Annotated in this window: 42 protein-coding genes and 1 pseudogene; 28 read left to right on the forward strand and 15 right to left on the reverse strand. The window is 56.0% G+C overall.

Annotated elements, in window-relative coordinates; genetic code table 11:
* Positions 1–272 precede the first annotated feature (272 nt).
* From ebgA to ygjK, 6 genes are all read left to right on the forward strand, one after another.
* Positions 273–3365, forward strand: a complete 3093-nt coding sequence (ebgA, locus tag ABLV12_RS23840) for a beta-galactosidase subunit alpha (RefSeq protein ID WP_160886201.1) — start codon at positions 273–275, stop codon at positions 3363–3365.
* Positions 3362–3811 carry a beta-galactosidase subunit beta gene (locus ABLV12_RS23845; RefSeq protein ID WP_016808023.1) on the forward strand — a complete coding sequence of 150 codons (450 nt, stop codon included), beginning with the start codon at positions 3362–3364 and terminating at the stop codon, positions 3809–3811. Before ebgA ends, ABLV12_RS23845 begins: the two co-directional genes overlap by 4 nt.
* Before the next feature lie 93 nt (positions 3812–3904).
* Positions 3905–5338, forward strand: coding sequence for an amino acid permease (locus ABLV12_RS23850; protein WP_348867401.1), 1434 nt, complete (start codon positions 3905–3907; stop codon positions 5336–5338).
* A 228-nt stretch (positions 5339–5566) separates the two neighbouring features.
* Positions 5567–7000: an amino acid permease gene (locus ABLV12_RS23855; RefSeq protein WP_348867402.1), complete on the forward strand. Its 1434-nt coding sequence runs from the start codon at positions 5567–5569 to the stop codon at positions 6998–7000.
* Between the two features lie 45 nt (positions 7001–7045).
* Entirely contained in the window at positions 7046–8104 is a 1059-nt protein-coding gene (gene ygjJ, locus ABLV12_RS23860) for a protein YgjJ (RefSeq protein WP_348867406.1), read from the forward strand.
* Between the two features lie 16 nt (positions 8105–8120).
* Entirely contained in the window at positions 8121–10472 is a 2352-nt protein-coding gene (gene ygjK / locus ABLV12_RS23865; protein ID WP_325905492.1) for an alpha-glucosidase, read from the forward strand.
* A gap of 108 nt (positions 10473–10580) precedes the next feature.
* On the opposite strand, the gene lsrG is transcribed toward ygjK, so the two are convergent.
* From lsrG to lsrA, 6 genes and pseudogenes are all read right to left on the reverse strand, one after another.
* On the reverse strand, positions 10581–10877 hold the full coding sequence (gene lsrG, locus ABLV12_RS23870; RefSeq protein ID WP_004105938.1) for a (4S)-4-hydroxy-5-phosphonooxypentane-2,3-dione isomerase: 297 nt from the start codon (positions 10875–10877) through the stop codon (positions 10581–10583).
* Entirely contained in the window at positions 10874–11761 is an 888-nt protein-coding gene (lsrF, locus tag ABLV12_RS23875) for a 3-hydroxy-5-phosphonooxypentane-2,4-dione thiolase (RefSeq protein WP_004105939.1), read from the reverse strand. The genes lsrG and lsrF overlap by 4 nt, the downstream gene beginning before the upstream one ends.
* A gap of 11 nt (positions 11762–11772) precedes the next feature.
* Positions 11773–12786, reverse strand: a complete 1014-nt coding sequence (lsrB, locus tag ABLV12_RS23880) for an autoinducer 2 ABC transporter substrate-binding protein LsrB (RefSeq protein WP_016808027.1) — start codon at positions 12784–12786, stop codon at positions 11773–11775.
* Positions 12787–12793: 7 nt separating this feature from the next.
* Positions 12794–13787: pseudogene (gene lsrD, locus ABLV12_RS23885) on the reverse strand (autoinducer 2 ABC transporter permease LsrD).
* Positions 13788–14822 carry an autoinducer 2 ABC transporter permease LsrC gene (lsrC, locus tag ABLV12_RS23890; RefSeq protein WP_017145390.1) on the reverse strand — a complete coding sequence of 345 codons (1035 nt, stop codon included), beginning with the start codon at positions 14820–14822 and terminating at the stop codon, positions 13788–13790.
* On the reverse strand, positions 14819–16306 hold the full coding sequence (gene lsrA / locus ABLV12_RS23895) for an autoinducer 2 ABC transporter ATP-binding protein LsrA (protein WP_064397172.1): 1488 nt from the start codon (positions 16304–16306) through the stop codon (positions 14819–14821). Before lsrA ends, lsrC begins: the two co-directional genes overlap by 4 nt.
* A gap of 219 nt (positions 16307–16525) precedes the next feature.
* Here lsrA and lsrR point away from each other — a divergent pair, with 219 nt between their 5' ends.
* The 3 genes from lsrR to ABLV12_RS23910 all read left to right on the forward strand — a co-directional run bounded on the left by lsrR (position 16526) and on the right by ABLV12_RS23910 (position 21363).
* Positions 16526–17497, forward strand: a complete 972-nt coding sequence (gene lsrR, locus ABLV12_RS23900) for a transcriptional regulator LsrR (protein ID WP_064397174.1) — start codon at positions 16526–16528, stop codon at positions 17495–17497.
* 38 nt (positions 17498–17535) lie between these two features.
* The gene (gene lsrK / locus ABLV12_RS23905) at positions 17536–19128 is read left to right on the forward strand and encodes an autoinducer-2 kinase (protein ID WP_023330065.1); all 1593 of its coding nucleotides are present in this window, start codon (positions 17536–17538) and stop codon (positions 19126–19128) included.
* A gap of 213 nt (positions 19129–19341) precedes the next feature.
* Positions 19342–21363 carry an NADPH-dependent 2,4-dienoyl-CoA reductase gene (locus tag ABLV12_RS23910; protein WP_348867403.1) on the forward strand — a complete coding sequence of 674 codons (2022 nt, stop codon included), beginning with the start codon at positions 19342–19344 and terminating at the stop codon, positions 21361–21363.
* Between the two features lie 98 nt (positions 21364–21461).
* On the opposite strand, the gene rlmG is transcribed toward ABLV12_RS23910, so the two are convergent.
* Positions 21462–22592 carry a 23S rRNA (guanine(1835)-N(2))-methyltransferase RlmG gene (gene rlmG, locus ABLV12_RS23915; protein ID WP_023330067.1) on the reverse strand — a complete coding sequence of 377 codons (1131 nt, stop codon included), beginning with the start codon at positions 22590–22592 and terminating at the stop codon, positions 21462–21464.
* Positions 22593–22696: 104 nt separating this feature from the next.
* Positions 22697–24040, reverse strand: a complete 1344-nt coding sequence (locus tag ABLV12_RS23920) for a glycoside-pentoside-hexuronide (GPH):cation symporter (protein ID WP_064356198.1) — start codon at positions 24038–24040, stop codon at positions 22697–22699.
* Positions 24041–24147: 107 nt separating this feature from the next.
* Between ABLV12_RS23920 and ABLV12_RS23925 the strand changes: the two genes are divergently transcribed.
* The 3 genes from ABLV12_RS23925 to ABLV12_RS23935 all read left to right on the forward strand — a co-directional run bounded on the left by ABLV12_RS23925 (position 24148) and on the right by ABLV12_RS23935 (position 27368).
* A complete protein-coding gene (locus ABLV12_RS23925) occupies positions 24148–25014 on the forward strand; it encodes an AraC family transcriptional regulator (RefSeq protein ID WP_004105950.1) in 867 nt (288 codons plus the stop codon).
* Between the two features lie 128 nt (positions 25015–25142).
* Positions 25143–26786 (forward strand): glycoside hydrolase family 43 protein, encoded by a 1644-nt coding sequence (locus ABLV12_RS23930; protein WP_049591522.1) that lies wholly within the window; start codon positions 25143–25145, stop codon positions 26784–26786.
* Between the two features lie 78 nt (positions 26787–26864).
* Positions 26865–27368 carry a M48 family metallopeptidase gene (locus ABLV12_RS23935; protein WP_348867404.1) on the forward strand — a complete coding sequence of 168 codons (504 nt, stop codon included), beginning with the start codon at positions 26865–26867 and terminating at the stop codon, positions 27366–27368.
* Here ABLV12_RS23935 and ABLV12_RS23940 read toward each other — a convergent pair.
* Positions 27348–27722, reverse strand: coding sequence for a type II toxin-antitoxin system death-on-curing family toxin (locus ABLV12_RS23940; protein WP_016808034.1), 375 nt, complete (start codon positions 27720–27722; stop codon positions 27348–27350). The genes ABLV12_RS23935 and ABLV12_RS23940 overlap by 21 nt on opposite strands.
* A complete protein-coding gene (locus ABLV12_RS23945) occupies positions 27719–27940 on the reverse strand; it encodes a type II toxin-antitoxin system prevent-host-death family antitoxin (protein WP_004105957.1) in 222 nt (73 codons plus the stop codon). Before ABLV12_RS23945 ends, ABLV12_RS23940 begins: the two co-directional genes overlap by 4 nt.
* 159 nt (positions 27941–28099) lie before the next feature.
* Here ABLV12_RS23945 and ABLV12_RS23950 point away from each other — a divergent pair, with 159 nt between their 5' ends.
* The 3 genes from ABLV12_RS23950 to sstT all read left to right on the forward strand — a co-directional run bounded on the left by ABLV12_RS23950 (position 28100) and on the right by sstT (position 31810).
* On the forward strand, positions 28100–29089 hold the full coding sequence (locus tag ABLV12_RS23950) for a Gfo/Idh/MocA family oxidoreductase (RefSeq protein ID WP_023321666.1): 990 nt from the start codon (positions 28100–28102) through the stop codon (positions 29087–29089).
* A gap of 250 nt (positions 29090–29339) precedes the next feature.
* Positions 29340–30308: a TerC family protein gene (locus ABLV12_RS23955; protein ID WP_004115718.1), complete on the forward strand. Its 969-nt coding sequence runs from the start codon at positions 29340–29342 to the stop codon at positions 30306–30308.
* A gap of 254 nt (positions 30309–30562) precedes the next feature.
* Positions 30563–31810 (forward strand): serine/threonine transporter SstT, encoded by a 1248-nt coding sequence (gene sstT / locus ABLV12_RS23960; RefSeq protein WP_064397182.1) that lies wholly within the window; start codon positions 30563–30565, stop codon positions 31808–31810.
* Between the two features lie 14 nt (positions 31811–31824).
* Here the strand turns inward: sstT and ABLV12_RS23965 are convergent, their stop codons facing one another.
* The 3 genes from ABLV12_RS23965 to uxaC form a co-directional block, all read right to left on the reverse strand.
* The gene (locus tag ABLV12_RS23965) at positions 31825–32379 is read right to left on the reverse strand and encodes a YgjV family protein (RefSeq protein ID WP_004105965.1); all 555 of its coding nucleotides are present in this window, start codon (positions 32377–32379) and stop codon (positions 31825–31827) included.
* Positions 32380–32630: 251 nt separating this feature from the next.
* Positions 32631–34118 (reverse strand): altronate dehydratase family protein, encoded by a 1488-nt coding sequence (locus ABLV12_RS23970; protein ID WP_064356199.1) that lies wholly within the window; start codon positions 34116–34118, stop codon positions 32631–32633.
* A gap of 18 nt (positions 34119–34136) precedes the next feature.
* The gene (gene uxaC, locus ABLV12_RS23975) at positions 34137–35549 is read right to left on the reverse strand and encodes a glucuronate isomerase (protein ID WP_017145382.1); all 1413 of its coding nucleotides are present in this window, start codon (positions 35547–35549) and stop codon (positions 34137–34139) included.
* 480 nt (positions 35550–36029) lie between these two features.
* Between uxaC and ABLV12_RS23980 the strand changes: the two genes are divergently transcribed.
* The 11 genes from ABLV12_RS23980 (at position 36030) to ABLV12_RS24030 (ending at position 43647) form a co-directional block, all read left to right on the forward strand.
* Positions 36030–37331 carry an MFS transporter gene (locus tag ABLV12_RS23980; RefSeq protein ID WP_004115725.1) on the forward strand — a complete coding sequence of 434 codons (1302 nt, stop codon included), beginning with the start codon at positions 36030–36032 and terminating at the stop codon, positions 37329–37331.
* A 127-nt stretch (positions 37332–37458) separates the two neighbouring features.
* Positions 37459–38235, forward strand: a complete 777-nt coding sequence (gene exuR, locus ABLV12_RS23985; RefSeq protein WP_004105974.1) for a transcriptional regulator ExuR — start codon at positions 37459–37461, stop codon at positions 38233–38235.
* Between the two features lie 338 nt (positions 38236–38573).
* Positions 38574–39236 (forward strand): DedA family general envelope maintenance protein YqjA, encoded by a 663-nt coding sequence (yqjA, locus tag ABLV12_RS23990; protein WP_004105976.1) that lies wholly within the window; start codon positions 38574–38576, stop codon positions 39234–39236.
* An 8-nt stretch (positions 39237–39244) separates the two neighbouring features.
* Complete coding sequence (mzrA, locus tag ABLV12_RS23995; RefSeq protein WP_160886235.1) at positions 39245–39622, forward strand: EnvZ/OmpR regulon moderator MzrA; 378 nt, start codon at positions 39245–39247, stop codon at positions 39620–39622.
* Between the two features lie 139 nt (positions 39623–39761).
* Positions 39762–40130: a DUF1090 domain-containing protein gene (locus ABLV12_RS24000; RefSeq protein ID WP_004105978.1), complete on the forward strand. Its 369-nt coding sequence runs from the start codon at positions 39762–39764 to the stop codon at positions 40128–40130.
* A gap of 45 nt (positions 40131–40175) precedes the next feature.
* The gene (locus ABLV12_RS24005; protein ID WP_004105979.1) at positions 40176–40481 is read left to right on the forward strand and encodes a YqjD family protein; all 306 of its coding nucleotides are present in this window, start codon (positions 40176–40178) and stop codon (positions 40479–40481) included.
* Between the two features lie 2 nt (positions 40482–40483).
* Positions 40484–40882 carry a phage holin family protein gene (locus ABLV12_RS24010; protein WP_004105980.1) on the forward strand — a complete coding sequence of 133 codons (399 nt, stop codon included), beginning with the start codon at positions 40484–40486 and terminating at the stop codon, positions 40880–40882.
* Positions 40879–41178: a YqjK-like family protein gene (locus ABLV12_RS24015; protein WP_348867405.1), complete on the forward strand. Its 300-nt coding sequence runs from the start codon at positions 40879–40881 to the stop codon at positions 41176–41178. The genes ABLV12_RS24010 and ABLV12_RS24015 overlap by 4 nt, the downstream gene beginning before the upstream one ends.
* Before the next feature lie 331 nt (positions 41179–41509).
* On the forward strand, positions 41510–41902 hold the full coding sequence (locus tag ABLV12_RS24020) for a DoxX family protein (protein ID WP_004105982.1): 393 nt from the start codon (positions 41510–41512) through the stop codon (positions 41900–41902).
* 263 nt (positions 41903–42165) lie between these two features.
* Positions 42166–43152: a glutathione S-transferase family protein gene (locus ABLV12_RS24025; RefSeq protein ID WP_004105983.1), complete on the forward strand. Its 987-nt coding sequence runs from the start codon at positions 42166–42168 to the stop codon at positions 43150–43152.
* Positions 43153–43278: 126 nt separating this feature from the next.
* Positions 43279–43647 (forward strand): DUF805 domain-containing protein, encoded by a 369-nt coding sequence (locus ABLV12_RS24030; protein ID WP_004105984.1) that lies wholly within the window; start codon positions 43279–43281, stop codon positions 43645–43647.
* A 37-nt stretch (positions 43648–43684) separates the two neighbouring features.
* On the opposite strand, the gene ABLV12_RS24035 is transcribed toward ABLV12_RS24030, so the two are convergent.
* A complete protein-coding gene (locus tag ABLV12_RS24035) occupies positions 43685–44581 on the reverse strand; it encodes a LysR family transcriptional regulator (RefSeq protein ID WP_004105985.1) in 897 nt (298 codons plus the stop codon).
* Positions 44582–44685: 104 nt separating this feature from the next.
* Here ABLV12_RS24035 and ABLV12_RS24040 point away from each other — a divergent pair, with 104 nt between their 5' ends.
* Together ABLV12_RS24040 and ABLV12_RS24045 are read left to right on the forward strand one after the other, a co-directional pair.
* Positions 44686–45387 (forward strand): pirin family protein, encoded by a 702-nt coding sequence (locus ABLV12_RS24040; RefSeq protein ID WP_004115739.1) that lies wholly within the window; start codon positions 44686–44688, stop codon positions 45385–45387.
* A gap of 24 nt (positions 45388–45411) precedes the next feature.
* On the forward strand, positions 45412–45573 hold the full coding sequence (locus ABLV12_RS24045) for a hypothetical protein (RefSeq protein WP_004105990.1): 162 nt from the start codon (positions 45412–45414) through the stop codon (positions 45571–45573).
* 35 nt (positions 45574–45608) lie between these two features.
* Here the strand turns inward: ABLV12_RS24045 and ABLV12_RS24050 are convergent, their stop codons facing one another.
* Positions 45609–46019 carry a Spy/CpxP family protein refolding chaperone gene (locus ABLV12_RS24050; protein ID WP_004115743.1) on the reverse strand — a complete coding sequence of 137 codons (411 nt, stop codon included), beginning with the start codon at positions 46017–46019 and terminating at the stop codon, positions 45609–45611.
* Between the last annotated feature and the right edge of the window lie 300 nt (positions 46020–46319).

Below are 46319 nucleotides of genomic sequence, written 5' to 3' on the forward strand. Positions count from 1 at the left end.
TCTGGCACTTTGATGCCGTAAGGGGGAGGTGTCCATCACATCGGGCTACGGGTTCACCGCCGTCTGCCAAACGGTAGCCCGGACAGGCGCAGCGCGCCGCCTCCGGGATTTTCCTCCATCCCCCATCCTCTGCACCTTTTCCCCATCCTGACCGCTGGCGGCCAACCCGCTCATTTTGTGATCGAGTTAAAGTAAATCACTCCTGGCAGTTTAATTTAGTAAAACTTTTACTAAAATACTTTCTATCCGTTTAGTCCGTTCAGGGAGGCGATATGAATCGCTGGGAAAATCTTCAACTCACTCATGAAAACCGGCTGCCTCCGCGCGCCTATTTCTTCTCTTACGATTCGCAGGCCCAGGCGCGAACCTTCGCCCGTGAAACCAGCAGCCGCTTTTTGTCCCTTAGCGGACAGTGGAAATTCTGCTTCTTTAACAACCCGCTGCGGGTGCCGGAAGCGTTCACCTCGCAATACATGAGCGACTGGGGGCCGATTACCGTACCGGGAATGTGGCAGATGGAAGGACACGGCCAGCTACAGTATACCGACGAAGGCTTTCCCTTCCCGATTGACGTTCCCTACGTGCCGACCGACAACCCTACCGGCGCCTATCAGCGCATCTTTACCCTCAGCGAGGGCTGGCAGGACCAGCAGACTCTGATTAAATTTGATGGCGTTGAGACCTATTTTGAAATTTACGTTAACGGTCAGTACATCGGTTTCAGCAAAGGCAGCCGCCTGACGGCGGAGTTTGATATTAGTCACGCGGTAAAAACCGGCGACAACCTGCTTTGCGTGCGCGTCATGCAGTGGGCGGACTCCACCTATATAGAAGATCAGGATATGTGGTGGTCGGCGGGTATCTTCCGTGACGTGTATCTGGTGGGCAAAAACCCGCTTCACGTCCAGGACTTCACTCTGCGCACCGATTTTAACGATGACTACGTCGACGCCACCCTCTCCTGCCAGCTGGTGCTGGAAAATCTCGCCGCGCAGCCGGGCGCAGCCACACTGGAATACGCGCTGTTCGACGGCGAAAAGGCGCTGTATGAAGGCGTAACGCCGCGCCTGAGCATCAGCCAGCAGCTGAACGTCAACTTTGCGATCGACGTGAAGGCGCCGCAGCAGTGGTCGGCGGAAAATCCTTATCTCTATCACCTGGTGATGACGCTGAAAAACGCCGCCGGAGAGATTATCGAAGTTATCCCGCAGCGCGTCGGTTTTCGCGATATCAAAGTGCGCAACGGCCTGTTCTACATCAATAACCGCTACGTGATGCTGCACGGCGTTAACCGCCACGACAACGACCATCTGAAGGGGCGTGCCGTAGGGATGGACCGCGTTGAGAAAGATCTGCTGCTGATGAAGCAGCACAATATCAACTCGGTACGCACCGCCCACTACCCCAATGACCCGCGTTTCTATGAGATGTGCGACATTTACGGTCTGTTCGTGATGGCGGAAACCGATGTCGAATCCCACGGCTTCGCCAACGTCGGCAATCTGAGCGCCATCACCGATGATCCGGCATGGGAGCATATATACGTCGAACGAATCGTGCGCCACATTCACGCGCAGAAAAACCATCCGTCGATCATTATCTGGTCGCTGGGTAACGAGTCCGGCTACGGCTGCAACATTCGGGCGATGTATCACGCCGCAAAAGCGATCGACGATACCCGTCTGGTGCATTACGAAGAGGATCGCGACGCGGAGGTGGTGGATATCATCTCCACCATGTATACCCGCGTGCCGCTGATGAACGAATTCGGGGAATATCCGCATGCCAAACCGCGAATTATCTGCGAATACGCCCATGCGATGGGCAACGGTCCCGGCGGGCTGAGCGAATACCAGAACGTGTTCTATCAACACGACAGTATTCAGGGCCACTACGTCTGGGAGTGGTGCGATCACGGGATTCAGGCCACCGATGACAGCGGCGCGGTTTGGTACAAATTCGGCGGCGACTACGGGGACTATCCTAATAACTACAACTTCTGTCTTGACGGTCTGATTTTCTCCGACCAGACGCCTGGGCCCGGCCTCAGAGAGTACAAACAGGTTATCGCCCCGGTAAAAGTTCAGGCAACCGACATCGCCCGCGGCGAACTGCGCATCGATAATAAGCTCTGGTTCTCGACGCTGGATGACTACACCCTGCGCGTGGAAGTTCGCGCCGAAGGGGCTACGCTTGCCAGCCAGCAGCTTAAGGTGCGCGATCTTGCGGCAAACAGCAGCCGCGATATCACCATTGACCTGCCAGAACTGGACGATCGCGAAACCTTCCTCAACATCCTGGTGACCAAAGACTCGCGCACGCCGTATAGCGAGGCCAACCATCCGATCGCCGTTTACCAGTTCCAGCTAAAAGAACAGACGGCAACGAAATCGCCGCTGATGAATGCCAGCGCAACCCCGCTACAGATAGTTGATGAACGACTGAGCTACAGCATCACCGGGCATAACTTCCGCGTGGTCTTCTCTAAAGTCAACGGCAAACTGAGCGAATGGCAGGTGAACGGCGTAGACCAGGTGACCCGTGAGCCGAAGATTAACTTCTTCAAGCCGATGATTGATAACCACAAGCAGGAATATGAGGGGCTGTGGCAGCCCAGTCACCTGCAAATTATGCAGGAGCATCTGCGTGAATTCAGCGCCGAACAGCGTGGAGACTCGGTGATTATCACCACCCGCAGCATTATCGCTCCGCCGGTTTTCGATTTTGGCATGCGTTGTACCTATCGCTGGCAGATTACCCCGCAGGGCCATATTAACGTTGAGCTTGCGGGGGAACGTTATGGCGACTATCCGCATATCGTGCCGTGCATCGGTTTTATGCTGGGCATTAACGGTCAGTTTGAACAGGTGAATTACTACGGTCGCGGTCCCGGTGAAAACTACGCCGACAGCCAGCAGAGCAACATCATTGATGTCTGGCGCACCACCGTGGACGACATGTTCGTGAACTACCCGTTCCCGCAGAACAACGGCAACCGCCAGCACGTCCGCTGGGCCGCGTTTACCGACCGTCACGGCAGCGGCCTGATGGTGGTCCCGCGCGATCCGCTCAACATCAGCGCCTGGCACTATACGGCGGAGAATCTGCACGCCGCGCAGCACTGTAACGAACTGCGTCGCAGCGATGACATCACCCTGAATATCGACGCCCAACTGCTCGGCCTGGGCTCTAACTCCTGGGGGAGCGAGGTGCTGGATAGCTGGCGGGTGTGGCTCAAACCGTTCAACTATGGCTTTACGCTGCTGCCGCTGGAAGGCGGGAGCGCTTCCTCGCAGACGCTGGCGAATCATAGCTTTGGCGCCGGTTTCTTTTCCTCCGATTCACACAGCGAGGCTGAAAAATGAGAATTCTCGATAATTTAGAACAATTTAGGCAAATTTATCACAGTGGACGTAAATGGCAGCGCTGCATAGAAGCTATCAATAATGTCGATAATATCCGGCCTGGAGTTGCCCACTCGATAGGCGATTCGCTCTCCTATCGCGTGGCAAGCGACAGCACCACGGATGCGCTGTTCGTTGGCAACCGCCGCTATTTCGAGGTGCATTACTACCTCCAGGGTCAGCAAAAAATTGAGTTTGCCGCTAAAGAGCAGCTGCAGACCGTCGCCTGCTATCGCGATGAAACTGACCGTGAATATTTGAAAGGCATTGGTGAAACCGTGCAGGTCCATGAAGGACAAATGGTGATTTGCGATACCCACGAAGCTTATCGCTTTATCTGTGACTCGCCGGTCAAAAAGGTGGTGCTCAGAGTGACTATCGAAGACGGCTACTTCCTGAATAAGTAAGCCCGCGTTACGCAAGATGAGGCCAGCGGATCGACTCGTTGGCCTTCCCGGTCCCAGCCCTCAATGCGGGCCAGATCATTTTCCGGAGGACTTATGTCCGAATCAGTTCGTGCCAAAATAGGGAAGTTCGCCCTACTGTCGATGGCGTTTGCCGCCGTATTTAACGTACGAAATATCGTTAATAATAACATCGAGTTAGGGCTCAGTTCCGCCCCTATCTTTCTGTTTGCCACGGTGGTCTATTTTATTCCGTTTGTCTTTATCATCGCCGAATTCGTGTCAGCGAATAAAAATTCCGAATCAGGTATGTACGCCTGGCTGAAGCAGCCTTTAGGTACCCGCGCGGCCTATCTCGGCTCGTTCCTGTACTGGTTTGTGAACCTGTTCTTTTTCCTGTCGCTGCTGCCGAACGTGGTGGCCTACGCCTCGTACGCCATTATGGGTTACGCCATTCCCTTCTCGCCGATGGTCACTTCGCTGATCTCTATCGTTCTGTTCGCCATGGCCACCCACATTTCCACCAAAGGCGCGACCTGGCTGGGGAAAATCTCCGAATGCGTGGCTTATGGCGTCTTCGCGCTCTTTGCGATTTACGTGGTCGGTGCTATTACCGCGCTGGGCGCGGGCCATGTCCCCGCGCAGCCGATTACGCTGCACGCCATGGCGCCTACCATCAACTGGGCGACGCTGGGGATTATGTGCTGGATCTTCCAGGCGGCTGGCGGGGCTGAAACCATTGCCGCATATCTGAACGATACTAAAGGCGGGCAGAAATCGTTTATTAAAGTCATCATCACCGCCGGGATCCTGATTGGCGGCATGTATGCGCTGGGTTCTCTGCTGGTCAACGTCTTTGTGGCACGGGAAGACCTGACCTATGCAGCCGGTATGGTGGAAATCTTCACCGGTCTCGGCGCTTATTTCCATATTTCCGAAGCGCTGATGGGCCGCTTCGTCGGCATCATTCTGTTTATCGCCATTTTCGGCAGCATGATGATGTGGACCGCCGCACCGGTAAAAATTCACTTCTCGGAAATTCCTGCGGGTATCTATGGTAAAAAAACCACCGAACTGAACGTCCACGGCGTGCCGGTGCGCGCCGCCTGGTGGCAATTTGTCTTCGTCTTTCTGATGCTCATCGTGAATGGTTTCGGCTCCGCCAGCGTTCAGCAAATGATGAACACCGCCATCAACCTGACCGCCGGGACCGCAATGCTACCGCCGCTGTTTATCATGGCCGCCTACTTTGTTTTCCGCTGGAAACATGACGACACGCCGCGCGACTTCCGCATGGGTTCAAGAAAAGTTGGGATGGCCGTGGTGTCGATGCTTATCGTTATTTTCCTGGTCAGCATGACCGCCTCCGCTTTCCCGCCAGGAGTCGACCTGGTGAACGCCTTCTTCATTAACGTCTTTATGACCGCAGTCTTCTCCGGACTCGCATGGTGGTGGATAACCCGCTTTGAGAAAAAACAGCGCAAGAACCAACAACCAGGCCTGAAATCAGCGGCAAATACGGTGAAATAAGCCACCGTTGCTCCCGCCAGCGGTATATCCCCTGGCGGGATTTTTTTACCCGCAAGCCATGATCTGTCGCCCAACCATTTTCGTGATCGAGTTAAAGCAATTCATTTTTACCGCTTTTATTTACTAAATATTTTACTAAAATTAACCACAATACTTAACTACCTCTACCCTACAAACAACACAATCCCCTTCGGCCATTCTCTGAAGGACAATGTGTGGAGATGTGTTATGTCTGATATCAAACGTAATACCATCGGCAAGTTTGGCCTGCTGTCGCTAACCTTCGCCGCCGTCTTCAGTTTTAATAACGTGATCAATAACAATATTGAGCTGGGACTGGCGTCGGCGCCGATGTTCTTCCTTGCAACCCTGCTCTACTTTGTTCCTTTCTGTCTGATCATCGCGGAATTCGTTTCGCTGAATAAAAACTCCGAAGCGGGCGTTTATGCCTGGGTGAAAAGCTCGCTAGGGGGGCGCTGGGCCTTTATTACCGCCTATACCTACTGGTTCGTGAATCTGTTCTTTTTTACCTCGCTGCTGCCGAGGGTAATCGCTTATGCCTCCTACGCTTTCCTCGGATACGAGTACATTCTGACGCCCGTGGCCACCACGATGTTGAGCATGGCGCTGTTCGCCCTGTCGACCTGGGTTTCCACCAACGGCGCAAAAATGCTGGGCCCAATCACCTCGGTCACCTCATCGTTAATGCTGCTGCTGACGCTCTCCTACATTCTGCTTTCCGGCGGCGCGCTGGTGGGCGGTATTCAACCAGCGGATCCGATTACCGTGGATGCAATGATCCCGAACTTTAACTGGGCGTTCCTCGGCATCACCACCTGGATCTTTATGGCGGCCGGCGGGGCGGAGTCCGTCGCGGTGTACGTCAATGACGTGAAAGGCGGATCGAAATCATTTGTTAAGGTCATTATCCTCGCCGGGATCGTGATTGGCGTGCTGTACTCCATTTCCTCGGTACTGATAAACGTGTTTATCAGCAGTAAAGAGCTGAAATTTACCGGCGGATCGGTACAGGTCTTCCACGGTATGGCGGTATGGTTTGGCCTGCCCGAAATCGTGGTCAACCGTTTTGTCGGCCTGGTCTCCTTTACCGCCATGTTTGGTTCGTTATTAATGTGGACTGCGACGCCGGTCAAAATCTTTTTCTCCGAAATCCCGCCCGGAATATTTGGTAAAAAAACCGTTGAGCTCAATCAAAACGGCGTACCGGCGCGCGCGGCGTGGATCCAGTTCCTGATTGTGATTCCGCTAATGATAATTCCGATGATGGGCTCCAGTACCGTGCAGGATTTAATGAATACCATCATCAATATGACCGCTGCCGCCTCGATGCTGCCGCCGCTGTTTATCATGCTGACGTACCTTAATCTGCGCCGCAAGCTCGATCATCTGCCGCGCGATTTTAAAATGGGTTCCCGCACCACCGGTATTACGGTGGTCTCCATGCTGATTGTTATTTTCGCTATCGGCTTCGTCGCCTCAACCTTTCCCACCGGCGGCAATATTCTGACGATTATTTTCTATAACGTCGGCGGAATCGTTATCTTCCTCGGATTTGCATGGTGGAAATACAGCAAATACGTAAAGGGATTAACTCGGGAAGAAAAAAGAATCGAAGCAGCGCCAGCCTCTGACGCGTCTTAATCTATTTTTCTTAAACAAAAAACCACAGTACCTCTAAATAAAATGATGAAAAAGAACAGGCCTATTTACTGGGCGCTTGCCGCCCAGGCTTTTTGCACACCGGCTATTGCCGTCGATGTGGCGCATCCGGCGGAACATGATGACATGAATACGCCTGAACTTAATGCCACCTCATACCGTTTTTACGGTGAATTGGGGGTTGGCGGATATATGGATCTAGAAGGCGAGGACAAGCATAAATATAGTGATGGCACCTATATTGAAGGCGGACTGGAAATAAAGCATGGCAGCTGGTTTGGTTTAATTTATGGCGAAGGCTGGACGGTTCAGGCCGATCGTCAGGGAAATGCCTGGGTAGCGGACCATGGCTGGGGCGGATTTGAAGGTGGAATAAACCGCTTCTACGGCGGATATAAAACCGAGAGCAGCACCGAGATTATGCTCAGCCTGCGCCAGGATTCATCGCTCGACGATCTGCAGTGGTGGGGCGATTTCACGCCCGACCTCGGCTACGTGATCCCCAATACGCGCGATATCATGTACGCGCTCAAGGTGCAGAACCTGGCGGGAGATTTTCGCTACAGCGTGACCGCGACCCCCTCCGGGCACCACGATGAAGGCAAAGCGTGGCTCCATTTCGGCAAATACGACCGCTACGACGATAAATATACCTACCCGGCGATGGTCAACGGCTACATCCAGTACGATCTCGCGAACGAGGTGACCTGGATGAACGGGCTTGAGGTGACGGATGGGACCGGCCAGCTATTTTTGACCGGTATTCTCACCCCCAACCTCGCCGCCCGCGCCTGGCATCATACCGGGCGCGCCAGGGGAAAAGACGTGCCGGGAACGGAGACCGGCTTTATGGCCAGCGCTATGTATGAAGCGCTCAAGGGCGTGTATCTCTCTACCGCCTATAGCTACGCCAAACACCGCCCGGATCGCGCCGCCGAGGAAACCACCTCGTTTATGCAGTTCGGCATCTGGTACGAATACGGCGGCGGACGTTTTGCCACCGCTGCGGACAGCCGCTTCTACATGAAAAATGCCTCCGGCGACCCGAGCGATCAGGTTTTCCTGATGCAATATTTCTATTGGTAAAAGGAATACAGATACCGTGAAGATTACCACTACTCTTACGCCGCTGGCCTGCACCCTACTGCTAAGCTTTTCCGCCCACGCGCTGACCGCGGATGACTTTAAAAATGTTATCAACCGCAGCGGCGCGCCGCAGGCGATGCAGGATTTTGATAACGATGACCACCAGCGCTTCAACCCGTTTTTCGATTTGGGCGCATGGCATGGGCATCTGCTGCCTGATGGTCCGGCCACCATGGGCGGATTTCCCGGACCCGCGCTGCTCACCGAGGAGTACATCAACTTTATGGCGACCAATTTCGATCGCCTGACGGTATACCAGAACGGCAAGAAAGTCGCCTTCACCCTGCAGGCCTGGAGCCTGCCCGGCGCGCTGGTGCAAAAGCTCTCCGCGGCCGGCGTACAGGTCGAGATGACCCTGCGCTTTGCCAGCGCGCACACCTCTTTACTGGAGACTAAAATCACCAGTAGCAGCCCGCTTAAGCTGGTCTGGGACGGCGAGTTGCTGGAGAAACTCTCCGCCAAAGAGGGGAAACCGCAGTCAACGCAAACCATCGACCAGGCTTTCCCGGACTATCAGCGCCGCCTGAGCGCGACCCACGACGGCCTGACCGTCAGCTTCGGCAAAGTCCGCTCCGCATCGGATTTAATGACCTCCGGCGAATCGCAGTATCAGATCCATCGCTCCCTGCCGACGGTCACCCAAATCGACGGCCATCGGTTCACCAGCAGCGCGCAAATCAACGGCTCGACCACGCTCTATACCACCTACTCGCACCTGCTGAACGCCGAGCAGGTTCGGCTCGAGAAAGCGCAAATCCGCGATATTCTGGCGCGACCGGCACACTATCTGCGCGCTTCCGAGGCGCGCTGGAACGGCTATCTGCAAAAGGGGCTGACCAATCCTGATGCTACGGCGCAGCAAACCCGGGTGGCGGTAAAAGCGATCGAAACCCTTAACGGTAACTGGCGCGCGCCGGGCGGCGCCGTTAAACACAACACCGTCACGCCGTCGGTAACCGGGCGCTGGTTCTCAGGCAACCAGACCTGGCCGTGGGATACCTGGAAACAGGCCTACGCCATGGCCCACTTCAACCCGGAGATCGCGAAAGAGAACATCCGTGCCGTCTTCTCCTGGCAGATTGCCGCCGACGATAAAGTGCGGCCGCAGGATGCCGGGTTCATTCCGGATCTGATCGCCTGGAACCTGAGCCCGGAACGCGGCGGCGACGGCAGCAACTGGAACGAGCGAAATACCAAACCGAGCCTGGCGGCCTGGTCGGTGATGGAAGTCTATAACGTTACGAAAGATAAAGCCTGGCTGGCGGAGATGTATCCGAAGCTGGAGGCCTACCATGACTGGTGGCTGCGCAACCGCGACCACAACGGCAACGGCGTGCCGGAGTACGGCGCGACCCGCGATAAAGCGCACAACACCGCCGATGGCGCGATGCTGTTTACCGTGAAAAAGGGCGATAAAGAACGGACGCTTTCCGGCCTGAAAACCTACGAGCAGGTGACGGCGAAAGGCGATTACGACAGCCTGGAGATCCCGGCGCAGGTGGCCGCCTCCTGGGAGTCGGGGCGCGACGACGCGGCGGTTTTCGGCTTTATCGATAAAGATCAGTTGGATAAGTACATCGCTGGCGGCGGCAAGCGTAGCGACTGGACGGTGAAATTTGCTGAAAACCGGGATAAAAGCGGCAATCTGCTCGGCTATTCGCTGCTGCAGGAGTCGGTCGATCAGGCCAGCTACATGTACAGCGACAACCACTATCTGGCGGAGATGGCGGCCCTTCTCGGCAAGCCGGAGGAGGCAAAACGCTACCGGGCGCTGGCGAAAAAGCTCGCCGACTATATCAACACCTGCATGTTCGACCCGCAGAGCAAATTCTATTACGACATTCGCATTGAAGCGCAGCCGCTGGCAAACGGCTGCGCCGGTAGGCCGATCGTCGAGCGCGGCAAAGGCCCGGAGGGCTGGTCGCCGCTGTTCAACGGCGCGGCCACTCAGGCGCATGCCGATGACGTCATTTCGGTGATGCTGGACGCCAAAGAGTTCAACACGTTCGTACCGCTGGGTACCGCCGCATTAACGAATCCGGCGTTTGGCGCGGATATTTACTGGCGCGGCCGCGTGTGGGTGGACCAGTTCTGGTTCGGCCTGAAGGGGATGGAGCGCTACGGCCACCGCGAAGAGGCGCTGCAGCTGGCGGACGCCTTCTTCAGGCACGCCCGGGGGCTCACCTCCGATGGCCCGATTCAGGAGAACTACAATCCGCTCACTGGCGCTCAGCAGGGCGCGCCGAACTTCTCCTGGAGCGCGGCGCATCTGTACATGCTGTATAACGAGTTTTTCCGTAAACCATAGGCTAGTGCCCTTACCCTAACCCTCTCCCACAGGGAGAGGGAACGGTCCGGCTCCCGATTTAACAGACGGCTCCTCTTTTCCCCCTCTTTCCGTGGGAGAGGACTCGTCTTACACCTCCGGCAGCAGGCCGATAAAGCTGCGTTTCTGCCGCGGCTGCGACATCAGCGCCTCCAGCTTCTCTACGCAGGCCAGATAGTGCGGGGTTTTCTTGTGCGCCAACACCGCTTCATCATCTTTATAGGCTTCATAAATAAAAAAGCGCGTCTTCACCTCCGGGTCCTGCAGGACATCAAAGCGAAGATTGCCCGGCTCCTGCAGCGCCCCTTCGTGGTTGGCGCGGAATACCTCAAGAAACTCGTCGACCCGTTCCGGTTTGATATTGATTTCTACCAGCGTTACGTTCATTGCAGCTCTCCCTGTTTTTCCTCCTGCCAGAACTGATACGCCTCGCGGGCGCTCAGGTTCTCATGCACCACTTTTTTCACCGCCTTCAGCATCGCGCGCGGCGCGCTGGACTGGAAGATATTCCGCCCCATATCGACGCCGGATGCGCCCTGGTCAATCGCCCGCCAGCACATCTCGAGCGCCTCCTGCTCCGGCAACTTTTTGCCCCCGGCGATGACGATCGGCACCGGGCAGCTGGCGGTCACTTTCTCAAAGCCTTCCTCAACAAAGTAGGTTTTTACAAACTGTGCCCCCATTTCAGCGGCAATGCGGCTGGCCAGCGAGAAGTAGCGGGCGTCGCGGGCCATCTCTTTACCCACCCCGGTTACCGCCAGCACCGGCATACCGTAGCGGTTGCCGGCGTCCACCAGCTTGATGATGTTGTTGATGGACTGATGCTCATGTTCGCTGCCGATATAGACCTGCGCCGCCACCGCGCATACGTTCAGGCGCAGCGCATCTTCCATCGCCACCGCCACGCACTCGTTGGAAAGTTCGCTGAGGATCGAGTTGCCGCCGGAAGCGCGCAGCACCACCGGTTTGTTGGTCGCGGCTGGCACCTGACTGCGCAGTACGCCGCGGGTGCACATCAGCACGTCGGTCTCCTCGAACAGCGGCGCGATAGAGAGATCGATACGCTCCAGACCGGTAGTCGGCCCCTGAAAATAGCCGTGATCGAAAGCCAGCATCACCGTGCGATTGCTCTGCGGATTAAAGATACGCGCCAGCCGCGACTGCATCCCCCACTCCAGCGACCCACAGCCCTTCAGCGTATAGAGCGTGTTCTGCTGCGGACGGTCTAAGCCGAAGTTTTTTCCCTCTTTGATATCGTCTAAATCAGCCATCTCATCCTCCATCAGAAATCGTAGTTATTGATATTCTCTTTGGTGAACACCACCCGCTCCGGCAGCAGCACGATGCCGTTGCCTTTCGCTTCATACTGATAACCCTGCACGCTGTTGGGCTCGACTTTCAGGGTGCCGAGATCTTTCACATCAACGCTGTCGCCGACGTTAAGATCGCCCTTTTTCAGCAGACGATCGGCGACGTTAACCGCGATCTTGCCTTGCTGTACCACGTCCCACAGGCCGAAGGCTTTTACCGTGCCGCGCTCTACATAGGGGCGCATCACGTTTGGGGTACTGAAGCCGACAATCGCCACGCCCTGGCGCTTAAGGTTCTCTGCCGCCTGGGCGGCGGCCGGAAGCGCGTTGGCGTCCGGGGCGATAATGGCGTCGAGATCCGGGTACGCTTTTAAGATCCCCTCGGCAGTTTGCAGCGATTTGGTGGCGTCGTTATAGCCAAACTGCGTGGTCACCACTTCCCACTGCGGATGCGCTTTTTCAATTTTGGCTTTCGCCTCTTTTACCCACTGGTTCTGATCGGTCACCGTTGGGCTGGAGTAGAAAAACGCCACCTTGGCGGTGGGTTTCGTCACCTGTTTTTCCGCCATCTCCACCAGCAGGCCGCCAAGCTGCTGCGGCGTCCCCTGGTTGATATAGATGCTGCGGCACTCTGGTTTGGTATCGGAGTCCCAGGTCAGAACCTTGACCCCGCGCTGCATCGCCCGCTTCAGCGCCGGGCACAGGCCGTCCGGCGATACGGCGGAGACGATAATCGCGTTGTAGCCCTGGTTGACGAAATTGTTGATCAGCTGCACCTGGCCGGAGACGCTCGGTTCGGTCGGGCCGTCGTAGGTGACGTCCACGTCGAGCGCTTTGCCCGCCTCTTTCGCGCCGTTACCGCCGCTGGTAAAGAAGCCGACGCCAACCAGCTTAGGAATAAAGGCGATGCGGTCCGCCGCCTGAGCGGTTGCCACGCTTAACGCCAGCGCCAGGGCGCTCGTTTGCAGGATTCGTTTGGTTTTCATCGTATGTTTATGCTCCGATTGTCTTATGCGCGAGAAAGACGCCGCCAGGTCATCCGCACCCACTCACGGTGCAGACTCAGCGAACGCCCCATCACCACCACAACCAACAGCGCCCCTGACAGCGCGCTCGACACCTGGTTGGGGATGCCGACCATTTGCAAACCTTGTTGTAAATAGCCCACCAGCAGCGCGGCAAGCGCCGTGCCGACGATCGAGCCGGAACCGCCGTAGATATTGGCCCCGCCGAGCACCGCGGCGGTCAGCGCCGGCATCAGCAGGTCGCGGCCTAAGTCCGAGCGCGCCGAGCCGAAATAGGAGACCATCACCAGCGCCGCCACCGCCGACGCCACGCCCACCAGGCCATACAGCGCGTAGGGCATCCCGTTAACGGAAAGCGCGGCGTAGCGCGCGGCGCGCGGGTTCTGGCCAAGCAGAAAAAGGTGCCGCCCAAAGCGCCCGCGGTGGGCCAGCAGCCAGAAGAAAAAGGTGATAACGGCGAACAGCACCAGCGGTATCGGCAGGCCGAACAGGGTCAGATTGGCGAAGGCGGTAAAGCTATCCGGGAATCCGCCGATGCCTTCGTAGCCGGTCGCCCCGGCCATGCCCGAAAGCAGCAGCGCGCCGCCGCCGTAGAGGTACAGGGTGCCAAGGGTAATCACCAGCGGGCTAATACCGGTGTAGTGAATCAGCGCCGCGTTCAGCAGCCCGCACAGCAGGCCGAGCAGCAGCGTCAGGGGGATCGCGAGGCTCATCGGCCAGCCCGCCTGCATCATCACCCCCAGCGCGATGGCGCACAGGCCGATGGTGGAACCGAGCGAAATATCAATCCCGCCGCTGATGATCACCAGCGTCAGCGGCAGCGCCACGATGCCGATGCAGATAAAGTCGCTGGTGCTGAACAGCAGCATATTGAGATCGAGCATGCGCGGATTGAAGGTGCCAAACAGCAGGATCTCCACCACCAGTAATCCCAGCAGCGCGCTTTCCCAGTTGAGCTTCATTTACGCCACCTCTTTATTTTTGCGTTCAGGAAACGGGGCCACGCGCTTGCCCCCTTTATTGCCGGGCTGAAAGCGGCTGTATTTCAGCGCCCGCTGATGGCGGGTCAGCGCCTGACGCAGCCGCCCGTCGAGCACCAGTACGCCGAGCAGCACCAGGCCGGCAATGAAGTCGTTCCACCACGCCGGGAGACGAAACAGCACCAGCACGGTATCGATTTGGGTGAGGAAGAAGGCGCCGAGAAAAGCGCCGAGCAGCGTGCCGGTACCGCCCAGCAGCGAGATCCCGCCGAGCACGCAGGCGGCGATGGCTTTCATCTCCAGGCCGCTGCCGGTCTGATTGGGCACAAATCCAATCTGCGCGGCGAACACAATCCCGGCGCAGGCCGCCAGCATGCCGTTAAGGGTGAATGCCAGCATCCGCGTGCGGTTCACCGCCACCCCAAGCTGGCGGGCAGCGGCAAGGTTATCGCCGACGGCGTAAAAATCACGGCCAAAGGCAGTACGCGATAGTATCCCGCCGCCCGCCAGCAGTAGCGCCAGCACCAGCCAGCCCAGCGGAGAAATGCCGATGAATGCCGGTTCCGACAGCGCTTTCAGGCTGTTCGGCAAACCTTCAATCCACTTACCGCCGGTCCACAGCAGCATCACCCCGCGATAAAGGCCGAGGGTGCCGAGAGTGGCGACAATCGCCGGGATGCGCAGCCCCACCACCAGCAGGCCGTTAAAGGCGCCAGCCAGCGCGCCGATCGCCAGCGCAAAGGCGATGGCGGTCATCAGCCCATACCCGCTATTTAGCGCCACGCCTGTCGCGATAGCGCTCAGGCCAACGGTGGAGCCCACCGAAACGTCAATATTGCGGGTGAGCATCACCAGCGTCGCCCCCAGCGCCAGCAGGCAAAGGATTTGCGAGCTGGCGAAAATCATGCCCAGGGTTTGTAAGCTGAAATAAGCCGGGTTGAGCGCCACCAGCCCGGCAAACAGCACCACGATGGCGAGGAAGGCGCTCAGTTCGCGATTCTTTAATAACGTTTTCATGCCTGCCCTCCGAAGGCCAGGGTCATCATCCGGTCAACGCTGACCGCCTGCTGCACCAGCTCGCCGCTCTGCCTGCCCTGATGCATTACAACCACCCGATCGGCCAGGCCAACGAACTCGTCGAGATCGCTGGAGATCATCAATACCGCCACGTTCTGCGCGGCGACGCTTTTCAGCAGCTGATAGATGTCGGCGCGGGCGGAAACGTCCACGCCGCGGGTCGGTTCATCGACGATCAGCAGCAGCGGGTTAGCCTCCAGGCAGCGCGCCAACAGTACCTTCTGCTGGTTACCGCCGGAGAGCGTGCGCACCGGGCGATCGCCATCGGCCATTTTGATCCCCAGCGCCCGGTGATAGCGCTCCACCACCGCCGCTTCGCGCCGGTTCTGCTGCCACAGCGACGGCTGGTTAAACATCACCGTGTTCCAGCGCACCGGCGCATCGAGAAACAGACCGGAAACCTGTCTGTCCTCCGGCAGATAGACCAGCCCGCTGGCCAGCCTGGCGCGCGTGCTGTCGCGGCTGATATCGCGGTTTTCCAGCCACACCCGCCCTGCGCGAGCCGGCCGCAGACCATAGAGCGTTTCAGCAAATTCGGTACGCCCGGATCCGACCAGCCCGGCGAGGCCGACGATCTCCCCGGCGCGGATCTCCAGATTGAGATCGATAAAGCCCTCTCCGGTCAGATCTTCGACCCGCAGCACCGGAAAATCCTGCGCCTGAGTGCGACGATTGCCCGGCAGCGCCAGCCACAACTTTTGCGTGTCGCTCAGGGCTCGATCGCGACTGACGGGCGTCATTGCACCAATCAGCTGGTTGTCGCCGTAGTGCGCGGTTTCCCCGCTCAGCACCACCGCGCCATCGCGCATCACCGAGACGTGGCTGGCGACCTGGCGGATCTCCGGCAGCTTGTGCGAGATAAACACGATCCCGACACCGAGCGCCTGCAAAGAGCGGATCTGGCGAAACAGGCGATCGGTTTCTCCCGGCGTCAATGAGGCAGTGGGTTCATCGAGGATCAGGATCTGCGCGTCGCGCATCAGCCCGCGCAGGATCTCCACCATTTGCTGATCGGCCACTTCCAGCGTGCTGGCCGCCGCCTCAAGGTTAAGCTGGCAATTAAGCTGCTGAAGCTTTTCCTGCAGATGGGCCTCGCTATCCGCCCGCTTCGGCAGACGAAAAAGAATATTTTCCCGCACCGTCAGATTGGGGAATAACATCGGTTCCTGCGGCACCAGATACACGCCCTGCTGATGGGCCTGGGCGGGAGTAAGGCGCGCAAATGTACGTTCGCCGAGGATGAGCTCACCACTGTCGGGGGTCTCTACCCCGGCAATAATCTTCATCAGCGTCGATTTTCCGGCGCCGTTGCCGCCCATCAGCGCGTGCACCTGGCCGGAAAGCAGCGTGAAATCAATATGCTTCAGCACGGTCACGCCGGAGAACTGTTTGCAGATTTGGCGAGCTTCAAGCAGTGGCTTCATCATCGCCCCTCGTTTTGAACAAAAGATTTTTTGAATTAATAATGTTCAAAAGCGTAGACGGTGAACTATATTTACAACCGTGCAACGATCACAGTTTTATGCTTTCGATCGTTTGAATAAAACCAGCGAACAACGAAAGATCGGTTTTGCCAGTCGGCTCACATTTTCCGACCACGCAATAACGAACATATGATCTAAATTTTTATAAGAGTTCACTTTATGAGCGAAAAACGCATTACGGAAGAGAGCCGCTACGCCGGGCTGGCGTTAGCCGAGGAAGAGCTGGTGGCGCGGGTGGCGTGGTGTTACTACCACGACGGCCTGACGCAGAACGACATCGGCGAGCGTTTAGGGCTGCCGCGGTTAAAAATCTCCCGCCTGCTGGAAAAAGGCCGCCAGTCGGGAGTGATCCGCGTACAGATTAATTCGCGCTATGAGGGCTGTCTGGCGCTGGAAACCGAACTCCAGCAGCGCTTTGGCCTGAAAATCGCCCGCGTGCTGCCGGCGCTCAATACCCCGCCGATGAACACCCGCCTGGGGATTGGCGCGGCGCAATCGTTAATGGGCGTGCTGGAGCCGGGACAACTGCTGGCGGTGGGCTTTGGCGAAGCCACCATGAGCTGCCTGCAGCATCTGAGCGGGTTTATCGGTTCCCAGCAGGTTCGGCTGGTGACGCTTTCCGGCGGCGTAGGTCCGTATATGACCGGCATTGGCCAGCTGGATGCCGCCTGTAGCGTCAGCATGATCCCCGCGCCGTTGAGGGTGTCATCGGCGGATGTAGCGGAGATCCTGCGCCGGGAATCGAGCGTACGCGATGTGATCCTGGCCGCCACGGCGGCGGATGCAGCAGTGGTAGGTATCGGGGCCATTGACCAGCGCCGGGACGCCACCATCCTGCGCTCCGGCTATATCAGCGAAGGCGAGCAGCTGATGTACGCCCGCAAAGGGGCGGTCGGCGACATTTTAGGTTATTTCCTGCAGGCCGACGGTAAACCGGTTGAAGGGCTGGAGATCCATCGGGAACTGCTTGGCGTCACCCTTGATGAACTGGCGCAGCTGCCGACTATCGTTGGCGTCGCCGGGGGCACAGAAAAAACGCAGGCGATTTACGCGGCCCTTATCGGCAAGCGGATTAATGGCCTGGTAACGGAAGAGACAACAGCACGCGCGGTGCTGACGCTGGCCTCATAAATGGCCCTGCGCCGCGCAACACGAGCGAGGCGCATGCCATGAGTTACCTGTTAGCGTTAGATGCCGGGACCGGCAGCGTTCGGGCGGTCGTATTCGATCTCCAGGGCCGTCAGATTGCGGTCGGTCAGGCCGAATGGAAGCACCTGAGCGTTGAGAATGTCCCCGGCTCAATGGAGTTCGATCTCAGCGTCAACTGGCAGCTGGCCTGTCAGTGTATCCGCCAGGCGCTGGCCGCCGCCCATCTCTCTGCGGCGGATATTCAGTCCGTGGCCTGCTGCTCGATGCGTGAAGGCATCGTGCTTTACGACCGCAACGGCGAGGCCATCTGGGCCTGCGCCAACGTTGACGCTCGCGCCAGCCGCGAGGTGGCGGAGCTCAAAGAGATCCACGACGACCGTTTTGAATCCGAAGTGTACAGCGTGTCGGGGCAGACCCTGGCGCTGAGCGCCATGCCGCGCCTGCTTTGGCTGGCCCACCATCGCCCGGATATCTACCGCAAAGCGGCGACCATCACCATGATCAGCGACTGGCTGGCGGCGAAGCTCTCCGGCGAGCTGGCGGTCGACCCTTCTAACGCCGGAACCACCGGCATGCTCGACCTGTTCAGCCGCGACTGGCGCCCGGCGCTGCTGGATATGGCCGGACTGCGGGCCGATATTCTCTCGCCGGTCAAGGAGACCGGCAGCGTACTGGGGGCGGTGACCGACGCGGCGGCGGCGCAAAGCGGGCTGCGCGCAGGCACGCCGGTGGTGATGGGCGGCGGCGACGTCCAGCTCGGCTGCCTGGGTCTCGGCGTGGTGCGCGCCGGGCAGACGGCGGTGCTCGGCGGCACTTTCTGGCAGCAGGTGGTTAACCTGCCGGAAGTCCGTACTGACCCGGAGATGAATATTCGCGTTAACCCGCACGTCATACCCGGCATGGCGCAGGCGGAGTCCATCAGCTTTTTTACCGGCCTGACCATGCGCTGGTTCCGTGATGCTTTCTGCGCAGAAGAGAAGCTCATTGCCGAGCGGCTTGGCGTTGACGCCTACAGCCTGCTCGAAGAGATGGCCAGCCGCGTACCGGCGGGTTCCCACGGGGTGATGCCGATTTTCTCTGACGCCATGCACTTTAAGCAGTGGTACCACGCTGCACCATCGTTTATTAACCTCTCCATCGACCCGGAAAAATGCAATAAGGCCACGCTTTTCCGTGCGCTGGAAGAGAACGCGGCGATTGTCTCCGCCTGCAACCTGGCGCAGATTTCGCAGTTTTCCGGCGTGCAGTTTGATAGCCTGGTCTTTGCCGGCGGCGGTGCAAAAGGGGCGCTGTGGAGCCAGATCCTCAGCGATGTCACCGGTCTGCCGGTGCGGGTGCCGGAGGTCCGCGAAGCGACGGCGCTGGGCTGCGCGATCGCCGCCGGCACCGGCGCCGGGCTATACGCCGATATGGCGACAACGGGTGAGAAACTGGTGAGCTGGTACCGGGAATTTACGCCTAATCCCGCGCATCGGGAGCTGTATCAGGAGATGATGACCAAATGGCAGTCGGTGTACGCCGAGCAGCTCGGTCTGGTGGACAGCGGATTGACGACCTCCATGTGGCAGGCGCCGGGTCTGGCGCGCCGCGAGCGCGTTGCCCCCTCACCCTAAGCCTCTCCCCGACAGGAGAGAGAACAGTCCGGGCTTCACTGGCCCCCTGCGCTATTCCGCCCTTCTCCCTTTCCCGGTGGGAGAAGGGAGAACCTTCCGCCGTTCTTTGAATCCCATCACAATCGCCGCACTCCCCTTTTCCCTTTTTGCCCGCGGCGGCTAAATTAGTAACTCATCCGACCACATAACAATAATTTTACACTGGAAGAGATTATGAGCCGCTACCCGTCGCTTTTCGCCCCGCTTGAGCTGGGGTTCACTACGCTCAAAAACCGCGTGTTGATGGGCTCAATGCATACTGGCCTGGAGGAGCTCCCGGATGGCGCGCAGCGGCTGGCGGCTTTTTACGCCGAGCGCGCCCGCCACGGGGTAGCGCTGATCGTCACCGGCGGAATTGCCCCCGCCCCTTCCGGCGTCACCATGGCGGGCGGGGCGGTGCTTAACGACGCCAGCCACCTCTCCCATCATCGCTATATTACCGACGCGGTACACGAGGAGGGCGGCAAAATCGCCCTGCAGATCCTGCATACCGGGCGCTACAGCTACCAACCGAAGCTGGTGGCCCCTTCCGCGCTGCAGGCGCCGATCAACCCCTTTACGCCTCACGAACTGAGCCACGAAGAGATCTTACAGCTGATCGATGATTTTGCCCGCTGCGCCCAGCTGGGGCGAGAAGCCGGGTACGACGGCGTCGAAGTGATGGGCTCGGAAGGCTATCTGATTAACGAATTTCTTGCCGCGCGCACCAACCTTCGCGACGACCAGTGGGGCGGCGACTACGCCCGACGCATGCGTTTTGCCATAGAGGTGGTCAGAGCCGTGCGGGAGCGCGCAGGCAACGACTTTATTATTATCTATCGTCTGTCAATGCTTGACCTTGTCAGCTGCGGCAGCACCCTGGCGGAAGTCACCGAGCTGGCAAAAGCCATTGAGGCCGCAGGGGCAACGATTATCAATACCGGCATCGGCTGGCACGAGGCGCGTATTCCCACCATCGCCACACCGGTACCGCGCGGCGCCTTTAGCTGGGTCACCCGTAAGCTGAAAGGCGCGGTGTCGATCCCGCTGGTCACCACCAACCGGATTAACGATCCCGATGTGGCGGAAGCGATCCTGGCTCGCGGAGACGCCGATATGGTATCAATGGCCCGCCCTTTCCTCGCCGACAGCGAATTTCTCTCCAAAGCACAAAGCGGACGGGCGGAAGAGATCAATACCTGCATCGGCTGCAACCAGGCCTGCCTCGATCGGATCTTCGCCGGCAAGGTCACCTCGTGCCTGGTCAACCCGCGCGCCTGCCATGAAACCCTGATGCCGATAGCGCCCGCGACCACGCCGAAGCGGCTGGCGGTGGTCGGCGCTGGTCCTGCCGGGCTGGCCTTTGCGGTTAACGCCGCCTCGCGCGGACATCAGGTTACCCTTTTTGATGGTCATTGCGAGATTGGCGGCCAGTTTAATATCGCCAAGCAGATCCCCGGCAAAGAGGAGTTCTACGAAACCCTGCGCTACTATCGCCAGATGCTCGATCTTCACGCTGTCGATCTGCGATTGAATACCCACGTCACGACCGGGGATCTGCGGGCATTTGATGAAATCGTCCTCGCCACCGGGATCGCCCCGCGGATGCCGGATATCGCCGGGATCGAGCATCCCAAAGTGCTGAGCTACCTCGATGTCCTGCGCGATAAAGCGCCGGTAGGCGAGAAGGTGGCGATTATCGGCTGCGGCGGGATCGGCTTTGATACGGCCATGTACCTCAGCCAGTCCGGCATTGCCACCAGCCAGAATATCGGCGAGTTCTGTGCAGAATGGGGGATCGATACCAGCCTGCAGAACGCCGGCGGACTGCGCCCGGAGGGGATGCAGCTGGCTAAAAGCCCGCGCCAGATCGTGATGCTGCAGCGCAAAACCAGCAAGCCCGGCGACGGGCTGGGGAAAACTACCGGCTGGATCCATCGCGCTACCCTGCTGGCCCGCGGCGTCAAAATGATCCCCGGCGTCAGCTATCAACGGATCGATGATGCCGGCTTACATGTGACGATCGGCGGCGAATCTCAGGTGCTTAACGTTGATCATGTGATTATCTGCGCCGGTCAGGATCCCCGCCGCGAGCTGGCCGATCCGCTGCGGGCGGCGGGTAAAACGGTGCATTTGATCGGCGGCTGCGACGTGGCGCTGGAGCTGGACGCCCGGCGGGCTATCGCTCAGGGTACCCGGCTGGCGCTGTCGATTTAGGGAAAGGAAACCCGGCCGGTATCCCGGCTAAGGTATCAACCGGTAGCCCGGCTAAGGCGTCAGCCGCAAGCCGGGGAAACCGGGAAAGCCGATACACCTCAACGCTGTTTGCGCATCTTTGTCGCTTTCAACACCACAAATTTATTATTAGTGGCGATCGTCGTGCAGTTACCGAACGCGCGCTTCAGCTTGCGGAAATAATCGAGGTGGCGGTTACCGACGACATACAGCTCGCCGCCGTACTTCAGGCTACGACGGGCATCGTTAAACATCTGCCAGGCAATATGATCGGTGATCGCATGCTGCTGATGGAACGGCGGGTTGCAGAGGATGGCGGCGAAGCGGTCCGGTTCAATATCGGACAGCGCGTTATTCACCATAAACTCGCAGCGCTCGAGGTCATCCGGCAGATTGGTTTCGACATTCAGTCGGCTGGAAGCGACCGCCATATAGGACTCATCGGTAAACATCACCCGGGCGTCGGGGTTTAAAGCCAGCGCTTTCAGGCCAATCACGCCATTGCCGCAGCCGAGATCGGCGATCTCGCCTTCAATATTTACTGGCAAGTGTTCCAGGAAGAAGCGCGCGCCAATATCCAGGCCGCTGCGGGCAAACACGTTGGCGTGGTTGTGAATCGTCCACGGTGTACCGTCCAGCTGCCAGCTGTAAGTTTGCGGCGCATCGGCTACCTCAGGCGCGGTAAAGGTACAGAAAATCAGCCGCGCCTTTTTCCAGGCCAGCGATGTGGTGGTGGTGCCAAGGATTTTCTCAAACAGCGCCAGGGTGGAATTGTGGACGTCGCGAGCTTTCGCAGCGGCAATGATGCGGGTTTCTGGCGTGACAACCGCGCGCAGAGCGCGCAGCTGCTGCTCCAGCAGCGCCAGCTGTTTTGGTACTTTAATGAGCACCAGTGCCGGAGCTGCGGGCAGTTCGCTCAAGGGATCCTGAAAACGTACGCTCTCTTCATCAATGCCGTTCATCCGCAGGTTGTAGCGGGTCGCCAGCTCAGAGACGTAGGAATCGTTGATGCTGACCGGATTGCGTTCCGCCAGCGCGCAACCCAGCGCGCCGAAGCTGTCATTGAAAATGAGCGTCAGGCCGTCGACATCATTCACCTGTTGCAGCAGATATTCATCCGCCGCTTCCCACGCCTGAAGCGCTTCCTCTTCAGCATTCGGCGGGAACCGCTCTAATGTGAATAACTCACCGTTTAACTCTACCTGGCTCATCGCCTTTGTGCCTCCGGAACTCTAAAACCCGCGAGTTTATACGCAAACTCCGCCCAGTAGAATAGAGATGCGCCGATTATCTCCTTCTTCCGGGCGATAGCCCGTTACGCCGGGAGGTCGTCCTGCGCCATGCGCGACAGGCGCTTATCGTCCAGACTATATTTGTTCATGATAACAATCAGCAGCGCCACCAGCACGCCGGGGAAGACGGTAAACAACAGCTTAATCATCTGCAGCGCGGACTCGGTTTGCTGGGCTGCGCCGCCGACGTAGTCGCCCCAGGCCAGCATATAGCCCACCAGCGCGCCGCCGATGGCGATCCCCAGCTTGATGGCAAACAGGTTCGTTGAAAAAACGATCCCGCTGAGCTTTTTACCGCTGCGTTTTTCTTCCGCATCGATGATATCGGACAGCATGCTCCACTGCAGCGGCGTGGCGGCCAGCTGGATAATATTGATGATAATCACCAGCGCAAAGATAGCGGCTACGTTCCCCGCCGGGACGAAGTACATGCCCGTCAGCAGCGCCGCCTCGATGGCCATCGAGATTTTAAACCCTTTCACTTTATCAATATTTTTAAAGATAAACGGTGAGAGCATCGCCCCCAGCACGCCCGAGGCCAGGGTGGTGGTCAGCAGCAGGCTACCCAGATCCGCCCGCCCCATAATGTTGTTGACGTAATAGAGCGTGGTCCCGCCTTTAAACAGCACCGCAATTAGGTTAACGACGTTGAGCGCGAACAAAATGCGCCAGTCCTTGTTGGCGAGCAGAGTTTTTAGATCATCAAGAATGCTGCTTTGGTTGTTGACCGCGATATCCGTGGTGTAACGCTCTTTCGTCAGGCCAAAACAGATAAAGAACAGGATGATGCTCAGGCCCCCCATTACGATCATGGTGTAAAAATAACCGTTTTGTACGTTCCCCTGGCCCAACCACGCCACCAGCGGTAGCGCGGTCAGCGAAACAATCAGGCCGCCAAGCGTACTGAGCGCAAAGCGCCAGGACTGGAGCGATACGCGCTCGCGGGAGTCGTTAGAAATATTATTGATCATCGCGCAATACGGAACGTTAATCGCCGTATAAACCAGCGATAATAAGGTATAAGAAACATAGGCATAAATGAGCTTGCCGGTATAGCCGAAATCCGGCGTATAAAAAGTTAAGCAGCAAAGAACGCCAAAAGGAATGGCGAACCATAAAATATAAGGTCGGAATTGCCCATATTTAGTTCGGGTACGATCCGCCACCGCCCCCATTAATACATCGGTCACCGCGTCTAATACCCTTACCGCGAGAAACATGGTTCCCATATGCGCCGGACTTAAACCAAATACGTCGGTATAAAACCAGGCCATAAACAGCATCACTGTTTGCCAGACTAAATTACAGCCGGTATCCCCTAACCCATAGCTAAATTTTTCTTTAATACTGATACGGGCAGTGTTCATCGCGCCTCCGCCAGAAACATCGTTAATATTTGTCCTCTGTACGTTATTGCGAAGGGCCTACCGATTATGTATAAATCATCCTGTTAAATATAAGAAGAGTGTACCCGATGAGTGACGAATCTCCCGTTTTCGAAAAGATCCCCGTGGGCGCCGGCGAGCTATTTACCTTACGGGTAGATAACATAAATGATTTCAATGGCATAAACGTAGTCCCCCATTTTCATATGATGGACGAACTGATGTGGTTCAGAGAGTCGGCAGGCAGCTATTCGATTGGTGATGAAAAATTTACGATAAAAAACAATACCTTGGTTTTCGTCCCTGCCTTATTGATCCATGAAATGACGCTGCCGGCCGCTGCCAGCCACAAGCGTTATCTTATGCAATTCGAAAAAGAGTGGCTTGAGGGATATGACCTGTCGCTACCCGCCGCGCACTGCGGCGCAGTCGCTTACCTTTCCGGCGAGGAAGCCGAGCGTCTGGAGCTGCTCCTGAGCTGGTGCGGCGAGTTCAGCGACTTTGCCGATTCGCTGTTCCGTTCCCTGATGCAGAGCGTGCTGCTGCATGCCTTTAACAGCCTGAAAGATTCCGTCCCCATTACCGAACGGACCAACCACCGCTACCTCAGCGAGCTGATTGAACTTCTGCAATCCATTGATGAAAATGAAAATTTTGAGATGACGACCGAAGAAGCCGCCCGCCGCTGCCGGTGGTCGAAATCCTGGTTTTCCCGCACCTTTAAATCCGCCTTCGGTATCAGCTTCAAAAAATTTATGCTGCTGCGCAAACTCAATATCGCTATCAACCTGCTGACCAATACCGACCTGAAGATCAGCGATATCTCGCAAAGCGCCGGCTTCACCGACAGCGCCTACTTCTGCCTCAAGTTTAAGGAGATGATGAACGACACCCCGCTGGCCTTCCGTCATAAAGTCAGAAGCACCGATGCCGTAGGCAGCCGGGCGGAGAAATAACGCGGTTTTGTGAGCGCCGTCACCGGATAAGTAGACGTTTATTATATAAATAGCCAGAGTCTATATATCCCCTTTGCTATCGCCTGTTTACAATCATCGCTATATTTTGCGCATTAAGGGTAAATACGATGATTCAGAATCCTGTTTTTAAAGGTTTTAATCCGGACCCCAGTATCTGTCGGCGCGGCGATGATTATTATGTAGCTGTCTCTTCCTTTGAATGGTTTCCCGGCTTGCCGATTTACCATTCGAGAGATCTCAAACATTGGCAATTACTTACCCACGTTCTCACCGATGATACGAATCCGGATTTAAAAAAGCTGCCCTCCGCCAAAGGTATTTGGGCGCCAAGCCTGACCTGGTGTGAAGAGGAAAAGCTGTTCTACGTTATTTATGGCGTAATGAATTCTATGAATTCGCGTTATTTTGATGTAGATAACTATCTTATTACCGCCAGTGAAATCAGCGGCCCGTGGAGTGAGCCGGTTTATCTTCACTCGGCCGGCTTCGATGCTTCTATCCTGCACGACAGCGACGGTAAAAAATGGATCGTTTCACTGGAGTGGGAAACCCGCGAAGGTTACGAAAAACCGGGCGCCATTTGCCTGGTGGAGTATTCACCGCAAAGGCAAAGCGTTGTCGGCTATCCGCAGCGGATCTGGCGCGGCGGGACCGATCGCGGTTGTATAGAAGCACCGCATTTGACGCGCCGCGGCGACTATTACTATCTGATGGTCGCTGAAGGCGGCACCGGCTACGGCCATGCGGTCACTATGGCGCGCGCAACGCAGGTCGCTGGCCCCTATGAAGGCGATCCGCAAAATCCTATCGTCACCGCCTGGCCGGAGAATTTTAACGAGCGCCACGATGCAGGTCATCTCAAACCACACTACTTCAATCCGCAAACCTATCTGCAAAAGGCCGGGCACGGCAGCTACGTCGAGACCCCGACGGGGGAAGTCTGGTTAACCCACCTTTGCAGCAGACCCTTCCGCCAGGAGTTGCGCTGCCCGCTAGGCCGCGAGACGGCGATACAAAAGATGGTATGGAGCGACGATGGCTGGCTGCGCATGGCGGCCGGGGGGAACCTCGCTCAGCACCAGGTGGAAGAGTCTAATCTGCCTTCTCAGCCGTTTCCGGCTAAACCAGACAGGGATGATTTTGATGGGCAGACGCTGGATAACGCCTTCTATGCGCCGCGGATCCGCTTTCAGCGCTTTACCAGCCTTGAGCGTAAAGCGGGTTACCTTGCCTTACGCGGTCAGGAGTCGCTGAGCTCGCTGAATAAAGTCAGCCTGCTGGCGAAAAAGCTCACCTCGGTATACGCCACCATCACCACGAAAATGGATTTCAGCCCGGAGATTTATCAGCATAGCGCGGGCCTGGCGCTTTACTACGACAATATGAACTATCTGTTTTTGCATAAAACCTGGGATGAAGCCTCCGGCGCAGCGCAGCTGGCCATCATTTATATGGACAACGGTGAGCGTCACGACGACCCGCAGAAAATCTGCCTTACGGAGGGGGAAATCTATCTGGCGATGGCGATTAATGGCCGGGAGATACAGTGCTCGTGGTCCGTGGATGGCGAAAAATATCTCAACATCGGCGCGGTCTACGACACCTCGCGTTTTTCCGATGAATACAGCCGCTATGGCGAGTTTACCGGCACGTTTGTCGGCATGGCCTGCGTGGATAGCATGCTGCATCGTAAAGAGGCGCTGTTTGACTTCTTTAGCTACCGGGCGGTCGAAGACGCGATAATCGAGTAACGCTGCCTTTCTGGCATCCTGCCCGCGCGGGGTGCTAGAATCCGCGGCTGTTGTCGCTGAATTACGCAAACAGGCCGCATGAGCACTTTAACCTATCTCCAGGGCTACCCTGAATCCCTGCTGGCGCAGGTCACCGCGTTAATCGAACAGAACCGTCTCGGCGAGGTGCTGAAAAAGCGCTATCCGCAGGGCCACGATATCAACAACGATAAAGCGCTGTATCAGTACACCCAGGATCTGAAGTCCCGCTATCTGCGCGGCGCGGCGCCTATTAACAAAGTAATGTACGACAACAAGATCCACGTGCTTAACAACGCGCTCGGCCTGCATATCGCCATCTCCCGCGTTCAGGGCGGCAAGCTGAAGGCCAAAGCCGAAATTCGCGTCGCCACCGTCTTTCGCGATGCGCCGGAGGATTTTCTGCGGATGATCGTGGTGCACGAGCTGGCGCACCTGAAGGAAAAAGAACACAACAAAGCGTTCTATCAGCTGTGCTGCCATATGGAGCCGCAGTACCATCAGCTGGAGTTTGATACCCGCCTGTGGCTGACACAGCTTTCGTTAGAGCGCCAATTGCCGTAACGCATCAGCAAGAACTACTACCGTAGCTTCGCCTGTCGCAGCCAGCACAGTGAGTTCTTCCAACCGGGTATCTTCATCAGCGATAAGATACCCATTGCGGGCCAGGAACGTCATGGTGATAAAAAAAGCAGTCCTCTTATTACCATCATTAAAAATGTGCCCACGCGCGATAGCGACCCAATAGGTTGCAGCCAGTTCAAAAATGTCGTTCACCCCTTCACAGTGAAAGCGGTTCTGTACACGATAAATTATGGCTTCCGCCCGACCAGGATCGGACATACCTTTAACGCCGGGGAGATGTTGTAAAATGCGATCATGAAAGGCAATGACTTCGCTTGCGCTCACCCATTTCATCGATCGGTCAACGCCTTAACTGTGCGGCCGTGTCGCTGCATAATAAAATCAAACTCCGCATCAAGTTTGGCATTCATAAACGTTTCATATTCAGCCTTACTGATCAAAACATTAGACGTTCCATCACGCCGCGTAATTTCAATCGGTTCTCCGCTGGCAGCAGCGTCCATGACGGCCGCAATATTCTGTCTGGCTTCAGATGTACTATAAGAGCGCATAAATTTCTCCCGGTTTGAATTGTACACATTAATTGTACGCTTTATGCGTACATCAGACAACACACCGCTCTTCAAGCTTCTGCGCCATAGCGCACTGGTTTTGTCATGATGGCGTGTTACAGTGACGAAAGGTCCCTTTTACGGAGTTCGTCAACGTTTATGATACGTTTCGCAGTTGTTGGCACAAACTGGATAACCAAGCAGTTTGTCGATGCCGCCCATGAAACCGGCAAATATAAACTCACCGCCATCTACTCCCGCAGCCTTGAGCAAGCCCAGGCCTTTGCCAGCGACTATCCCGTCGAACATCTCTTCACTTCGCTGGAAGATTTAGCGCAAAGTCCTGACGTTGACGCGGTCTATATCGCCAGCCCAAACTCGCTGCACTTTCCGCAAACCCGCCTGTTTCTGCGCCATAAAAAGCACGTCATTTGCGAAAAACCGCTGGCCTCGAATCTGCAGGAAGTGGAAGCCGCCATTAAGACGGCGCGGGAAAATAACGTGGTGCTCTTCGAAGCGTTCAAAACCGCCAGCCTGCCAAACTTCCTGCTGCTTAAACAAGCATTCGACAAGATCGGCAAGCTGCGCAAAGCCTTTATTAACTACTGCCAGTACTCTTCCCGCTATCAGCGCTATCTCGACGGTGAAAATCCCAACACCTTCAATCCGGCCTTCTCTAACGGCTCGATTATGGACATCGGCTTTTACTGCCTGGCCTCGGCGGTCGCGCTGTGGGGCGAGCCTCGCGCGGTGCACGCAACCGCCAGCCTGCTGGAGAGCGGCGTCGATGGCCAGGGCACAGTCGTTCTCAGCTACGGGGATTTTGATGTCACTTTGCACCACTCAAAGGTCAGCGACTCGGCGATCCCCAGCGAAATTCAGGGCGAAGCCGGCGCGCTGGTGATCGAAAAAATCTCCGAATGCCAGAAAGTGTGCTTCGTGCCGCGCGGCGGCAAGCCTCAGGATCTCACCCAGCCGCAGCATATCAATACGATGCTGTATGAAGCGGAGGAGTTCGCGCGTCTGGTCGAAGCCAACGAGGTGGTTCATCCGGGTCTGGAAGTGAGCCGCATCACGGCGATGCTGCTGAGCGAAATTCGTCGCCAGACCGGGGTCGTGTTCCCGGCGGATAGTCAACCGGTGGCGTAAAGCTGTGTAAATGGTCCGTCGGCCTCCATTGACGCCATTTATAACCTGTAATACTTTGTTACGCGCAAAGGGGAGTAACTTCCTTGCCGGCCGATCGTCATTACGATGCGTGAAAAACCGCATCCGGTCGCCGGGCAACAGATTCTTGTTGTAAGTGAGACCTTGCCGGAAGGCGAGGTCTATGCATAAAAGCGCAGCGGCTGCCGTCTTCCGACGTCAGCCGTTTTGTTTTTATGTAAGGAAAATAGTAATGAATACTGTCGGCACACCGTTGTTATGGGGCGGATTCGCAGTGGTCGTAGTCATTATGCTGGCTATCGATCTGCTGCTGCAGGGACGGCGTGGTGCACATAGCATGACCATGAAGCAGGCCGCTGGCTGGTCAATTCTCTGGGTTACCCTCTCGCTGCTGTTTAACGCCGCTTTCTGGTGGTATCTGGTGCAGACCGAAGGTCGCGCCGTGGCCGACCCGCAAGCGCTGGCGTTCCTCACCGGCTATCTGATTGAAAAAGCGCTGGCCGTGGATAACGTCTTCGTCTGGCTGATGCTGTTCAGCTACTTTGCCGTTCCGCCTGCGCTACAGCGCAGAGTGCTGGTTTACGGCGTACTGGGCGCGATCGTACTGCGTACGATCATGATCTTCGCCGGTAGCTGGCTGATCTCTCAGTTTGAGTGGCTGCTCTACGTCTTCGGCGCCTTCCTGCTGTTTACCGGCGTGAAGATGGCGCTGGCGAAAGAGGATGATTCCGGGATCGGCGATAAACCGCTGGTGCGCTGGATCCGCAATCATCTGCGCATGACGGATAAAATCGAGGGTGAGCGCTTCTTTACCCGCAAAAACGGCGTTATCTACGCCACGCCGCTGCTGCTGGTGCTGATCCTGGTCGAGCTGAGCGACGTTATCTTTGCCGTGGACAGTATTCCGGCCATCTTCGCCGTGACCACCGATCCGTTTATCGTGCTGACCTCCAACCTGTTCGCGATACTTGGCCTGCGCGCGATGTATTTCCTGCTGGCGGGCGTCGCGGAGCGCTTCTCAATGCTGAAATATGGCCTGTCGGTGATTCTGGTGTTTATCGGCATCAAGATGCTGATTGTCGATTTCTTCCATATTCCTATCGGCATTTCTCTGGGCGTGGTCGGCGGTATTCTGGTGCTCACCCTGCTTATCAACGCCTGGGTCAACAAGCAGAACGATAAGAAAAAACAGCTGCAATAAAAGGTAAACGACCGGGTGAAGACCCGTTTCACCCGGTCGGCAACGTTCGCCGCGCATTATTCTTACTCATGTCACAAAATAGTTAATGCATAGTTAAAAAATAAGATCTCAGCGCGATAAACAGCATTTTACCCTTCCCCAATAGCGTTCTTTCCGTATACTCAACCAGGCAAACATCTATTTACATCCGGACATAAACGTTACAAATAATACGTAGCCGGGACGGACAGCGACATCACTGGAAGGAATGAATTATGGCAACCCCATCACCCCGATCGACCCTGCTACGGCGGCTGGCTCAGGGCAGTCTGGTCAAACAAATTTTAATCGGTCTGGTACTCGGCGTACTGCTGGCGACGGTCTCAAAACCGGCCGCCGTCGCGGTTGGACTACTGGGTACGCTGTTCGTCGGCGCGCTGAAAGCGGTAGCGCCGGTGCTGGTATTGATGCTGGTTATGGCCTCCATCGCCAATCATCAGCAGGGGCAAAAAACCAGCATCCGCCCGATTCTGTTCCTCTATCTGCTGGGGACTTTTGCCGCCGCGTTAACCGCGGTGCTGTTTAGCTTCCTCTTTCCGTCAACGCTGCACCTGAACGCAGCGGCAGAGAGCATTACTCCGCCGTCGGGCATCGTTGAAGTCCTGCGCGGGCTGCTGATGAGCATGGTTTCTAACCCGATTGACGCCCTGTTGAACGCTAACTACATCGGGATTCTGGTCTGGGCCGTCGGTTTAGGGTTCGCGCTGCGCCACGGCAATGAAACCACCAAAAATCTGATCAACGATATGTCCCACGCGGTGACCTTTATCGTTAAGGTGGTGATTCGCTTTGCGCCGCTGGGTATCTTTGGGCTGGTCGCGTCAACGCTGGCGACGACCGGGTTTGAAACCCTGTGGGGCTACGCCCAGCTGCTGCTGGTGCTGGTTGGCTGTATGCTGCTGGTGGCGCTGGTGATTAACCCGCTGCTGGTGTTCTGGAAAATCCGCCGCAATCCCTATCCGCTGGTGATGACCTGCCTGCGCGAAAGCGGCGTATACGCCTTCTTTACCCGCAGCTCCGCCGCCAACATTCCGGTGAATATGGCGCTGTGCGAAAAGCTTAATCTGGATCGCGATACCTATTCGGTCTCTATTCCGCTGGGCGCGACCATCAACATGGCCGGCGCGGCGATTACCATTACGGTACTGACCCTGGCGGCAGTGCACACGCTGAACGTTCCGGTCGATCTGCCGACCGCGCTGCTGCTCAGCGTCGTTGCTTCGCTGTGCGCCTGCGGCGCTTCCGGCGTGGCGGGCGGGTCGCTGCTGCTGATCCCGCTGGCCTGTAATATGTTTGGTATCCCGAACGATATCGCCATGCAGGTGGTCGCCGTCGGCTTTATTATCGGCGTCCTGCAGGACTCCTGCGAAACCGCGCTGAACTCCTCAACCGATGCGCTGTTCACCGCTGCCGCCTGTATCGCTGAAGACGAACAGCTGGCGAAGAACGCCCTGCACAGTTAATCTCCCCCCCTCCGCTAACGCGCGGAGGGGGTTTCCTTCTGTACCGCCTTTTCCACTTTAAACGGATCGATACCGCGCTTCTGCATCCGCCGGAAACGAATGATATTCAGGCCGTTCATCAGCAGGAAGCTGCCTTCAATCAGAGTGCCGCCGATCGAACCCAGCCAGAAGTTGTGGATCACCCAGCAGGCGGTTGCACACCACATCACGCAGCGGACGGTGAGCCCGGAGCAGCGAAAGAGCGCCCAGGTACTGGCCAGGGTGCCAATAATCGGCAGCAGCTCCATAGCGTGCTGCAGCTTCGCCAGCCCCAGTACCAGCGTGAGCACAATAAACAGGGTCATCACCCACAGCCTGCGGGTGCGCATGGAGACGAGGGTACGAACGGTATTCAGCTCGGCGCTCATACCCGCCGGCCAGGCGCCCATCAAAAAGAAATGTACGCCAATGGTGGCGCTATAAACGGCTAGCTGGAGCTTAAAGCGGCGCTCATCGCGATTGAAAAATGTCGTAATACCGATCAGAAAGGCGATAACGCCAACGCTCTGGGCAAGCCAGTATGCGGTCATGGGAAATCCTTATATACCCGTCATACTTCAAGTTGCATGTGCGTTAGCCGCGTTACTCGGCCTGCGGTCTCGCCCCTTCGGGGCCAGCGCCAGCGCTGTTCAAAGCACAAGTGCTTTGTCCTGCAACTCGAATTATTTAGGGTATAAGACAAAACGGCGCATCATACTCAGAAACGCCGCTTTTGAAACGCCTCCCTTTATTACTCAATAAGGTTTCACGCCGCAGCTGTGGCGTGAAAGATAACGAGTACTTAAAGGGTGACGCCGCTTTTGAATATCGCCAGTTCGCGGAAATCATTACGCTCGTTGCAGGTTTGCTTACCGTTGGCAAAGGCCACAATGGTATCGACAAACTCTTCCAGCAGCTGCGGCATCGCTTTACCGTGAATCAGCTGACCGGCATCGAAGTCGATCCAGTGCTTTTTCTTCGCCGCCAGTTCGCTGTTGGTGGCAATTTTCACCGTCGGAACGAAACCGCCGTATGGCGTGCCGCGTCCGGTGCTGAAGAGCACCATATGGCAGCCCGCGCCGGCCAGGGCGCTGGTCGCTACCGCATCGTTGCCCGGCGCGCTCAGCAGGTTAAGGCCGTGCACTTTCAGCCGCTCGCCGTAGCGCAGAACGTCAACCACCTGGCTGGAGCCCGCTTTCTGCGTACAGCCCAGCGACTTATCCTCAAGCGTAGTGATGCCGCCCGCTTTGTTGCCCGGCGATGGGTTCTCATAAATCGGCTGGTCATGAGCGATAAAGTACTGTTTGAAATCATTAACCATCGTCACCAGCTTGCCAAACGTCTCTTCATCGCGACAGTGGCTCATCAGCAGCTGTTCGGCGCCGAACATTTCCGGTACTTCGGTCAGCACGGTGGTACCGCCGTTAGCAATCAGGTAGTCCGAGAAACGGCCCAGCATCGGGTTAGCGGTGATGCCGGACAGACCGTCTGAACCGCCGCACTCGAGACCAAACTTCAGTTCACTCAGCTTACCCGGCTCGCGCTTATCGTGTCGCATCACGTCATATAGCTGACGCAGATGCTCCAGCCCGGCTTCCACTTCATCATCCTGATGCTGGCAGATCATAAAGTGGACGCGGTCAGGGTCGAACTCGCCCAGCGTTTCGCGAAATGCATCAACCTGATTGTTTTCGCAGCCCAGGCCGACCACCAGCACCGCCCCCGCGTTCGGATGGCGCACCATGTTTTGCAGCATGGTACGGGTGTTGATGTGATCGTCACCGAGCTGTGAGCAGCCGTAGGTGTGACTGAAGAGATGTACGCCGTCAATATCTTCCGCGTCATTCGTCTCTTTCAGGAATCGACTCTGCATTTGACGCGCCATGGCGTTGACGCAGCCGACGGTCGGCAGGATCCACAACTCGTTGCGCACGCCGACTTCGCCGTTGGCGCGACGATAAATCTGGATATCGCGATCCGCCGGCTGCGCTGCGGGTTCGATAAGATCCGGTTGATAGCTGTACGCGTCGAGATCGCTTAAGTTAGTACGCGTATTATGGGAGTGGATATGTTCCCCCGGCGCGATATCCGCCAGCGCATGCCCTATCGGCAGACCGTACTTAATGACGTTGTCTCCCTTCGCAATGCCGCGCAGCGTAAACTTATGCCCGCGCGCAATATCCTGAGCCAACGTGACCGTATCGCCGTCAATGGTGACTACCGTGCCTGCCGCCATATCCGCCAACGCTACCGCGACGTTATCTTGCGAATGGATTTTAATGTATTGCATATCAACCGACCTCTGGTCTTAGTTCAGTTCAATGGCGAAGTAGTCACGCGCATTGTTAAAGCAAATATTTTTCACCATCTCGCCCAGCAGCTGAATGTCCGCCGGGGCTTCTCCCGCTTCAACCCAGCGACCAATCATCTGGCACAGGATGCGACGGAAATATTCATGACGGGTGTAGGAGAGGAAGCTGCGGCTATCGGTCAGCATCCCGACAAAGCGGCTCAGCAGGCCAAGCTGCGCCAGCTGGGTCATCTGACGTTCCATACCGTCTTTCTGATCGTTAAACCACCAGCCGGAACCGAACTGCATTTTGCCCGGCATACCTTCCCCCTGGAAGTTGCCGATCATGGTGCCCAATACTTCGTTGTCGCGCGGGTTCAGGCAGTAGAGGATAGTTTTCGGCAGCAGGTTTTCTTCGTTCTGTTTGCTGAGCAGTTTGGACAGCTCTTCCGCCATCGGACGGTCGTTGATGGAGTCAAAACCCACATCCGGCCCTAACAGTTTGAACTGGCGCAGGTTATTGTTGCGCAGCGCGCCGATGTGATACTGCTGTACCCAGCCGCGACGGGCGTATTCCGCGCCGAGGAAAACCAGAACCGCCGTCTTGAACTGCGCAACCTCATGCTCGCTAAGGGCCTCGCCCGCCAGACGACGCGCCAGGATGCTATCCAGTTCGCTTTCGTTGGCTTCGGCAAACAGCACCACGTCCAGCGCATGGTCAGAAACTTTACAACCGTGAGCGGCGAAGTGATCCAGACGTTTAGTCAGCGCGGACTGGAGATCGGCAAAGCGACGGATATCGGTGTCAGACACTTCGCTCAGCTTCGCCATGTAGTCGTTGAAGGTCGCCTGTTCGATATTGAAGGCTTTGTCCGGACGCCAGCTTGGCAGCACTTTCACGGTGAAGGAGCTGTCTTTAGCGACGGAAGCGTGATGCTCGAGAGAATCGACCGGATCGTCGGTGGTGCCGACCATTTTCACATTCATCTGCTGCATGATGCCGCGAGCGGAGAAGCTCTCCTGCGCCAGCAGATCGTTGCACTGATTCCAGATTTCGTCCGCCGTAGCCGGAGAGAGGACTTTACCTGTAATACCAAAAGGACGACGCAGCTCAAGATGCGTCCAGTGGTATAACGGGTTACCGATGGTATGCGGTACGGTGGCCGCCCAGGCGTCAAATTTCTCGCGATCGGAAGCATCACCGGTGCACAGACGCTCGGCTACGCCGTTGGTACGCATCGCACGCCATTTATAGTGATCGCCTTTTAGCCAGATGTCATACAGATTTTTAAAGCGGTAATTTTCCGCAATCTGCTGCGGCGGCAGGTGGCAATGGTAGTCGAAAATCGGCTGGTCTTTCGCGTAATCGTGGTACAGACGGCGGGCAAACTCGGTATCAAGCAGGAAATCTTCGGTCATAAACGGTGTCATTTTCGTGTCCTCTTCGCCCCCGGGGGAGCCCATCAGATGATTGACTATAATGCTGACAAAGTTATCACACCAATTTCTACAGACCGAAGTATTTTTCGTGAGTTAGATCAATAAACGATGACAAAAAAAGTACCATGAAAGGAGTAAACGGCCCGCCAGAGCGCGCCAGCTCTGGCCTTTCTCGCATGAACGAATGCCCACACAAACTTTCCCACTTTTGTGACGTCACTCAACTTTTGAAGTTGTATGACAAGTTATCTTGCTGCCGTCGAAACATATAAACCGACGGAATGCATTACCGACGAACTATCACGTCGGATTTACCGGTATGGACACCGAATTAGACACAACAGTTAATGGCAAGGTTCGGGCCATACGAGGTTTCCTCTCCTGAACCCTCCGTTTCACCTTCTTCGCCGCCGTTACAGGCAAGAAGATAGCCGCACCCGCTGCGGATATATAACAAACGATGAGGTTTACATGCGTAAAATTAAAGGGTTACGTTGGTACATGATCGCACTGGTGACCTTAGGCACCGTGCTGGGGTACCTGACGCGTAACACTGTGGCGGCAGCTGCGCCGACTCTGATGGAAGAGTTACACATCTCCACCCAACAGTATTCCTATATCATCGCGGCCTATTCCGCTGCCTATACCGTCATGCAGCCTGTCGCCGGCTACGTGCTGGATATTTTAGGTACCAAAATCGGCTATGCCTTCTTTGCTATCGCCTGGGCCGTGTTCTGCGGCTCTACCGCGCTGGCGGGAAGCTGGGGCGGTCTGGCGCTGGCGCGCGGCGCGGTGGGTGCCGCCGAAGCGGCAATGATCCCGGCGGGTCTGAAAGCCAGTTCCGAATGGTTCCCGGCGAAAGAGCGTTCTATCGCCGTCGGCTACTTCAACGTCGGCTCCTCTATCGGCGCTATGATTGCTCCGCCGCTGGTGGTTTGGGCTATCGTTATGCACAGTTGGCAGATGGCCTTTATCATCTCCGGCGTACTGAGCTTTGCCTGGGCAATGGCGTGGCTGGTGTTCTATAAACACCCGCGCGATCAGAAAAAATTAACTGACGAAGAACGCGACTACATCATCGGTGGCCAGGAGTCTCATCACCAGACTAACAACGGCAAGAAAATGTCTCCGTGGCAGATTCTGCGTAACCGTCAGTTCTGGGGTATCGCCCTGCCGCGTTTCCTTGCCGAACCGGCATGGGGGACCTTTAACGCCTGGATCCCTCTGTTCATGTTTAAAGTCTACGGCTTTAACCTGAAAGAAATCGCCATGTTCGCCTGGATGCCGATGCTGTTCGCCGACCTCGGCTGTATTATCGGTGGATACCTGCCGCCGCTGTTCCAGCGCTGGTTTGGCGTGAACCTGATTGTTTCCCGTAAAATGGTCGTGACGATGGGCGCGCTGCTGATGATTGGCCCAGGGATGATCGGTCTGTTCACCAGCCCGTTCGTCGCTATCGCCCTGCTGTGCGTCGGCGGTTTTGCTCACCAGGCGCTGTCCGGTGCGCTGATCACGCTCTCTTCCGACGTATTTGGTCGTAACGAAGTGGCAACAGCGAACGGTATGACCGGCATGGCCGCATGGCTGGCCAGCACCATGTTTGCCCTGGTGGTTGGCGCGCTGGCGGATACTATCGGCTTTAGCCCGCTGTTCGCCGTACTGGCCATCTTCGATGTGCTGGGCGCGGTGGTCATCTGGACCGTACTGAAAAATAAATCTGCGGATGACGACAGCACTCCGCTGGAAACCAGTAAGCCTGCCACGCAAAGCTAGTTAAACGCGGGCTCCCCCCTCCCGAAGCCGCCTTGATGAAGGCGGCTTTTTCATTTCTTCTTGTGGTGAGAAGCGCGTAAAAGTGGTATAACAAATCCAATATTGTCGCCATCTCCCGGGAGCGAATATGGAAATCACTGAATCGCGTCGTTTGTATCAGCAGCTTGCCGCTGAGCTTAAGACGCGTATTGAACAAGGTGTCTACCTTGTAGGCGATAAGCTACCCGCAGAGCGGTTTATCGCTGACGAAAAAAGCGTAAGTCGTACCGTCGTTCGCGAAGCCATCATTATGCTGGAAGTGGAAGGCTACGTTGAAGTGCGCAAAGGTTCCGGTATCCACGTTATCTCCAATCATCCGAAACATCAGCAAATTGCCGATGAATCGCTGGAATTCGCCAATTATGGTCCTTTTGAGCTGTTGCAGGCCCGCCAGCTGATCGAAAGCAACATTGCCGAATTCGCCGCCACTCAGGTGACCAAGCAGGACATCATGAAGTTGATGGAAATCCAGGAAAAAGCGCGTAAAGAGAAGTGTTTTCGCGATTCCGAATGGGATCTTCAGTTTCATGTGCAGGTGGCGCTGGCAACGCAAAACACCGCCCTCGCCGCTATCGTGGAAAAAATGTGGACCCAGCGCGTACATAACCCGTACTGGAAAAAGCTGCATGACCATATCGACTCGCGTACCGTCGATAACTGGTGCGACGATCACGATCAAATTCTGAAAGCGCTGATTCGCAAAGATCCCCATGCGGCTAAGCTGGCCATGTGGCAGCATCTGGAAAATACCAAGCTGATGTTATTCAATGAAACCAGCGATGACTTTGAATTCAATGCCGATCGCTACCTGTTTGCCGATAATCCGGTAGTTCATCTCGATACGGCCGCCAACGGCGCAAAATAGCCCTTTATCTCCCTGCCGGGCAGCAACTCCTGCGCTGCCCGAAAAGCCCTCAGGGTAAGCAAAGCATATATAGTGTCAGCCTGTGTAAATACACTCGCCACCCTCCGCCGCAATCAGCAAAATCAGAATGCAACAAACTGCAATTTCTCTGACGTAAAGTCAGCGGGTTTGTTACAATTAGATGCATTTTGTCGTTCTGAGAGTAAGCTTTTGCTTACTTCACTTTTAAACAGGGAACCGTTCAGAGCGCAGTAGCGACCATAATCCAATAAGAAGCTATGTCGCCATGCATATGCCGCGTTCAGACGTGCCGTTAACCGATGTACCAGGAATCGTGAATGGAACTATTAACCCAATTATTGAATGCCTTGTGGGCTCAGGATTACGAAACTCTCGCTAATCCCTCCATGATTGGCATGCTGTACTTTGTCTTATTTATGATTTTATTCCTTGAGAATGGTCTGCTGCCCGCCGCCTTCTTACCAGGCGATAGCCTGCTTGTTCTGGTGGGCGTACTGATTGCCAAAGGCGCGATGGGTTTTCCACAAACGCTGCTGCTGCTTACCGCGGCGGCAAGCCTGGGCTGCTGGCTAAGTTATATTCAGGGCCGCTGGCTGGGCAATACGCGTATCGTACAAAACTGGCTGTCGCATCTCCCTTCGCACTACCACCAGCGCGCGCATCATCTGTTCCATAAGCACGGGCTTTCCGCCCTGCTGATTGGCCGTTTTATCGCTTTCGTGCGCACGCTGCTGCCGACCATTGCCGGCCTGTCGGGCCTGAGCAGCGCGCGTTTCCAGTTTTTTAACTGGATGAGCGGGCTGCTGTGGGTGCTGATTCTGACTTCGCTGGGATATCTGTTGGGGAAAACGCCGGTATTCCTGAAATATGAAGATCAGCTGATGTCCTGCCTGATGCTGCTGCCCGTCGCGCTGCTGGTATTCGGCCTGATTGGCTCGCTGATCGTCCTGTGGAAGAAAAAATACAGGAGCCGGGGCTGACAATGGCGATAAAGCGCGCCTCTCTACGTCAGATAAGCTGGATGCTGGGCGGTTCGTTACTCCTGTGCGGCCTGTTCTGGCTCTGGCTCACCGTGCAGCAGCAGGAATCAACCCTGGCTATTCGTCCCGTTAGCCAGGGTATTAGCATGCCGGACGGTTTTTCCGTCTGGCACCATCTCGATGCCAACGGCATCCGTTTTAAGAGCATTACGCCACAGAATGACGGTCTGCTCATCAAGTTTGACTCCAGCGCTCAGGGAGCCGCCGCCAAAGAAGTTTTGGGTCGCGCTCTGCCGCATGGTTATATTATCGCTTTAGTGGAAGACGATGATTCGCCGACGGCCTGGATTTCCCGCCTGCGCGATACGCCACACAGATTCGGGTAATCAACGAAAATTCCGAATATTTTCACCTGGTTTGGTGATTTCCCGGTTTACTTACTATCATTAAGTTTGCGGAAGTCACCAGACTCACGTTTATCAACTGGATCGGGGTTATTCCCCCGCACAATGGAAGGTAGTATCCATGAAACACCGCATCGCTTTGCTCCTGGTTCTGTCATCACTTAGCGCCAGCGCCTTTGCCATCTCCCCTTGCCAGGAAAAAGAGCAGGATATCCAGCGGGAGATCAGCTATGCAGAAAAGCATAATAACCAGCATCGTATTGACGGTCTGAAAAAGGCGCTGAGCGAAGTGAAGGCTCACTGCAGCGACAGCCAGCTCAAAGCCGATCACCAGAAAAAAATCGCCAAACAGCAGGAAGAAATTGCCGAACGCCGCAACGACCTGCGCGAAGCCGAACAGAAAGGCGATGCTGATAAAATCAGCAAGCGCCAGCGTAAACTTGAAGAAGCGCAGCAAGAACTGAAAGAGCTGCAATCTCGCGAGTACTAATCGCTTAAGCAAGACCAATATGGACCACTTTAACAGGAGATAAACATGGCTAAAGATAACGTTGCAGAAGACCTGCGTGCGGAACTGAAGACGCTGGCTGATACCCTGGAAGAAGTGCTGAACTCCTCCACGGATAAGTCGAAAGAAGAGATCGGTAAGCTACGTAGTAAAGCTGAAAGCGCGCTGAAGGAAAGCCGTGTACGCCTGGGTGAAACCAGCGACGCTCTCATGAAGCAAACGCGAGAAACCGCTGCGCGTGCAGATGAATACGTCCGTGAAAACCCGTGGACCGGCGTGGGGATTGGTGCTGCCGTCGGGCTGGTGCTGGGTGTCCTGCTGACGCGTCGTTAATTATGGCGAATTCTAAAAGCACGCAAGGCCCCGGACAAAGCGTTTTCGGCATCGGTCAGCGCATCGTCACTTTGCTGGTTGAGATGGTGGAAACGCGCCTGCGCCTGGTCGTCGTGGAGCTGGAAGAGGAGAAAGCCAACCTCATCCAGCTATTCCTGATGCTCGGATTGACGCTGCTGTTCGCCGCGTTTGGTTTGATGAGCATGCTGGTTCTGATCATCTGGGCGGTCGATGCGCAATATCGATTAAACGTGATGATCGGCACCACGGCGGTTCTGCTGCTGGCAGCGCTCATTGGCGGTATCTGGACCTTACGCAAAGCCCGACGTTCAACGTTCCTGCGCTTCACGCGTCAGGAGCTGGCAAACGACCGCGCATTGCTGGAGGACGATAAGCCATGAGCCGCGAACAGCAGGAACGCGAACGACAAAAAGCGCTTTTGCTGCGCCTGATCCAACAGCAGCGGCTGGACCTTAGCGCCAGCCACCGCCATTGGCTTGAGGCAACTGCGCCCATTGATCGAGGCTGGAATACCCTGCTGAATCTGCGTTCATGGGCAATGGTCGGCAGCGGCCTCGTGGCAATATGGTCAGTTCGTCATCCGCGCTTTTTGATGCGCTGGGCAAAACGCAGCCTCGGTATCTGGAGCACCTGGCAGATGGCCCGCAATCTGCTGCGCCAGTCGTCATCACGCTGAGGCTAATGTTCATAGCGGAATGATATAAGCCGGGTCAGGCGCCAGCCGCCTCCCGGCATCATGAGCAGGCCTGCTTCCTCCTTGAATTTCATGACAGCCGCATCGCTTCTCCTTTCTTCTTTTCTCATCTCCAGCGCCGCTATAGCGGTTCTTCTATTCATTTGGTTTATCAATAATCACTCAGAATCTTTGAAGAAGATCTACAGTTTTCCTTGCTAACAATTCCGTCACGGCCCCGCTAATATTCACTCCATCGACAGCAACCCCGCGTAACACGCTGGATTACTTTGAAAAACAAAATCGCCGCCCTTTGGGTTTTCTGGAGTAGGAAATGAAAAAATTAGAAGATGTTGGTGTACTGGTAGCGCGCATTCTGATGCCCATTCTGTTCATTACCGCAGGTTGGGGAAAAATTACCGGGTATGCGGGTACACAACAATATATGGAAGCCATGGGCGTCCCTGGGTTTATGCTGCCGCTGGTGATCCTGCTTGAATTCGGCGGCGGTCTGGCAATCCTGTTCGGTTTCCTGACCCGCACTACCGCGCTGTTCACCGCCGGCTTCACCGTGCTGACCGCGTTCCTGTTCCACAGCAACTTTGCTGAAGGCGTGAACTCGCTGATGTTCATGAAAAACCTGACCATCGCGGGCGGCTTCCTGCTGCTGGCTATCACCGGTCCAGGCGCCTTTAGTATCGACCGCGTACTGAATAAAAAGTGGTAAGCGCACTATACTGAATAAATATAAAGCGAGGAGACATCTCCTCGCTTTTATTATCTATACCCTAAATAATTCGAGTTGCAGAACAAAACGGTTAACCGTTTTGAACAGCGCTTGCGCTGGCCCTGAAAGGGTGAGTCCCGTAGGGGCGAATTACGCGGCGACGCAGTGAATCCCCAGGAGCTTACTCCAGTAAGTGATTGGGGTGAGCGAGGAAAGCCAACGCACAAGCAACTTGAAGTATGACGGGTATAAAGGAGGAAATAATGGGACAATTAGTTGACGGCGTCTGGCACGACACCTGGTATGACACCAAATCCACCGGAGGGCGATTTAAGCGTTCTGTTTCCGCCTTTCGCAACTGGTTAACCGCCGACGGCGCGCCGGGCCCAAGCGGCGAAGCCGGATTCGCTGCGGAGAAAGATCGCTATCATCTGTACGTTTCTCTTGCCTGCCCATGGGCGCATCGCACTTTAATTCTGCGTAGCCTGAAAGGGCTGGAGCCGTTTATCTCCGTCTCCGTGGTTAATCCCTTGATGTTCGAGAACGGCTGGACTTTCGACGATAGCTTCCCGGCAGCCACCGGCGATACGCTCTACCAGCACGAATATCTTTATCAGCTTTATCTGCATGCCGATCCCCACTACAGCGGGCGCGTTACGGTGCCGGTGCTGTGGGACAAAAAGCAGCACACCATCGTCAGCAATGAGTCGGCGGAAATCATCCGCATGTTTAATACCGCCTTCGACGGGCTGGGCGCCCGCGCAGGAGATTACTACCCGCCTGAGCTGCGCGATCAGATTGATGAGCTGAACGGCTGGATCTACGACAATGTGAATAACGGCGTCTATAAAGCCGGGTTCGCCACCAGCCAGCAGGCCTATGATGAAGCGGTTGATGCAGTGTTTACCGCTCTGGAGCGTCTGGAGCAAATCCTTGGCCAGCATCGTTTCCTGACGGGTAACCAACTGACGGAAGCTGATATTCGCCTGTGGACCACCCTGGTTCGTTTCGATCCGGTGTACGTGACCCACTTTAAATGCGACAAACGCCGCATCAGCGATTACCTCAACCTGTATGGCTTCCTGCGCGATATCTACCAGATGCCAGGCATTGCGGAAACGGTGGACTTCGCCCATATCCGCAACCATTACTACCGTAGCCATAAAACCATCAACCCGACCGGGATTATCTCCGTTGGTCCGCAGCAGGATCTTAACGAACCTCACGGCCGCGATCTTCGTTTCCGCTAGGCAATTGGGCGCGATTTGCTGCGCCCAATAATTCACAAAACAAATATTTACCATCATTTCATTCACGTCTATTCTTATTTCGATCGCTTTAAAAACAAGTGATTGACGGTTAACAGAGGCGTAGAAATGGACTGGTATCTTAAAGTATTAAAAAACTACATTGGATTTGGCGGCCGCGCCCGGCGCAAAGAGTACTGGATGTTTATTCTGGTCAACATCATCCTCACCGGCGTACTCAGCATCATTGATAAGATGCTGGGATGGCAGCGCGCCGGAGGAGAAGGGATTCTGACCACTATCTATGGCGTGCTGATATTCTTACCGTGGTGGGCCGTGCAGTTCCGTCGATTGCACGATACCGACCGCTCGGCATGGTGGCTGTTATTGCTGCTGATTCCCGTTATCGGCTGGCTGGTGATCCTGGTATTCAATTGCCAGAACGGCACCCCAGGCAATAATCGCTTCGGGCCGGATCCTAAACCGACTTCTTACTAACGATGCGCCCCTCGACAAAAAAGGGGCGCATTTTGTTTTATCTTCCCATAAACAGCTTCGGGATTTCCCGCAGACACCATGACTTCGCCTCACCCATGCTGTCGCGACGCCAGGCCATAATAATGTCGATCTCGTTGCTGTATTCCGGACTGACCACCCGCAGACGCCCTTCGGCAATATCCTGCTCTACGAGCGGATACGGCATCGTCGCAACGCCCAATCCTGCCAGCAGCGCCTGACGCTTATCTTCGATGGTGCTCACGGTTAAGCGCGGCTGTTTATCGAGCAGCTGCACGGTCAACACCGGGCGCTCGCGGGCGGTATCCGCGACCGCCACGCCGCGGTACTTAACGCGCGTAACTTCAGAAAGCGGCTCCGGCTCCTGGTGAATAGGATGATCCGGCGCGGCAACATAGACGCTCATCACCGAATAGAGCTTGCGGGAGTTGATTTCCGAAGAGGAGCGAAAATGCATATCCGGCGCAACGACAATATCCGCCCGTCCCTGCTCAAGGCGTTCCCATGCCCCGGCCAGTACTTCAGTAATAATCGACAGTTGAGTATTCGATTTGGTCGCCAGCTTTTCAATTAAAGGAAAAAGGTCGGTGGTGGGCACCAGCGCCTCGGTGACGATAGTGAGGTGCGTTTCCCAACCGCGCGATAGCGCTTCGGCATCCGTCGTCAGCTTATCGGCCGCCTCCAGCAGTACGCGCCCGCGCTCCAGCAACATTCGGCCCACGTTAGTGAATTTTGTTCGATGACCTGAACGGTCAAACAGCACGACGTCCAGCTCCTCTTCCAGCTTTTGCATGGTATAGCTCAGCGCTGAAGGCACCCGACCCAGCTCATCGGCCGCCGCCGCAAAGCTTCCGCGTCGGTCAATTGCATCCATAACGCGCAATGCTTCCAGCGTTAATGCTCTCTCTTTAGCCATCGCAGTCTCATTCAGGAAATTTGAATATACCGGGCAGAATATCTGGCTAACAATACAGCGTCCATACCTTTACCATTGATTTAGTGTAAAGAGAGGTCAAGAAGATGATTACAACCCGAACAGCCAAACAGTGCGGTCAAGCAGACTTCGGCTGGCTGCAGGCCCGCTACACCTTTTCCTTTGGCCACTACTTCGACCCCAAATTGCTGGGCTACGCATCGTTGCGCGTGCTCAATCAGGAAGTTCTGGCGCCCGGCGCGTCGTTTCAGCCGCGGACCTACCCGAAAGTCGACATTCTGAACCTGATTCTGGAAGGTGAAGCGGAATACCGCGACAGCGATGGCAACCATATTCAGGCAAAAGCCGGCGAAGCGCTGCTGATATCAACTCAGCCTGGCGTAAGCTACAGCGAGCATAACCTGAGTAAAGATCGCTCGCTGACGCGAATGCAGCTGTGGCTGGATGCCTGTCCACAGCACGAAAACCCGCTGGTGCAAAAAATCGCTATCGCCGCCGGATCGCAGCAGCTGCTGGCTTCGCCGGACGGCAGCCAGCATAGCCTCCAGCTGCGCCAGCAGGTATGGATCCACCATATCGACCTGGCGAAAGGCGAGCAGCTTAACGTGCAGCTTCACGGCCCCCGCGCCTACCTGCAGTCGATTCACGGTACGGTACATGCGCGGGTGCAGGAAGAAGAGAAGCAGGCTCTGACCTGCGGCGATGGCGCTTTTATTCGTGACGAAGCTAACATTACCCTCGTTGCTGATACGCCGCTGCGCGCTTTGCTGATAGATTTACCAGTGTAACAACGGCAGTAAGGGAGTATGTCAGTGGGCAAGAAGAAAACAAAAAAAGTGGCGCTATCGGCGCAACAGCCGCAATCGGAAACCGTCACTACGATGAGTTTTGGCTATGAAGAGATGTTAAGCGAGCTGGAAGCGATCGTCGCGGAAGCGGAGATTCGGCTCCAGGAAGAAGAGAGCGTCGCCTGATGCAAATATCGGCCCCGGGCGCGGGGCCGATGGATTTACTCACTCAGCTCCTGAGCTAAGTCTTTTTGTACCTGCTTACGCTGTTCTGGCGTCAGCACCTGGTTCACATCAAAATAGTACTTCACGCGATAATAGCGAGCCTGCTGCTCTACCTGGCTAAATGCCGCCAGCTGATCTTTGACCGCCTTTTCGTTCCATTTTCCAGAATCAATAACCTCAAATAACACGCCGTCTTTAATATCTTTCTGGGAAATCTGCTGAACGTTTTTTTCCAGCTGCTGATGCAGGCTTTTAATTTTCGTTATCTGATCGTTAGTCAGTTTTAAGTGCTGGACAATCGGGTCCTGCGCCGGAGCGGGTGCAGCCTTAACATCCGCAGCCTGAGCCGCCATGGAGAACCCAGTGGCGAGAGCGGCTGTTAATGCAATGCGGGTCATTAATTTCATTGTTGTATCCTGATTAATTATCGTCGATGTGGCGGTCTATTATTTTTCAGAAGCTAATGACGAAATGTAAGAAATAGTACGTATAAATGTAGTTAAATCAGCAACATATAATAAATACGAATGCTATAATTCAATTCATTTATTTAAAATATATAAAACCAGGCGAGGAGAATGCATGGCCGTATGAGTCATCATGCGGTTGATGGCAGCCCGGTTTCCCACATACTGCCCGCGTTCTTTGTTCAAACCCGAAGCCAGAAGCAAAAACCCCCGCCATTGCTGGCAGGGGTTTTGCTGAAA

It is taken from the genome of Klebsiella sp. CN_Kp100 (assembly GCF_040065315.1).
Classification (GTDB): Bacteria; Pseudomonadota; Gammaproteobacteria; order Enterobacterales; family Enterobacteriaceae; genus Klebsiella; species Klebsiella oxytoca.

What these genes read in the sequence shown, in the direction of transcription:
- ABLV12_RS23855 (WP_348867402.1), top strand. Translation starts at nt 5,567, where the DNA reads ATGTCTGATATCAAACGTAATACCATCGGCAAGTTTGGCCTGCTGTCG.
- ebgA (WP_160886201.1), top strand. Translation starts at nt 273, where the DNA reads ATGAATCGCTGGGAAAATCTTCAACTCACTCATGAAAACCGGCTGCCT.
- rlmG (WP_023330067.1), bottom strand. Translation starts at nt 22,592, where the DNA reads ATGAGCCAGGTAGAGTTAAACGGTGAGTTATTCACATTAGAGCGGTTC.
- ABLV12_RS24010 (WP_004105980.1), top strand. Translation starts at nt 40,484, where the DNA reads ATGGCGAATTCTAAAAGCACGCAAGGCCCCGGACAAAGCGTTTTCGGC.
- lsrK (WP_023330065.1), top strand. Translation starts at nt 17,536, where the DNA reads ATGAGTTACCTGTTAGCGTTAGATGCCGGGACCGGCAGCGTTCGGGCG.
- uxaC (WP_017145382.1), bottom strand. Translation starts at nt 35,549, where the DNA reads ATGACACCGTTTATGACCGAAGATTTCCTGCTTGATACCGAGTTTGCC.
- ABLV12_RS23935 (WP_348867404.1), top strand. Translation starts at nt 26,865, where the DNA reads ATGAGCACTTTAACCTATCTCCAGGGCTACCCTGAATCCCTGCTGGCG.
- ABLV12_RS23925 (WP_004105950.1), top strand. Translation starts at nt 24,148, where the DNA reads ATGAGTGACGAATCTCCCGTTTTCGAAAAGATCCCCGTGGGCGCCGGC.
- ABLV12_RS23845 (WP_016808023.1), top strand. Translation starts at nt 3,362, where the DNA reads ATGAGAATTCTCGATAATTTAGAACAATTTAGGCAAATTTATCACAGT.
- ABLV12_RS23850 (WP_348867401.1), top strand. Translation starts at nt 3,905, where the DNA reads ATGTCCGAATCAGTTCGTGCCAAAATAGGGAAGTTCGCCCTACTGTCG.
- ABLV12_RS24050 (WP_004115743.1), bottom strand. Translation starts at nt 46,019, where the DNA reads ATGAAATTAATGACCCGCATTGCATTAACAGCCGCTCTCGCCACTGGG.
- ABLV12_RS23970 (WP_064356199.1), bottom strand. Translation starts at nt 34,118, where the DNA reads ATGCAATACATTAAAATCCATTCGCAAGATAACGTCGCGGTAGCGTTG.
- ABLV12_RS24000 (WP_004105978.1), top strand. Translation starts at nt 39,762, where the DNA reads ATGAAACACCGCATCGCTTTGCTCCTGGTTCTGTCATCACTTAGCGCC.
- exuR (WP_004105974.1), top strand. Translation starts at nt 37,459, where the DNA reads ATGGAAATCACTGAATCGCGTCGTTTGTATCAGCAGCTTGCCGCTGAG.
- ABLV12_RS24025 (WP_004105983.1), top strand. Translation starts at nt 42,166, where the DNA reads ATGGGACAATTAGTTGACGGCGTCTGGCACGACACCTGGTATGACACC.
- ABLV12_RS23980 (WP_004115725.1), top strand. Translation starts at nt 36,030, where the DNA reads ATGCGTAAAATTAAAGGGTTACGTTGGTACATGATCGCACTGGTGACC.
- ABLV12_RS24020 (WP_004105982.1), top strand. Translation starts at nt 41,510, where the DNA reads ATGAAAAAATTAGAAGATGTTGGTGTACTGGTAGCGCGCATTCTGATG.
- lsrA (WP_064397172.1), bottom strand. Translation starts at nt 16,306, where the DNA reads ATGAAGCCACTGCTTGAAGCTCGCCAAATCTGCAAACAGTTCTCCGGC.
- ABLV12_RS24005 (WP_004105979.1), top strand. Translation starts at nt 40,176, where the DNA reads ATGGCTAAAGATAACGTTGCAGAAGACCTGCGTGCGGAACTGAAGACG.
- ABLV12_RS23950 (WP_023321666.1), top strand. Translation starts at nt 28,100, where the DNA reads ATGATACGTTTCGCAGTTGTTGGCACAAACTGGATAACCAAGCAGTTT.
- sstT (WP_064397182.1), top strand. Translation starts at nt 30,563, where the DNA reads ATGGCAACCCCATCACCCCGATCGACCCTGCTACGGCGGCTGGCTCAG.
- lsrC (WP_017145390.1), bottom strand. Translation starts at nt 14,822, where the DNA reads ATGAAAACGTTATTAAAGAATCGCGAACTGAGCGCCTTCCTCGCCATC.
- ABLV12_RS24015 (WP_348867405.1), top strand. Translation starts at nt 40,879, where the DNA reads ATGAGCCGCGAACAGCAGGAACGCGAACGACAAAAAGCGCTTTTGCTG.
- ABLV12_RS24040 (WP_004115739.1), top strand. Translation starts at nt 44,686, where the DNA reads ATGATTACAACCCGAACAGCCAAACAGTGCGGTCAAGCAGACTTCGGC.
- ygjJ (WP_348867406.1), top strand. Translation starts at nt 7,046, where the DNA reads ATGAAAAAGAACAGGCCTATTTACTGGGCGCTTGCCGCCCAGGCTTTT.
- ABLV12_RS24035 (WP_004105985.1), bottom strand. Translation starts at nt 44,581, where the DNA reads ATGGCTAAAGAGAGAGCATTAACGCTGGAAGCATTGCGCGTTATGGAT.
- ABLV12_RS23910 (WP_348867403.1), top strand. Translation starts at nt 19,342, where the DNA reads ATGAGCCGCTACCCGTCGCTTTTCGCCCCGCTTGAGCTGGGGTTCACT.
- lsrG (WP_004105938.1), bottom strand. Translation starts at nt 10,877, where the DNA reads ATGAACGTAACGCTGGTAGAAATCAATATCAAACCGGAACGGGTCGAC.
- ABLV12_RS23920 (WP_064356198.1), bottom strand. Translation starts at nt 24,040, where the DNA reads ATGAACACTGCCCGTATCAGTATTAAAGAAAAATTTAGCTATGGGTTA.
- lsrR (WP_064397174.1), top strand. Translation starts at nt 16,526, where the DNA reads ATGAGCGAAAAACGCATTACGGAAGAGAGCCGCTACGCCGGGCTGGCG.
- ABLV12_RS23955 (WP_004115718.1), top strand. Translation starts at nt 29,340, where the DNA reads ATGAATACTGTCGGCACACCGTTGTTATGGGGCGGATTCGCAGTGGTC.
- ABLV12_RS23945 (WP_004105957.1), bottom strand. Translation starts at nt 27,940, where the DNA reads ATGCGCTCTTATAGTACATCTGAAGCCAGACAGAATATTGCGGCCGTC.
- ABLV12_RS23965 (WP_004105965.1), bottom strand. Translation starts at nt 32,379, where the DNA reads ATGACCGCATACTGGCTTGCCCAGAGCGTTGGCGTTATCGCCTTTCTG.
- ABLV12_RS23930 (WP_049591522.1), top strand. Translation starts at nt 25,143, where the DNA reads ATGATTCAGAATCCTGTTTTTAAAGGTTTTAATCCGGACCCCAGTATC.
- yqjA (WP_004105976.1), top strand. Translation starts at nt 38,574, where the DNA reads ATGGAACTATTAACCCAATTATTGAATGCCTTGTGGGCTCAGGATTAC.
- lsrF (WP_004105939.1), bottom strand. Translation starts at nt 11,761, where the DNA reads ATGGCTGATTTAGACGATATCAAAGAGGGAAAAAACTTCGGCTTAGAC.
- lsrB (WP_016808027.1), bottom strand. Translation starts at nt 12,786, where the DNA reads ATGAAAACCAAACGAATCCTGCAAACGAGCGCCCTGGCGCTGGCGTTA.
- ABLV12_RS24030 (WP_004105984.1), top strand. Translation starts at nt 43,279, where the DNA reads ATGGACTGGTATCTTAAAGTATTAAAAAACTACATTGGATTTGGCGGC.
- ABLV12_RS23940 (WP_016808034.1), bottom strand. Translation starts at nt 27,722, where the DNA reads ATGAAATGGGTGAGCGCAAGCGAAGTCATTGCCTTTCATGATCGCATT.